This is a genomic window from Streptomyces sp. JN8, assembly GCF_055808075.1.
This window is the reverse complement of record NZ_CM147852.1, coordinates 2569134-2625979: the sequence shown is the minus strand read 5'-3', so window position 1 is coordinate 2625979 and position 56846 is coordinate 2569134. Positions and strand designations below refer to the sequence as shown.

The window sequence follows — 56846 nt, the reverse complement described above, 5'->3', positions numbered from 1 at the left end:
CGCGTACCAGCAGCCCGTCCAGCAGGACCACGCGCAGGGACAGCAGGGGCAGCAGCAGGGCGGCTCGCTCGACGAGACGAGCTTCTTCGACACGAGCATGATCGACCTGGAGCAGCTGCGCCGCTACGAGCAGGGGCAGTAGACGGGCCGGTCAGGCCCCCGAGGCCCGGATTGGGCCCTGAGCGAAGCGTCCAGTATCCTGGCTCTTCGGTCGCGCGTATCTCCGCGATCCATGCTGCCCGCGTCTGGCAGCCTCCTCGACGCAGCACGACTTTCGAAAGCAGGAAGAGCCCTGAGCACGCGCCTCGACCACCGCAACCCCCTCGTGTTCGACACACACGAGCTGGGGCGGCGTCCTGGTGCCCTCCAGCGGCTCTCGCGTTCGATCGAGGCCCCCAGGGACCTCGGCGTCGAAGGAGTGATCGGAGTGCCCGAGGGCGCCCCGGTCGACATCGATCTCCGTCTTGAGTCGGTCATGGAAGGGGTGCTTGTCACAGGCACCGCCCGTGCATCGGCCGAGGGGGAGTGCGTAAGGTGTCTGGAGCCCGTCGAGCTCGAGCTCGACGTGGACTTCCAGGAGATGTTCTCGTACCCCGACTCCGACGACCGGGGCCGCTCCAAGGCGGCCGCGGACGACGAAGCCGAGGCCGACGAGGACATGATCCCCCTCGAGGACGGCATGTTCGACCTCGAACCCGTGCTGCGTGATGCGGTGGTGCTCGCACTGCCGATGCAGCCGGTGTGCCGGGAGGACTGTGCGGGCCTGTGTTCCGAGTGCGGAACCAACCTGAACGAGAACCCGGACCACCACCATGACGCCGTCGACATCCGTTGGGCGGCACTGCAGGGACTCGCCGGTTCGCTGGGAACCGATGAGAAGGACAACATGAGCGGCAAAGCCTCTGACGGGGACGTCCGAAGCGCCGCCGAGAAGCAGGAGAAGTAGCCGTGGCTGTTCCGAAGCGGAAGATGTCGCGCAGCAACACGCGCCACCGCCGGTCGCAGTGGAAGGCTGCGGTCCCCACCCTGGTTTCGTGTGAGCGTTGCCAGGAGCCGAAGCTGCAGCACATCGCGTGCCCGAGCTGCGGCACCTACAACAAGCGCCAGGTCCTCTCGGTCTGATTGGGCTGGTGAGAGGCGCAATGTCTGAGTCCCGCAAGACGGACGACAAGACGGACCATGCCTCGTCCCACACGCTTCTGGAAGGGCGGCTCGGCTATCGGCTCGAGTCCGCCCTTCTGGTGCGTGCGCTGACCCACCGTTCGTACGCGTACGAGAACGGCGGTCTGCCCACCAACGAGCGGCTGGAGTTCCTCGGGGACTCCGTGCTCGGCCTGGTGGTCACGGACACGCTGTACCGGACCCACCCCGACCTGCCGGAAGGCCAGCTGGCCAAACTGCGGGCCGCGGTGGTCAACTCGCGTGCGCTGGCGGGCGTGGGGCGCGGACTCGAACTCGGCTCCTTCATCCGGCTCGGCCGGGGCGAAGAGGGCACGGGCGGCCGGGACAAGGCGTCCATCCTCGCCGACACCCTTGAAGCGGTGATCGGCGCGGTCTATCTCGACCAGGGCCTCGAAGCGGCGTCCGAGCTGGTGCACCGGCTCTTCGACCCGCTGATCGAGAAGTCCTCGAACCTCGGTGCCGGCCTGGACTGGAAGACCAGTCTCCAGGAGCTCACCGCGGCCGAGGGTCTGGGTGTGCCGGAGTACCTCGTCTCCGAGGAGGGTCCGGACCACGAGAAGACCTTCACTGCTGCCGCCCGCGTCGGTGGTGTCTCGTACGGCACCGGCACCGGCCGCAGCAAGAAGGAAGCGGAACAGCAGGCGGCGGAGTCCGCGTGGCGCTCGATCAAGGCCGCCGCGGACGAACGCGCGGCGGCGGCGAAGGCCGCGGCCGAGGCGGGAGAGGTCGCCGACCCCTCTCCGACCGCCCACCGGGCGTCGGCCTGACCGGCCGCATCCCCGCTTCCCGGGAACCCCGCCCCACGGCGGGGTTCCCGTCTTTTCCGGGGTGTGCGCGCCGGTAGGGTGGGAGTGCTGTCGACGACGTACGTCCGGAGGAGTCCCGTGCCCGAGCTGCCCGAGGTCGAGGTCGTCCGGCGGGGCCTGGAGCGCTGGGTCGCCGGGCGGACCGTGACCGACGTCGAGGTGCTGCACCCCAGGGCCGTACGGCGCCATCCGGCCGGCGGCGCGGACTTCGCGGCACGGCTCAGGGGGCGGCGCTTCGAGGTGGCGCGCCGCCGCGGCAAGTACCTCTGGCTGCCGCTGGCCGAGACCGGCACCTCCGTCCTCGGCCACCTCGGCATGAGCGGACAGCTGCTCGTCCAGCCCGAGGGCGCCGCGGACGAGAAGCACCTGCGGATCCGGATTCGCTTCGACGACGCGGCCGGCACCGAGCTCCGCTTCGTCGACCAGCGCACCTTCGGCGGACTCTCGCTCCACGACCAGACCCCCGACGGGCTCCCGGACGTCATCGGGCACATCGCCCGGGACCCGCTGGACCCGGAGTTCGACGACGACGCCTTCCACCGCGCGCTGCGGCTGCGCCGGACGACGGTCAAGCGCGCCCTGCTCGACCAGTCGCTGATCAGCGGCGTCGGCAACATCTACGCGGACGAGGCCCTCTGGCGCTCGCGGCTGCACTACGACCGGCCGACCGCGACCCTGACCCGGCCGCGCTCCGCGGAGCTGCTCGGGCACGCCCGTGACGTGATGAACGCGGCCCTCGACGTCGGCGGCACCAGCTTCGACAGCCTGTACGTCAACGTCAACGGCGAGTCCGGCTACTTCGACCGCTCGCTCGACGCCTACGGCCGCGAGGACGAGCCCTGCCGCCGCTGCGGCACTCCGATACGCAGGCGGTCCTGGATGAACCGCTCCAGCTACTTCTGCCCGCGCTGCCAGCGCCCGCCGCGCGCGACCGTCTGACGGTCCGCTCCGGGATCCCGTCCGGACCGGCGTCCCGCGCGGTCCGGTGCCTCCGCGGCACGGCGCTCCGGCGCGGCCGGCCGAACTCTCCGCGGTTCCACGCTCAGCCCGACACGGTCGCCGCGCGCTCCGCGTCGTAGCTCGCCCGGGCCGCCTCGACCTCGGGCATACGCCCCTCCACCAGGGCGATCAGGCCGATCAGCCGCTCCGCGACGTCCCGGCCGAGGGGGGTGAGCCGGTAGTCGACGCGCGGCGGGTTGGTGGGCTGGGCCTCGCGGTGCACGAGTCCGTCGCGCTCCAGGGCGTGCAGGGTCTGCGACAGCATCTTCTCGCTCACGCCGTCCACCCGGCGCCGCAGTTCGTTGAAGCGGAACGTCCCCTCGTGCAGGGCGCCCAGGGTCAGGCTGCCCCAGCGGCCCGTCACGTGCTCCAGCGTGCCGCGCGAGGGGCAGGCGCGGGCGAACACGTCGTAGGCGAGGTCCTCGGTCATGCGTCCACCGTACTCCCGTGCAGCGCTTACCACCAGAGGTGCGCTAACCATCCGTTTGCGCTTTCAGAAAGTTAGTGCTCTACTTCCGGTCGTAGCCCCACCGCCCCCGTTCGAGGAGCCCCGCTGTGACCACCCCCGTCGTCTCCATCGCCTACCACTCCGGCTTCGGCCACACCGCCGTCCTCGCCGAGGCCGTCCGCGCCGGCGCCGCGGACACGGGCGCCACCGTCCACCTGATCGACGTCGACGGGATCACCGACGCCCAGTGGGAGCTGCTCGACGCCTCCGACGCGATCGTCTTCGGCTCGCCGACCTACATGGGCACCGCGTCCGGCGCCTTCCACCGGTTCGCCGAGGAGACCTCGAAGCGCTGGTTCACGGACGCCTGGCTGGACAAGCTCGCCGCCGGCTTCACCAACTCCGGCTCCAAGAGCGGCGACAAGCTGCACACCCTGCAGTTCTTCCAGACCCTCGCCGGCCAGCACGGCATGACCTGGGTCAACCTCGGCCTGAAGCCCGGCTGGAACACCAGCGACGCCTCCGAGAACGACCTCAACCGTCTCGGCTTCTTCGCCGGCGCGGGCGCCCAGACCCACAACGACCTCGGCCCCGAGGGCGTCCACAAGGCCGACGTCGCCACCGCCGAGCACCTCGGCCGCCGCGTCGCCCTGACGGCCCGCACCTTCGTCGCCGGCCGCGCCGCCGTCTGACCGTCCGCATGCGGGAGGGCCCCGTCACCGACCGGTGACGGGGCCCTCCCGTGCGTCTCCCCGAGCGTCCGGGCGGCTCAGTAACCGAAGTCCTGGGTCCACCAGGGGCCGCCGTCGGCGAAGTGGACGCCCACGCCGAGGGTGGTGTAGTCGCAGTTCAGGATGTTGGCGCGGTGGCCGTCGCTGTTCATCCAGGACGCCATCACGGCCGCCGCGTCCGCCTGGCCGCGGGCGATGTTCTCGCCGCCGAGGCCCGAGATCCCCGCCTTCTCGGCGCGCACCCACGGGGTGGCGCCGTCCGGGTCCGTGTGGTCGAAGAAGCCGCGGGCCGCCATGTCCGAGCTGAACGCGCCGGCCAGCGCCGCGAGCCGGGTGTCCGCGCTCACCGGAGAGCAGCCCACCTTGGCGCGCTCGTCGTTCACGAGGCGTACGACCTCGGCCTCCGCGGCCGCGCTGCGGTCGGTGGTGGGGGCCGCCGACTTCCGGGCCGGGGCCTCGGTCGTCGGGTCGGGCTTCGGCTCCGGCTTCGGGGCGGGGGCCTTGGTGGTGGGCGCGGCCGTGGTCCGCGGTGCCGTCGGCTTGGCGGGCGCCTTCTTCGGCTCCTCGGCCGGGGCCTTGGTCGGGGCCTTGGTCGTCTTCGACGGGGTCGGCTTCGCCGTGGGGGTCGGCTTCGCGGACGGGGTAGCCGACGGCGAGGCCGTCCGGCCCTTGTCCGTGCCCGTCTTCGCGGGGGTGCGCGGGCCGCTCTGCTCGCCGGTCGGGGTCTGGGTGGCCCCGCCCTGCGTCGTCAGTTCCGGCGCCTGCCGGGACTGGCTGGGGCGCTCGCTCGAACCGGCGCTGCCGACGGTGAGGGTGTCGCCGCCGGGCAGCAGGCCCGAGGTGACGGCGATGGCGCCCACCGCGACGGCGGCGGAGGCTCCGAGCAGGCCGGTGCGCACGGGGCCGCGCCGCTTGCGGCGGGCACCCCGGTGACGGCGGTCCGATCCGTCCGCGTAGTCTTCTGCGGCGGGTGCGGCTCCGGCGCGACGGTGGCGTCCCATCTGGTCTGCCTTCCTCTTGCTGGTCCTGCTGTGGTCCTGTGCCGGCCCTCGGGGCCTTTGCTGATCTTTGCTCTCGGTACCGTTTCGGGCCGGCGCTCGAACAGCGCGGGTCCGAATGGGTGAGGCATGTTCGGTCGGGACTGTAGTCCATGCGGGCCGGGGGTGATGTGCTCATCTGGCAATCCGCCCGTTAGCGTGCAGGCATGGATGACGACGTTCGGATGACCGCCTGGGTGCGCGGCCGGGTACAGGGAGTGGGCTTCCGTTGGTTCACCAGGGCAAACGCTTTGGAGATCGGCGGCCTGGTGGGCTTCGCCCTGAACCTCGACGACGGCCGGGTGCAGGTGGTGGCCGAAGGGGCGCGTGAGAATTGCCACCGTCTGCTCGCCTGGCTCCACTCCGCCGACACACCCGGGCGCGTGGACGGCGTCACTGAGATCTGGGCCACCCCGCGCGGTGGCTACGACGGCTTCGCCATCCGCTGACGATCACTCTCCGACACCCTCTCCCGGTGACCGAGAGGGGTACCGGGGGAACGGGCGGTAACAGCCGGACGACGGGGAAAGCCCCTGGTGGTTGCCAAGGAGCGCCGGTCATGGAAGGCTGCCGGGTAAGGATGATCGCGACGCCCTGAGGCACCGAGTTCCAGAGGCCCCGCCGCCCGCTGAGCGGCCCGGGACTCCTCGGTGGGCCCTTCAAACGGGGCGTGATCGTGTTGACCGTCAAACTTTTTGGTGAGACTCTGGAATCCCCGCGCACCTTAGCTGTTTGGCAGTGGAACCGGCACGACAAGCAGTACTGCCGAGCACCGCGGGTGCGAAATCCCTCACGACCCAACCGCTACGGTCGGTCACTCATTGTGGAGGACCACTCATCATGGCAAAGGCGCTTCTCGGTTACGTCGGCGGCTCCGACCCGCGACTCCTCGCCGAGATGCGACGGCTCCAGCAGCGCGTCCAGGACCTGGAATCCGAGCTGGTACGGATCCAGTCCGAGAACGACTCGCTCGCCGCGGCCGCCGCTCAGCACCAGGGAGAGTCGCTGCTGAACAGCATCGACCTCGACGTACCCCAGGCGGAGCCTGCGCTCACCTGACAACCCAGCCCCGAGGGGCCAGGTGGGAACCACTCACGCCGGCACCGCCGACGGCAGATCCATGCCGGTGGGGCCGACCGAGTACTCATGTCGGCAGAGCGGACATGCAAGGGGCGCTCCGGCGTCCCTTCCTTCTTTCACCCGCCGTTCCCCTCCCGTACCCCCCTTCTCACCCGAGGATCTGCCCTGCACCTTCGCGGGTGAAACGCGCGCGCCCCGGTAGAGTCCGGGCGTGCACCTCAAGGCCCTGACCCTCCGCGGATTCAAGTCGTTCGCCTCGGCCACCACGCTGCGGTTCGAACCGGGAATCACCTGCGTCGTGGGCCCCAACGGATCGGGCAAGTCCAACGTCGTGGACGCCCTGTCCTGGGTCATGGGCGAGCAGGGCGCCAAGTCGCTGCGCGGCGGCAAGATGGAGGACGTCATCTTCGCCGGCACGACCGGGCGCCCGCCGCTCGGCCGTGCCGAGGTGTCCCTCACCATCGACAACTCCGACGGCGCGCTGCCCATCGACTACGCCGAGGTCACGCTCACCCGCATCATGTTCCGCGGCGGCAGCAGCGAGTACCAGATCAACGGCGACACCTGCCGGCTACTCGACTTCCAGGACCTGCTCTCCGACTCCGGCATCGGACGCGAGATGCACGTCATCGTCGGCCAGGGCCAGCTCGACTCGGTGCTGCACGCCGACCCGATGGGCCGCCGCGCCTTCATCGAGGAGGCCGCGGGCGTCCTCAAGCACCGCAAGCGCAAGGAGAAGGCGCTGCGGAAGCTCGACGCGATGCAGGCCAACCTCGCGCGCGTGCAGGACCTCACCGACGAACTGCGCCGCCAGCTCAAACCTCTCGGCCGGCAGGCCGCCGTCGCCCGCCGCGCCGTCGTCATCCAGGCCGACCTGCGCGACGCCCGGCTCCGTCTCCTCGCCGACGACCTCGTCCGGCTCCAGCAGGCCCTCACCGCCGAGGTCGCCGACGAGGCGGCCCTGCTCGCCCGCAAGGAGGCGACCGAGGGCGAACTGCGGGCCGCGCTCGCCCGCGAGGCCGCCCTGGACGCCGAGGCACGCGCGCTCGTCCCCCGCCTCGAACGCGCCCAGCAGAACTGGTACGCCCTCTCCCAGCTCGCCGAGCGCGTCCGCGGCACCGTCTCCCTGGCCGACGCGCGCGTGAAGAGCGCCACCGTCGCACCCGTCGAGGAGCGCCGCGGCCGCGACCCGGAGGATCTGGAGCGCGAGGCCGCCCGCGTCCGCGAGCAGGAGGCCGAGCTGGAGGCCTCCCTGGAGGCGGCCGAGCGCGCCCTGGAGGACACCGTCACCCACCGCGCCGAGCTCGAACAGGCGCTGGCCTCCGAGGAACGCCGCCTCAAGGACCTGGCCCGCGCCCTCGCCGACCGGCGCGAGGGCCTCGCCCGCCTCCACGGCCAGGTCAACGCCGCGCGCTCGCGCGCCGCCTCCGCCCAGGCCGAGATCGACCGCCTCGCCGCCGCCCGCGACGAGGCGGGGGAGCGGGCGGCCGCCGCCCAGGAGGAGTACGAGCAGCTCAAGGCCGAGGTCGACGGCCTCGACGCCGAGGGCACCGAGCACGGCGAGCGCCACGAGGCCGCCCGCCGCGCCCTCGCCGAGGCGGAGACCGCGCTCGGCGCCGCCCGCGAGGCCGCCGCCACCGCCGAACGCGGCCGCGCCGCGACCCAGGCCCGGCACGACACCCTCGCCCTCGGACTGCGCCGCAAGGACGGCACCGGCACCCTGCTGACCGCCGGACTCAGCGGACTCCTCGGCCCCGCGGCCGAACTGCTCACCGTCACCCCCGGATACGAGGTACCCGTCGCCGCCGCCCTCGGAGCGGCGGCCGACGCGGTCGCCGCCACCGGCCCCTCCGCCGCCGCCGAGGCCCTGCGCCTGCTGCGCAAGCAGGACGCGGGCCGTGCGTCCCTGCTGCTGACCGGAGCCCCCGAACCCGAGCGCCGGGGAGAGGCCGGGGACGCCCCCGGAGGCCACCCGTGCGCCGCCGACCTCGTCCGGGGACCGGACGAACTCATGGGAGCCGTACGCCGGTTGCTCGCGGGGATCGTCGTCGTCGACGACCTCGACCAGGCCGCCGAGCTGGTCAGGTCCCGGCCCGCGGCGACCGCCGTCACCCTGGAGGGCGACCTGCTCGGGGCGCACTTCGCCCAGGGCGGCTCCGCGGGCGCGCCCAGCCTCCTCGAAGTGCAGGCCTCGGTCGCCGAGGCCGCCGCCGAACTCGGCGAACTGGCCGTGCGCTGCGAGGAGACGGCGGCCGCCCGCGGCGAGGCCGAGGAGCGGCGCCGTGCCGCCGCCGCCCTCGTCGAGGAGCTCGACACCCGGCGCCGTACCGCCGAGCGCGAGAAGTCCGCGGTCGCGCAGCAGCTCGGCCGGCTCGCGGGCCAGGCCAGGGGAGCGGCCGGCGAGGCCGAGCGGACCGCGGCCGCCGCCGCCCGCGCCCAGGAGGCACTGGAGAAGGCGACCGGTGAGGCGGAGGAACTCGCCGAGCGGCTGCTCGTGGCCCAGGAGGCCGCCGCCTTCGGGGAGGACGGCGACGAGGAGCCCGACACCGCCGTCCGCGACCGGCTGGCGATCGACGGGTCGAACGCGCGGCAGACCGAGATGGAGGCCCGCCTCCAGGTCCGCACCCACGAGGAGCGGGTCAAGGGGCTCGCCGGCCGGGCCGACTCGCTCGACCGGGCAGCCCGCGCCGAACGGGAGGCACGCGCGCGTGCCGAGCAGCGCCGGGCCCGGCTGCGCCACGAGGAGCGGGTCGCCGGAGCCGTCGCCGCCGGAGCCCGGAGCCTGCTGGCCCATGTCGAGGTGTCCCTCGGCCGCGCCGAGCGGGAGCGGGTGGTGGCGCAGGCGGCGCGGGCCGACCGCGAGGAGGGCCTGACGGCCGCCAGGGCCCGGGGCCGCGACCTCAAGGCCGAACTCGACAAGCTGACCGACTCCGTGCACCGGGGCGAGGTCCTCGGCGCCGAGAAGCGGCTGCGGATCGAGCAGCTGGAGTCCAGGGCCCTGGAGGAGTTCGGGGTGGAGGCGACCGCGCTGGTCGCCGAGTACGGACCGGACCAGCCGGTGCCCCCGTCGCCGGCAGTCGAGGGCCCGGAGGGCGCCGACACCGCGGAGGCCGGGGAGGGCGCGTCGGCGGACGACGCGGGGCGCCCCTTCATCCGTTCGGAGCAGGAGAAGCGCCTCAAGGCGGCCGAACGGGCGTACCACCAGCTCGGCAAGGTCAACCCGCTGGCCCTCGAGGAGTTCGCCGCCCTGGAGGAGCGGCACCGCTTCCTCTCCGAGCAGCTGGAGGACCTGAGGAAGACCCGGGCCGACCTGCTTCAGGTCGTGAAGGAGGTCGACCTGCGGGTCGAGCAGGTCTTCACCGAGGCGTACCGGGACACGGCCCGGGAGTTCGAGGGCGTCTTCTCGCGGCTCTTCCCGGGAGGGGAGGGGCGGCTCGTCCTCACCGACCCCGACAACATGCTCACCACCGGCGTCGAGGTGGAGGCCCGACCGCCCGGCAAGAAGGTGAAGCGGCTCTCGCTGCTCTCCGGCGGCGAGCGCTCGCTGACCGCCGTCGCGCTGCTGGTCTCGATCTTCAAGGCCCGGCCCAGCCCGTTCTACGTGATGGACGAGGTCGAGGCGGCGCTCGACGACACCAACCTCCAGCGGCTGATCCGGATCATGCGGGAACTCCAGGAGTCCTCGCAGCTGATCGTGATCACCCACCAGAAGCGGACCATGGAGGTCGCGGACGCGCTGTACGGGGTGTCCATGCAGGGGGACGGCGTCTCGAAGGTGATCAGTCAGCGACTGCGCTGAGTCCGGGCAGGACTCATTGATTCAAGTCTTGAACTCAAGCCACCTCGCAGTGCTTATTAAGTCACATGACATCGGCTATTGACTTAGAAACTTGAAGGCATAGTCTCTGCAACGTTGCTTTAACCTTCACGTGGTGGGCGGCGTGAAGTTGTGCGCCACTGGAAGGGTTTCCCCCCATCGAGGAGTCCATGTGTCCAATACCGCGCAGGCGCCCACGCCGCCGCCTTCCGGCGGCCGCACCGCACATCCGGACCACCTCGGCCACGTCATCTTCATCACCGCCTCCGCGGCGATGGGCGGATTCCTCTTCGGCTACGACAGCTCCGTCATCAACGGCGCCGTCGAGGCGATCCGCGACCGCTACGACATCGGCTCCGGCACCCTCGCCCAGGTCATCGCCATCGCCCTGATCGGCTGTGCGATCGGCGCCGCCACGGCCGGCCGGATCGCCGACCGCATCGGCCGCATCCGCTGCATGCAGATCTCCGCGGTGCTCTTCGCCGTCAGCGCCGTCGGATCCGCGCTGCCCTTCGCCCTCTGGGACCTCGCCCTCTGGCGGATCATCGGCGGCTTCGCCATCGGCATGGCCTCCGTCATCGGCCCGGCGTACATCGCCGAGGTCGCCCCCGCCGCCTACCGCGGCCGCCTCGGCTCCTTCCAGCAGGCCGCCATCGTCATCGGCATCGCCGTCTCCCAGCTGGTGAACTACGGCATCCTCCAGCTCGCCGACGGCGACCAGCGCGGCGAGATCGGCGGCCTGGAGGCCTGGCAGTGGATGCTCGGCGTCATGGTCGTGCCCGCCGTCCTCTACGGCATGCTCTCCTTCGCCATCCCCGAGTCCCCCCGCTTCCTCATCTCGGTCGGGCGCAACGAGCGGGCCAAGGAGGTCCTCGCCGAGGTCGAGGGCAAGGGCGTCGACCTCGACGCGCGCGTCGCCGAGATCGACCGGGCCATGCGCAGCGAGCACAAGTCCACCTTCAAGGACCTGCTCGCCGCCGGCTCCCGCTTCCGGCTCCTGCCCATCGTCTGGGTCGGCATCGGACTCTCGGTCTTCCAGCAGCTCGTCGGCATCAACGTCGCGTTCTACTACTCGGCGACGCTCTGGCAGTCCGTCGGCATCGACCCGTCGAGCTCGTTCTTCTACTCGTTCACCACGTCGATCATCAACATCATCGGCACCGTGATCGCGATGGTCCTCGTCGACCGGGTCGGCCGCAAGCCGCTCGCCCTCGTCGGCTCCATCGGCATGGCGATCGCCCTCGCCTTCGAGGCCTGGGCCTTCTCGGCCGACCTCGTCGACGGCAAGCTGCCCGAGACGCAGGGCGTCGTGGCGCTCGTCGCCGCACACGTCTTCGTGCTCTTCTTCGCCCTCTCGTGGGGCGTGGTGGTCTGGGTCTTCCTCGGCGAGATGTTCCCCAACCGGATCCGCGCCGCCGCCCTCGGCGTCGCCGCCTCCGCCCAGTGGATCGCCAACTGGGCCATCACGGCCAGCTTCCCGTCCCTCGCGGACTGGAACCTGTCCGGCACCTACGTCATCTACACGGTCTTCGCCGTGCTCTCGATCCCCTTCGTGCTCCGGTACGTCAAGGAGACCAAGGGCAAGGCGTTGGAGGAGATGGGCTAATCCCCGCTGCCCCTCTCCTCACCCACGGAACTGCCCCGGTCCCCGGCCCCACGCCCGGGACCGGGGCAGTACGTGCGTCCCCGGGGGCGCCGCACCGTCCGAGCCGTCATCCCGCGAGCCGCGGCACCACGGCGTCGCAGAACAGCCGGACGCTCCGCCACCCCTCCTCCAGCGGCATCCCGCCGCACAGCGGATGCAGCACGAGGCTCTCCGGATCGAGCGCCAGGCACTCCTCCGGGGTCACGACCCGGTAGACCCCCTCGGCGCGCAGCTCCGCCACCGTCGTCGCCGTCGACCGCACCGCCGAGCGGATGTCCTTCGACTGCCAGGAGGCGTACGTCCGGGCCTCGTGCAGGAAGTGCTCCCCGTGGACGGCCCAGGTCCGGTCCGGGTCCTCCGACAGGTGCAGCAGCGGCGTCACCTCGGCCGGCATCATCGTCCAGCCCTCCGTGCCGTACTCCGCGCACCGCTCCCGGTAGTACGCCTCCAGCTCCGGCAGGTGCGCGCTGGGGAAGAACGGCAGTCCGAGCCGGGCCGCCCGCCGGGCCGCCGCCCGGGAGGACCCCCCGACCAGCAGCAGTGGATGCGGCTGGGTGAAGGGCCGCGGGGTGACCCGTACCGTACGGCCCCCGTAGGTGAACGGCTCCCCGGTCCAGGCCGTGAGCAGCGTCTCCAGGAGCAGGTCCTGCAGCTTCCCGCGCCGCCCCCAGTCGACGCCCCGCTCCTCGTACTCCTCCGGGCGGTAGCCGATGCCCGCCACCGTCACCAGGCGCCCGCCGCTCAGCAGGTCGAGGACGGCGATGTCCTCGGCGAGCCGCAGCGGGTCGTGCAGCGGGCCGATGATCGCGGAGACCGTCACGGCGATCCGCCGGGTGGCGCCGAAGACCGCTCCCGCGAAGGCGAAGGGGGAGGGCAGCCAGTTGTTCGCGACGCCGTGGTGCTCCTCGGTCTGCACGGTGTCGACCCCGTGGGCGTCGGCGTACGCGGCCATCTCGACGGCGGCGCGGTAGCGGGCGGAGAGGGACTCGGGGGTCGCGCGGGGATCGACGAGGTTGAACCGTACGACGGTGAACGGCATGGGAAGTCCCCCTCCGCTGGTGGGATACCGGCGAAGGGGGACGCTATCTGACGTTGCGTCAGATGGAAACGGTCTCGCGCGTCCCGGCGGGCTCCGCGGGCGTCGCGGACCCGGCGGACGGCGTCCGCGGCAGGACGGCGTACAGCAGGCCCGCCACCACGATCGTCGCCGCCCAGCCCAGGCCGTTCTCACCGATCCAGGAGGAGGCGAGCGGGCCGGAGAACCAGTCGACCTTCGTGAAGAGGAGACCCGCGAGGAGCGCGACCGCCCAGGCCGTCATCGCCTGCCAGGCGAAACCGCCCCGGTACCAGTACGCGCTGGTGCGGGTGGTGTCCATGAGCGCCGTCGCGTCGTACGACCGGCGCCGCAGCATGTCCACGCCGAAGACGCCGATCCAGGCCGAGAACGCCACCGCGAGCAGCGTCAGGAAGGAGATGAACGAGCCGATGAAGCTGGTCGCCACCACCATGAGCAGGAAGCCGAAGACCAGGCTGATCACCGCGTTGACGCTGACCGCCGCCGCGCGCGAGACCTTGATGCCCAGCGTCTGGGCGGTGAACCCGGCCGAGTACATCGACATCGAGTTGATCAGGAGCATCCCGATCAGGGCGATCACCAGGTACGGCACCGAGATCCACATCGGCAGCAGCTCGCCGATGAAGGAGACCGGGTCCTGCGCGGAGGCCAGGTCCGGGGTCGACACCGCCATGACCGCGCCCATCAGGACCATCGGCAGCACCACGATCCCCGCGCCGCCGACCGTGGAGCCGACCATCGCCCGCGACGAGGCCGTGCGGGGCAGGTAGCGGGTGAAGTCGGGGCCCGAGGGGACCCAGCTGATGCCGCCCGCCGCGATCGTGCCGATGCCCGCGATCATCATGGCCGTGGAGCCGGCCGGCTTGGCGAAGACCGCCGACCAGTCGGTGTTCGCCACCAGGTAGACCAGGACGAGCACCGAGAAGGCCCCGAAGAGGTACGTGGACCACTTGCTGCACACCCGGAGCGCGTTGATGCCGAGGCCCGAGACGAGGAACGTGCAGGTGACGAAGAGCAGCAGCGTCACCACGATGAGGACGGTGTTCGACCTCACACCGAAGAGCAGGTCGAGCACGGTCAGCACCGCGTACGCGCCGGTGACCGCGTTGATGGTCTCCCAGCCCCACCGGGCCACCCAGATCAGCGCACCGGGAAAAAGGTTTCCGCGCTGACCGAACACCGCCCGGGACAGCGCCATCCCGGGGGCGCCGCCCCGCTTGCCGGCGATCGAGATCAGCCCGACGATCCCGTACGAGAGGACCGGCGCGGCGACCGCCACGGCCAGGACCTGCCAGAAGTTGAGGCCGTTGAAGACGATCAGGCCGGCGCCCATCGTGAGCAGCAGCACACTGATGTTGGCCGCGACCCAGGTCGGGAAGAGCTCGCGGACCCGCCCGGTCCGCTCGTCGTCGGGGACGGGTTCGAGACCGCGGGTCTCCAAAGCGCCGTCGTGCGTCGCGCCTGCGGCTTCGGAGGCGTCGTGGGGCATGGGGGTACTCCGTACAGATGTGGGGGGAACCCACCCAGCGTACGTGCTCTTTCTCCGGTCCCTTCGTGGCCGATACTGGTCGGGTTATGGAACTCATCCTTGCTGTAGTCATCGCTCTGGTCGTCGCGGTCGCCGTGACGAGCGGGCTCGTGATCAGCGGTCGCAAGAAGAAGCAGCTGCCGCCGGCCGAGCCGCCGTCCACCACGCCGACCGTCACCGCTCCGCCCGCCGAGCCGCACGTCGGCGAGGAGGCGGAGACACCGCGGGAGGAACCACGCCGCACGGTCGAGGAGGTCCGGCTCCCGGCCGAGGAGGCCGTCGAGACGCCCACCGCCGTCGAGGACCCCGTCGTCGCCCCGCCCGAGGCCCCCGAGATCGAGGTCCCCGAGCCCACCGCGGGCCGTCTCGTGCGGCTGCGGGCCCGGCTCGCCCGCTCGCAGACCTCGCTCGGCAAGGGGCTGCTCACGCTCCTGTCGCGCGAGCACCTCGACGAGGACACCTGGGAGGAGATCGAGGAGACCCTTCTCACGGCCGACGTCGGCGTCGCCCCCACCCAGGAGCTCGTCGAGCGGCTCCGCGAGCGGGTCCGGGTGCTCGGCACCCGCACCCCGGAGGAACTGCGCACCCTGCTCCGCGAGGAGCTCGTGCTCCTGCTCGGCCCCGACCTCGACCGGACCGTGCACACCGAGAGCCCCTCGGACGTGCCCGGCGTCGTCATGGTCGTCGGCGTCAACGGCACCGGGAAGACCACGACCACCGGCAAGCTGGCCCGTGTCCTCGTCGCCGACGGCAAGTCCGTCGTCCTCGGCGCGGCCGACACCTTCCGCGCCGCCGCCGCGGACCAGCTCCAGACCTGGGGCGAGCGCGTGGGCGCCCGCACCGTCCGGGGCCCGGAGGGCGGCGACCCGGCGTCGATCGCCTTCGACGCGGTCAAGGAGGGCATCGCCGAGGGCGCCGACGTCGTCCTCATCGACACCGCCGGCCGGCTCCACACCAAGACCGGCCTCATGGACGAGCTCGGCAAGGTCAAGCGCGTCGTCGAGAAGCACGGCCCGCTCGACGAGGTCCTGCTCGTCCTGGACGCCACCACCGGCCAGAACGGTCTGATCCAGGCCCGCGTCTTCGCCGAGGTCGTCGACATCACCGGCATCGTGCTCACCAAGCTCGACGGCACCGCCAAGGGCGGCATCGTCGTGGCCGTCCAGCGCGAGCTGGGCGTCCCGGTCAAGCTGATCGGCCTGGGCGAGGGCCCGGACGACCTGGCGCCCTTCGAGCCGGGCGCCTTCGTGGACGCCCTGATCGGCGACTGACCGCCGGCCGCGCGCACGCGTGAGGGCCCCCGCCACCTCGTGGCGGGGGCCCTCGTGTCGGTACGGGTCCGGTGCGGCCCCCGGTTCGGCGGCCGGTGCCGCCGGCCCGCTCAGAAGTGGGTGCGGTGGCAGATGTACGCCAGGGTCCCGAGCAGCAGCCGCGCCTGCGGCGGGGCGCCCGCCGTGTCCAGCGTCGGGGGCCGCAGCCAGCGCACCGGACCGAGGCCGCCGAGGTCCGACGGGGGAGCGGTGACGTGGGCGCCGGGGCCCAGGCAGTGCAGATCCAGATCGGCGTCGTCCCAGCCCATCCGGTAGAGCAGCTGCGGAAGCGCCGCCGCCGCCCCGGGGGCCACGAAGAACCGCGCCCGGCCGGTCGGCGTCGCGCACACCGGGCCGAGCGGCAGCCCCATCCGTTCGAGCCGTACGAGCGCCCGGCGGCCCGCGGCCTCGGCGACCTCGATCACGTCGAAGGCCCGCCCCACCGGGAGGAGCATCGCCGCGCCGGGGTACTCCGACCACGCCTTGGTCGCGTCGTCGAGTCCGGCGCCGGCCGGGACCGGTTCGGCGAAGGAGAGGGGGTGCGCTCCCGGGGCCGTACACGACGGATCCCCGCAGGAGCACTGGCCGGAGACCGCCCGCGCCCCGGGCACCACGTCCCAGCCCCACAGCCCTGTGTACTCGGCCACCGCTGTGCACTCCGTGGCGCGAACGCGGCGACGAGCGCCGGACCGCATCTCACGAATGCCGCCGATCGTGAAACCCATGTCCCCTCCAACGGGTCGAGCGCGCCGGTGGTTACGACCCGAAGCATAGTCGTCACCCTGCGTCACGGTCTGTCGCCGGGGGTGGCGCACTGTCGTGTACGGGGTGGTGCGGACCGGTGCGCGCGCCTCTCCGCGCTTCCGTCCGCCGACTCGGGTTCGTCGCATGTCAAGTGAATCGCGTTCCACGGGCGGCGAGTTCATTCGAAGGGGTGGCGAATGGTGGCGTTTCTTGAATCGCCCTCGTGGAGGGGTGATCGTAGGATTACTTTCGGTACTCGAACCCCGCGGTCGTCTGCACCCGCGGGTATGCCGGAGGCAACCCGGTTTCCAGTTCGAAGGAGTGCGAACGCCGGACGGGTGCCGCGAGACGCGGCATTCTGGTAGGGGTTCAGGTGACAGGCGATCAGGTGAATGGGGGCGTTCCAGTGGGCGGCAACGGCGCAGAGGGTACGACTGCCGGGAAGCGCCCGAACGAGCAGCTGGGCTCGTGGTTCGTGCGCAGCGGCTGGTCGAAGGGCGAACTCGCGCGCCAGGTCAACCGCCGGGCACGCCAGATGGGCGCGCACCACATCTCCACCGACACCTCGCGGGTCCGCCGCTGGCTCGACGGCGAGCAGCCGCGCGAGCCCATCCCGCGGATCCTGTCGGAGCTGTTCTCCGAGCGTTTCGGCTCCGTCGTCGCCGTCGAGGACCTCGGCCTGCGCACCGCCCACCAGTCGCCGTCCGTCTCCGGCGTCGACCTGCCCTGGGCCGGACCGCAGACGGTCGCCCTGCTCGGCGAGTTCTCCCGCAGCGACCTCATGCTCGCCCGCCGCGGCTTCCTCGGCTCCTCCCTGTCGCTCGCCGCCGGCCCCGCCCTCATCGAGCCGATGCAGCGCTGGCTCGTCCCCACCCCCGCGGGCGACCTCGAACGCCCCGACGCGCTCTCCGACGCCCGCCGCCCCAACCGGCTCTCCGAGATCGAACTCGACCTCCTCGAATCCACCACGGCCATGTTCCGCAAGTGGGACGCCCAGTGCGGCGGGGGACTGCGCCGCAAGGCCGTCGTCGGACAGCTCCACGAGGTCACCGACCTCCTCCAGGAGCCGCAGCCGGCCGCCACCGCCAAGCGCCTCTTCACCTGCGCCGCCGAACTCGCCGAACTCGCCGGCTGGATGAGCTACGACGTGGGCCTCCAGCCCACCGCCCAGAAGTACTTCGTGCTCGCCCTGCACGCGGCCAAGGAAGCCGGCGACAAGCCCCTCGGCTCGTACATCCTGTCCTCGATGAGCCGCCAGATGATCCACCTGGGCCGGCCCGACGACGCCCTCGAACTCATCCACCTCGCCCAGTACGGCAGTCGGGACTGCGCCACCGCCCGCACCCAGGCCATGCTGTATGCGATGGAGGCCCGCGCCTACGCCAACATGGGCCAGCCCTCGAAGTGCAAGCGGGCCGTCCGGATGGCCGAGGACACCTTCGCCGACGTCGGCCTCGACGGCGAGCCCGAGCCCGACTGGATCGGCTTCTTCTCCGAGGCCGAGCTCAACGGCGAGAACTCCCACTCCTACCGCGACCTCGCCTACGTCGCCGGACGCTCCCCGACCTACGCCTCCCTCGCCGAGCCCGTCATGGAACGGGCCGTCGAGCTCTTCGAGAAGGACGCCGACCACCAGCGGTCCTACGCCCTGAACCTCATCGGCATGGCCACCGTCCACCTCCTCAAGCGCGAGCCCGAGCAGTCCGTCGTCCTCGCCGAGAAGGCCCTCGGAGTCGCCCGCAGCATCCGTTCCGAGCGGGTCAACACCCGGCTCCGCAAGACCGTCGACCACGCCGCCCGCAACTTCAGCGACGTCGCCGAGGTCGTCCACCTCACCGACCGGCTCACCCAGCTGCTCCCCGAGGCCGCCGAAGCGGTCTGACCCGTCCGGCGCCCCGGCGCCGCCCCGCACTCCGGCCGTGCCGGCCGTCCCGTACTGCCCGACTCGGCTCCCCCGCCGCAAGGTCACACGGACGCCGGCGCGGCCGGTCCCGCGTCTCCGGACCCCCGGGTTTCGCGTCCCCGACCCCCCCGGGTCCCGTGCCCCCGGCCCCCGGGTCCCGTGCCCCCCGGCCCCCCGGGCCCCGCGTCTCCGGACCCCGCGCCGCCCCCGTGCCCGGGCCATGCGCCACCCCGTGCCCGGGCCATGCGCCACCCCGTGCCCGGGCCCGCCATCCCGTGCGGAGGGTACGGGCGCCGCCCCGCCGCCACGGAGCCGTTCACGGTCGCGTAACACGCCCCACCCCTTCGTCACCGCTCCGAAACATCGAGCGGCATCGGCGGAAACGGCCCTGCGCGAATCTCTGGCGCATAACCGGCCACCCCTCACGGCCGCAGCCGCCCGCCGGCCCCGCCCCCGCACAGGCCGCATTCGACGACGAGGAGACGCCGATGGCACCAGCCATCACGACCCTGGCAGCAGACGCCCCCGAGCTGTCCGCCGCCAACACCGGGTTCATGCTCATCTGCTCCGCCCTGGTCATGCTGATGACCCCGGCGCTCGCCTTCTTCTACGGAGGCATGGTCCGCGTCAAGTCCACCCTCAACATGCTGATGATGAGCTTCATCAGCCTCGGGATCGTCACGATCCTCTGGGTCCTCTACGGCTTCAGCCTCGCCTTCGGCACCGACTCGGGCTCGATCATCGGCTGGTCCTCCGACTACGTCGGCCTCAGCGGCATCGGCGTCACCGAGCTCTGGGACGGCTACACCATCCCGGTGTACGTCTTCGCCGTCTTCCAGCTGATGTTCGCGATCCTCACCCCGGCCCTGATCAGCGGCGCCCTCGCGGACCGCGTCAAGTTCACCGCCTGGGCCCTCTTCATCGCCCTCTGGGTCACCGTCGTCTACTTCCCCGTCGCCCACTGGGTCTGGGGCTCCGGCGGCTGGCTCTTCGAGATGGGCGTCATCGACTTCGCCGGCGGCACCGCCGTCCACATCAACGCCGGCGCCGCGGCCCTCGGCGTCATCCTCGTCATCGGCAAGCGCGTCGGCTTCAAGAAGGACCCGATGCGCCCGCACAGCCTCCCGCTGGTCATGCTCGGCGCCGGTCTCCTCTGGTTCGGCTGGTTCGGCTTCAACGCCGGATCCTGGCTCGGCAACGACGACGGCGTCGGCGCGGTGATGTTCGTCAACACCCAGGTCGCCACCGCCGCCGCCATGCTCGCCTGGCTGGCCTACGAGAAGATCCGCCACGGCTCCTTCACCACCCTGGGCGCCGCCTCCGGCGCCGTCGCCGGCCTCGTCGCCATCACCCCGGCCGGCGGCGCGGTCAGCCCGCTCGGCGCGATCGCCGTCGGCGCCATCGCCGGCCTCCTCTGCGCCATGGCCGTCGGCCTCAAGTACCGGTTCGGCTACGACGACTCCCTCGACGTCATCGGCGTCCACCTCGTCGGCGGTGTCCTCGGCTCCCTCCTCGTCGGCCTCTTCGCCACCGGCGGCGTCCAGTCCGACGCCAAGGGCCTCTTCTACGGCGGCGGCCTGGAGCAGCTGGGCAAGCAGGCCGTGGGCGTCGTCGCCGTCCTCGCCTACTCTCTGATCGCCTCCGCGGTCCTCGCGCTGATCATCGACAAGACGATGGGCATGAGGGTCAGCGAGGACGACGAGGTCTCCGGCATCGACCAGGTCGAGCACGCCGAGACCGCGTACGACTTCAGCGGAGCCGGCGGCGGCGCGTCCTCGCGCTCCACCGCCGTCGCCCCCGCCCCGGCCGTCACGGAGAACAAGAAGGTGGACGCATGAAGCTCATCACCGCGGTCGTGAAGCCGCACCGGCTCGACGAGATCAAGGAGGCCCTGCAGGCGTTCGGCGTCCACGGCCTCACGGTCACCGAGGCCAGCGGCTACGGCCGCCAGCGCGGCCACACCGAGGTCTACCGGGGCGCCGAGTACACCGTCGACCTGGTCCCCAAGATCCGCATCGAGGTCCTCGTCGAGGACGAGGACGCCGAACAGCTCATCGACGTCGTCGTGAAGGCCGCCCGAACCGGCAAGATCGGAGACGGCAAGGTGTGGAGCGTGCCGGTGGAGACCGCCGTACGCGTCCGCACCGGCGAACGCGGCCCGGACGCCCTGTAAGCAGCGGTCCGGACGCACCGTACGCACACGAAGGAGCCGCCGGGTGACGAGCCTCGAAGTCAGCGAAGAGACCGAAGAATCGGGACCCGGCGGTTACGCGGCGGCCCGGCTGCTCCTCCTCCACGAGAAGGAGCGGTCCGGGCCGCCGCGCCGTGCCGCCCTCGCCCGGCTCACCGACGAATGGCTGGCCGCGCTCTTCGCGGCCGCCGCCCCACCCCGCGGGGTCGCCCTCGTCGCCGTCGGCGGCTACGGCCGGGCCGAGCTCTCCCCGCGCAGCGACCTCGACCTCCTCCTGCTCCACGACGGGAGCGCCGACAAGGCCGCGATCGCCGCCCTCGCCGACCGCCTCTGGTACCCGGTCTGGGACCTCGGGCTCGCCCTCGACCACTCCGTGCGCACCGCCGCCGAGGCCCGCGCCACCGCCGCCGACGACCTCAAGGTCCACCTCGGCCTCCTCGACGCCCGGCCCGTCGCCGGCGACCACGGACTCGTCGCCGCCCTGCGCACCACCGTCCTCGCCGACTGGCGCAACCAGGCCCCCGCCCGCCTCCCGGAGCTCGACGCGCTCTGCCGCGAGCGCGCCGAGCGCATGGGCGAGCTGCAGTTCCTCCTCGAACCCGACCTCAAGGAGGCCCGGGGCGGCCTCCGCGACGTCCAGGCACTCCGCGCCGTCGCCGCCTCCTGGCTCGCCGACGCACCCCGCGAGGGCCTCGACGCCGCCCGCCGCCGCCTCCTCGACGCCCGCGACGCCCTCCACCTCACCACCGGCCGCGCCACCGACCGGCTCGCCCTCCAGGAGCAGGACGCCGTCGCCGCCGAACTCGGCCTCCTCGACGCCGACACCCTGCTCCGCGAGGTCTACGAGGCCGCCCGGACGATCTCGTACGCCACCGACGTCACCTGGCGCGAGGTCAACCGGGTCCTCAAGGCCCGCTCCGCCCGGCCCCGGCTCCGCGCCCTCCTCGGCGGCCGGGGCGGTACCGGCCGCGGCGCCGGGAAACCGCCCGTCGAGCGCACCCCGCTCGCCGAGGGCGTCGTCGAGATGGACGGCGAGGTCGTCCTCGCCCTCTCCGCCCGGCCCGAACGCGACCCCGTCCTGCCCCTGCGGGCCGCCGCGGCGGCCGCCCAGTCCGCCCTGCCGCTCTCCCTGCACGCGGTCCGCCGCCTGGCCGCCACCGCGCCCCCGCTGCCCGTGCCCTGGCCCGCCGAGGCACGCGAGGAACTGGTCACCCTGCTCGGCGCGGGCGAGGCCACGGTCCCCGTCTGGGAGGCCCTCGAAGCCGAGGGCATCGTCACCCGCCTCCTCCCCGACTGGGAGCGCGTCCGCTGCCGCCCCCAGCGCAACCCCGTCCACACCTGGACCGTCGACCGCCACCTCGTCGAGACCGCCGTCCGCGCCGCCTCGCTCACCCGCCGCGTCGGCCGCCCCGACCTCCTCCTCGTCGCCGCCCTCCTCCACGACATCGGCAAGGGCTGGCCCGGCGACCACTCCGTCGCCGGCGAGACCATCGCCCGCGACCTCGCCACCCGGATCGGCTTCGACCGCACCGACGTCACCACCCTCGCCACCGCCGTCCGCCACCACCTCCTCCTCGTGGAGACCGCCACCCGCCGCGACCTCGACGACCCCGCCACCGTCCGCGCCGTCGCCACCGCGGTCGGCTCCGTCGGCACCCTGGAGCTCCTGCACGCCCTCACCGAGGCCGACGCCCTCGCCACCGGACCCGCCGCCTGGTCCGCCTGGCGCGCCTCCCTCGTCGCCGACCTGGTCAAGCGGGTCGCCGGCGTCCTGGCGGGGGAGACCCCGCCCGACCCCGAGGCCGCCGCACCCAGCGCCGAACAGGAACGGCTCGCCATCGAGGCCCTGCGCACCGGCGAACCCGTCCTCGCCCTCCGCACCGAACCGGTCGCCGGAGAACCCGAGGAACCCGAACCCGTCGGCGTGGAACTCGTCATCGCCCTGCCCGACCGGCCCGGCGTCCTGCCCGCCGTCGCCGGCGTCCTCGCCCTGCACCGGCTCACCGTCCGCGCCGCCGACCTGCGCGCCGTCGACCTCCCCGGCGGTCTCGGGGCGGGGGAGGGGCCCGTCCTCGTCCTCGACTGGCGGGTCGCCGCCGAGTACGGCTCCCTGCCCGAGGCCGCCCGGCTCCGGGCCGACCTCGTCCGCGCCCTCGACGGCTCCCTCGACATCCCCGCCCGGCTCGCCGAGCGCGAGGCCGCCTACCCCCGCCGGCGCGGCCTCACCGCCCCGCCGCCCCGCGTCACCGTCGCCGCCGCGGACTCCCGCCTCGCCACCGTCATCGAGGTCCGGGCCCAGGACGCGCCCGGCCTGCTCCACCGCATCGGCCGGGCCCTGGAGGGCGCGGAGGTACGGGTGCGCAGCGCGCACGTGTCGACGCTGGGCGCCAACGCCGTCGACACCCTGTACGTGACCCGCCCCGACGGCTCCCTCCTCCCCGACGAGGAGGCGATCGACCTGGCCCGGGCCCTGGAGTCGGAGCTGAGGTGACAGCGTGACGCGCCGACCTGCCCGTCGTTGAGCACGGAGTGCTCCCCGCCCGAGCGGGGGTGATCCGGTCGCTGCAAGGCGCTCGGAGAGCGTGTCCAACCTGCTCTCCGCCCACGCGGAGATCTGCTCCCGCCCACAGTTCTCGGTGGGCGGGAGCGATTCCTTTGCCGGGCCGGATACTCTGGAGGGCGATTCTCCGCCCCCGACCCCAAGGACCGACGAGCGCCGTGTTCGATACTCTCTCCGACCGCTTGGCGAATACCTTCAAGACCCTCCGGGGCAAAGGTCGCCTGTCCGAGGCGGACATCGACGCCACCGCCCGCGAGATCCGTATCGCGCTGCTCGAAGCGGATGTCGCCCTGCCGGTCGTCCGGTCCTTCATCAAGCAGGTCAAGGAGCGCGCCCTCGGCATCGAGGTCTCGCAGGCCCTGAACCCGGCCCAGCAGGTCATCAAGATCGTCAACGAGGAGCTCATCGGCATCCTCGGCGGCGAGACCCGGCGCCTGCGGTTCGCCAAGACCGCGCCCACCGTGATCATGCTCGCCGGCCTCCAGGGCGCCGGTAAGACCACCCTCGCCGGAAAGCTCGGCCTCTGGCTCAAGGGCCAGGGCCACTCCCCGCTGCTCGTCGCCTGCGACCTCCAGCGACCCAACGCCGTCACCCAGCTCGGCGTCGTCGCCGAGCGCGCGGGCGTCGCCTTCTACGGCCCGCAGCCGGGCAACGGCGTCGGCGACCCGGTCCAGGTCGCGAAGGACTCGATCGAGTTCGCCCGGACCAAGATGTACGACGTCGTGATCGTCGACACCGCCGGCCGCCTCGGCATCGACCAGGAGCTGATGCAGCAGGCCGCGGACATCCGCGACGCCGTCAGCCCCGACGAGGTCCTCTTCGTCGTCGACGCCATGATCGGTCAGGACGCGGTCAACACCGCCGAGGCCTTCCGCGACGGCGTCGGCTTCGACGGCGTCGTGCTCTCCAAGCTCGACGGCGACGCCCGCGGTGGTGCCGCCCTCTCCATCGCCCACGTCACGGGCAAGCAGATCATGTTCGCCTCCAACGGCGAGAAGCTGGACGAGTTCGACGCGTTCCACCCGGACCGCATGGCGTCCCGCATCCTCGGCATGGGCGACATGCTCTCCCTCATCGAGAAGGCGCAGCAGACCTTCGACGAGGAAGAGGCCGCCAAGATGGCCTCGAAGCTCGCGTCGAAGAAGGGCCAGGAGTTCACGCTCGACGACTTCCTGGCGCAGATGGAGCAGGTCCGCAAGATGGGCTCCATCTCGAAGCTGCTCGGCATGCTCCCGGGCATGGGCCAGATGAAGGAGCAGATCGCCAACATCGACGAGAAGGACGTCGACCGGACGGCCGCCATCATCAAGTCGATGACCCCGGGCGAGCGCCAGGACCCGACCATCATCAACGGCTCGCGCCGCGCCCGTATCGCCAAGGGCTCCGGCGTCGAGGTCAGCGCGGTCAAGGGCCTCGTCGAGCGGTTCTTCGAGGCCCGCAAGATGATGTCCCGCATGGCCCAGGGTGGCGGCCTCCCCGGCATGCCGGGCATGCCGGGCATGGGCGGCGGCCCCGGCCGGCAGAAGAAGCAGGTCAAGCAGGCCAAGGGCAAGCGCAAGAGCGGCAACCCGATGAAGCGGAAGGCCGAGGAGCAGGCCGCCGCCGAGCGCCGCGACCAGGCGCAGCAGGGCGGCGCCTTCGGCCTGCCGGCGCCGGGGCAGACCCCGAAGGACTTCGAGCTGCCGGACGAGTTCAAGAAGTTCATGAGCTGACGGACGTCCCGGGCCGCGCGCCCGGGACGGCGTGAGGGGCCCGTGGCGGGACGAAACCGCCGCGGGCCCCTTCTCATCCCTCCGGATCACCCGCGGTGCCGCGGGCCCCGGGCTCTTCGATACTGGGGCCACAGCCGCCCCGAGGAGAGCCACGTGGCCAACCCCGTACCCCCGCGCGACCGGACCGACCAGCCCTGGCGCTCGGAGGGGGCCCCGCCGCCACCGCCGGCCAAGAGGAAGATGCCCGGCGGCTGGGGAGGACTCATCCTCACGGCCCTGGTGGTCTACCTGATCGCCAACCTGGTCCTGTCGTTCTTCAACCGGGGCGACGAGCCGACGATCTCGTACACCGAGTTCGACAAGCAGGTCGCCGCCGGGAACGTCACCAAGATCTACTCCAAGGGCGACGCGATCGAGGGGCAGCTCAAGAACAAGCAGCCCGTCCCCGACGGCGACGGGGACTACACCGAGTTCACCACCCAGCGCCCCGCCTTCGCCGACGACGACCTGTGGGCCCAGCTGACCAAGCAGAACGTCACCGTCACCGCCGAGCCGGTCGTCCGGGAGCGCAGCTTCCTGGCCAACCTCCTCCTCTCGCTCGCGCCGATGCTCCTGCTCGTCGTGCTGTGGATCCTCATCGCCCGCCGGATGAGCTCCGGCATGGGCGGCGCGGGCGGCATGCTCGGCCGCAAGACCCCGCCCAAGCCCGTGGAGCTGGAGCCGGGGGCCACCCGCACCACCTTCGCCGACGTCGCCGGCATCGACGAGGTCGAGGGCGAGCTCAACGACGTCGTCGACTTCCTCAAGAACCCGCAGGCCTACCGGGACATGGGCGCCAGGATGCCCCGCGGCGTGCTGCTCGCCGGTCCTCCCGGGACCGGCAAGACCCTGCTCGCCCGGGCCGTCGCGGGCGAGGCGGGGGTGCCCTTCTTCTCCGCCTCCGCGTCCGAGTTCATCGAGATGATCGTGGGCGTCGGCGCCTCCCGGGTCCGGGAGCTCTTCGCCGAGGCCCGCAAGGTCGCCCCCGCGATCATCTTCATCGACGAGATCGACACCATCGGCCGGGCCCGGGGCGGCGGCTCCGGGATGGGCGGCCACGACGAGCGCGAGCAGACCCTCAACCAGATCCTCACCGAGATGGACGGCTTCAGCGGCTCCGAGGGCGTCATCGTGCTCGCCGCCACCAACCGCTCCGACGTCCTCGACCCCGCCCTCACCCGGCCCGGCCGCTTCGACCGGATCGTGCACGTCAACCCGCCCGACCGCGGCGGCCGCGAGGCCATCCTCCGGATCCACACCCGGGAGATCCCGCTGGCCCCGGACGTCGACCTGGAGCAGGTGGCCCGGACCACCCCCGGCATGACCGGCGCCGAACTCGCCAACCTCGCCAACGAGGCCGCCCTGCTCGCCGTGAAGCGGGACCGGAAGGCCGTCACCCGCTCCGACCTCTCCGACGCGCTGGAGAAGGTCCAGCTCGGCGCCGAACGCCCGCTCGTGATGCCCGCGGAGGAGCGGCGCCGCACCGCGTACCACGAGAGCGGCCACGCCCTCCTCGGCATGCTCCAGCCCGGCGCCGACCCCGTCCGCAAGATCACCATCGTGCCCCGCGGCCGCGCCCTCGGCGTCACCCTGTCCACCCCCGACTCCGACAGGTACGCCTACACCGAGGACTACCTCCGCGGCCGGATCATCGGCGCCCTGGGCGGCATGGCCGCCGAGCAGGTGGTGTTCGGGGTCGTCACCACCGGCGCCGAGAGCGACCTGGAGCAGGTCACCAACATCGCCCGCGGCATGGCGGGCCGCTGGGGCATGAGCGAGCGGGTCGGCCGCCTCACCGCCATCCCGGGCGACGCCCAGCAGGCGTACGGCCTCTCGGCCGCCCCCGCGACCCTCGACACCGTCGACGCGGAGATGCGCCGCATCGTGGACGAGTGCTACGAGAGCGCCGTGCGGCAGCTCCGCGAGCACCGGGACCGGCTCGACGCGCTGGCCGCCGCGCTGCTGGAGAACGAGACCCTGGAGGAGGCGGCCGCCTACCGGGCGGCGGGCATCGACCGCCCGGGCCGCGAGGACTGAGCCGGCCCCGGGGCCGCCACCCGCGCGCGGGCGTCCGCGTGCCGCGGCGTCCGCGCCGCCGGCCCGGGTCGGGCTACGGCACCCGGGCGATCACGTACCGGAAGACGTTCGGCATCCACACCGTGCCGTCCGCGCGCGCGTACGGGGCGATCGCCTCCTCGATCTCCTTCTCCACCTGGGTCAGGTCCCTCGCCCGCACGGCCTCGTCGAAGGCCCCCGTCGACAGCAGCCCGCGCACCGCGCTGCCCCCGTTCGCGTACCCGAACGGGCAGGACACCCGGCCCGAGCCGGCGGGCCGCAGCCCCGCCCCGGCCACCAGCCCCTCCAGATCCGTCCGGAGGGCCGGCCGGCGGTCCGCCAGGCGGGCCGCGACCCGCAGCACCGCCTCCGTGGAGCACCGCTCGGGCGGCCCCCAGCCGGCGAGGACGACCGTCGCCCCCGAGAGGGCCGTACGGGTGAGCGCCGACAGCTCCGGCAGCATCGCGTCCGTCGTGTGGAAGGCGGTGATCACGTCGTGGACGGCGCCCTCGGGGGGCTCCTCCGTGACCGTCACGCCCTCGGGCAGCCGCGCCCTCGCCAGCTCCACGCGCGCGTGGTCCCGGTCCGCGCCGGCCACCCGGGCCCCCCGCGCCGCCGCCATGAGGAGCGCCAGACCGGAGCCGCAGCGCAGGCCCAGCACCCTGGTGCCGGCGCCCACGCCGAGACGGTCGTACACGGCCTCGTAGAGCGGGACGAGCATCCGCTCCTGGATCTCGGCCCAGTCGCGCGCGGGGTGGTGCGGGACGAGCGTAGGTGTCATGGAAAACTGCCCCAATCCGTGCTCGGACGACGACCCCCCGTAGCCAGGGAACTGCGCATCCGGTGCCACGTCCAGTGCTCGTACCGCACCGATTCGTCCGGGGAAGAGCCGACCCGGTAATGTCCCTGTCAGGCTTCCCGCTCCTTCCGGGCAAGGTTCCCCCGAGGAGCGCGCGCACCGCCTCCGCGCGCCGGGGCGTATGCGCCACTACACCCCGGCTTGCCGCCCCCTGCGTTACTCCTCCGCAGATCGGCGCACTGGCCCTCGTCCCGACCCATCGACGGCAACTGACGGGTACGTGCAAAATATTTGGGATGCCCCGGAATGGAACCCGGGGGCACTCCGGCTCGTTAGACGCGACGTGAGCACGACACCACCTGTTCTCGCCGCAGAGCTGGCACAGGCGTGGGCCGACATTCAGCGGCACCACCCCGAGCTGCCCGATCTTGCCGCGCCCGAGTCCCTGATCGGAGAGTCCTCGTCCGCCTGCGGCGCCGAGCTCTCCTTCGAACGACTGCTCCACGAGGCAGTCCACGGCATCGCCGCCGCCCGGGGTGTCCGCGACACCTCCCGGGCCGGCCGCTACCACAACCGCAGATTCCTCGCGATCGCCGAGGAGATGGGGCTCGACCACCCCGAGGAGCCGCACGCCAGCAGCGGCTTCTCCCTGGTCACGCTCAACCCCGAGGCGAGGCGGCGCTACCGCCCCACCATCGAGCGGCTCCAGCGCGCCCTCAAGGCCCACACGGTCGCCACCGCGGCCGACACCAAGCGCTCCTTCCGCGGACCTGCCGCCCGGCACGGCTCCTCGGGCGGCGGCGTCCGCGTCAAGGCCGTCTGCGACTGCGGACGCAACGTGCGCGTGGTGCCCTCGGTGCTCGCCCAGGCCCCGATCGTCTGCGGCGGCTGCGGCAAGCCCTTCCGCATCCCGGAGACCGTGGGCGCCGTGAGCTGACCTCGCGGTGTGTGGCACAATGGCTAGCTGTACTCGACAGTCGCACAGGACCCCTCTCTCCTCCGGCTGACGCGTCCATCGGGCATCCGAGTACCGCAACCCCACGTGGCATCTCAAAGTGCCCAACCACGTCAAGACCAGGAGACACCACTCCAGTGGCAGTCAAGATCAAGCTCAAGCGCCTCGGCAAGATCCGCCAGCCTCACTACCGCATCGTCGTCGCCGACTCGCGCACCCGCCGCGACGGCCGCGCGATCGAGGAGATCGGCCTCTACCACCCGACGTACAACCCGTCGCGTATCGAGGTCGACTCCGAGCGTGCGCAGTACTGGCTGTCCGTCGGCGCCCAGCCGACCGAGCCGGTTCTCGCCATCCTGAAGCTCACGGGCGACTGGCAGAAGCACAAGGGCCTCCCGGCCCCCGAGAAGGCTCTGCTCGTCCCCGCGACGAAGGAGGCCAAGCGCGCTTCGTTCGACGAGTTCGCGAAGGCCCTCGAGGGCGGCGACGACAAGGGTGAGGCCATCACCCCCAAGGCCAAGAAGGCCGACAAGAAGGCTGACGAGGCCGAGGCCGCGTCGACCGAGTCGACCGAGGCCTGAGCATGCTCGAGGAGGCTCTCGAGCACCTCGTGAAGGGCATCGTCGACAACCCCGACGACGTGCAGGTCGCCTCGCGCACCCTGCGTCGCGGCCGCGTCCTGGAGGTCCGGGTCCACCCGGACGACCTCGGCAAGGTGATCGGCCGCAACGGCCGCACCGCACGCGCGCTGCGCACCGTCGTGGGCGCCATCGGCGGCCGTGGCATCCGGGTCGACCTCGTCGACGTGGACCAGGTCCGCTGAGCAGGCCGGCAGCATCACCTTAGTTGTGCCGGCACGGGCCGGGGAGGGCTTTCGAGCCCGCCCCGGCCCGTTGTCGTTCGCGTCGTACGAGCTGTGTGACAGGAGAGTGTGAAGCAGTGCAGTTGGTAGTCGCGCGGATCGGCCGCGCCCACGGGATCAAGGGCGAGGTCACCGTCGAGGTGCGCACGGACGAGCCCGAACTCAGGCTCGGCCCCGGTGCCGTACTGCTCACCGACCCGGCCGCGACCGGGCCGCTGACCATCGAGACCGGCCGTGTGCACAGCGGCAGGCTGTTGCTGCGCTTCGAGGGCGTCCGCGACCGCAACGCCGCCGAGGCCCTGCGCAACACCCTCCTCATCGCCGAGGTCGACCCGGCGGAGATGCCCGAGGAGGAGGACGAGTACTACGACCACCAGCTCATGGACCTGGACGTGGTGCTCGCCGACGGCACCGAGATCGGCCGCATCACCGAGATCTCCCACCTGCCGTCCCAGGACCTCTTCATCGTCGAGCGCCCCGACGGCACCGAGCTGATGATCCCGTTCGTCGAGTCGATCGTCACCGAGATCGACCTGGAGGAGCAGCGGGCCGTCATCGACCCGCCGCCCGGCCTCATCGACGACCGCGCCGAGATCGCCTCCTCCCGCGACGAGGACGGCGACGCGTCGGGCGGGCCGTCCGGCGACCAGGAGTCCGACGACGAGTCAGGTGAGGGCCAGGCATGAGGCTCGACGTCGTCACGATCTTCCCCGAGTACCTCGAACCGCTGAACGTCTCCCTCGTCGGCAAGGCACGCGCGCGCGGACAGCTCGACGTGCACGTCCACGACCTGCGGGAGTGGACCTACGACCGGCACAACACCGTCGACGACACCCCGTACGGCGGCGGTCCGGGCATGGTCATGAAGACCGACCCGTGGGGCGACGCGCTCGACCAGACCCTCGCCGACGGCTACGAGAGCGGCGCCCACGGCCCGGTCGTCGTCGTCCCGACCCCCAGCGGCCGCCCCTTCACGCAGGAGCTCGCCGTCGAGCTCTCCGAGCGGCCCTGGCTGATCTTCACCCCGGCCCGCTACGAGGGCATCGACCGCCGCGTCATGGACGAGTACGCGACCCGCATGCCCGTCTACGAGGTGTCCATCGGCGACTACGTCCTGGCCGGCGGGGAGGCCGCCGTCCTCGTCGTCACCGAGGCCGTCGCCCGCCTCCTGCCGGGCGTCCTCGGCAACGCCGAGTCGCACCGGGACGACTCCTTCGCCCCCGGCGCCATGGCCAACCTCCTCGAAGGGCCCGTCTACACCAAGCCGCCGGAGTGGCGCGGCCGGGGCATCCCGGACGTGCTCCTCAGCGGCCACCACGGCAGGATCGCCCGCTGGCGACGGGACGAGGCCTTCCGCCGCACCGCCGCCAACCGGCCCGACCTCATCGAGCGCTGCGACCCCGCCGCCTTCGACAAGAAGGACCGCGAGATCCTCTCGATGATGGGCTGGGCCCCCGAGCCCGGCGGCCGATTTTGGCGCAAGCTCCACGACGTGGAAGAATAGGCCGCTGCCGTCCGTCCGGCGCGCGCCCCTGCCACAGGGGGAACGACGCGGCCAGGCGCGGACGGTCTTCCCGTTCATTTCGGATTCGCTCCGAACGTACCGCTGATGACCTGTGGCATCAGCGAGGAAAGAGACCTCCATGGCCTCCCTGCTCGACCAGGTCAACGCGGGTTCGCTCCGCTCCGACCTCCCCGCCTTCCGCCCCGGCGACACCGTGAACGTCCACGTGCGCGTCATCGAAGGCAACCGCTCGCGTATCCAGCAGTTCAAGGGCGTCGTCATCCGCCGCCAGGGTTCGGGCGTCAGCGAGACCTTCACGGTCCGCAAGGTCTCGTTCTCCGTCGGCGTCGAGCGCACCTTCCCGGTGAACAGCCCGATCTTCGAGAAGATCGAGCTCGTGACCCGCGGTGACGTCCGTCGCGCCAAGCTCTACTACCTCCGCGAGCTGCGCGGCAAGGCCGCCAAGATCAAGGAGAAGCGCGACCGCTGAGCCTCGGCTCCCGGCACGCTCGACGCTTCCGAGCCCGCGCACAGGCAGTCCGGATAGGCTCTGCCAGCGATGGACACCGAAGCACAGCACACGGAGCGCGACCCCTCTTCCGGCACGGAGGACGGGTCGCGCTCCGCGCGCGTTTCCGAGGACGCGCAGGGCCCAGGGGAGACGCGGGGCCCGGGGGGCGCCGGGACGGCGGAGGAGACCGCGGACGCGGAGCGCACCGGGGCGGAGCCGAGCGCCTCCACCTGGCGGCGCACGGCCCTCGTGGGCGGCGCCTGCGTGGTGTTCCTGCTGCTCCTGAGCCACTTCGTGATGCAGCCCTTCCTGATCCCCAGCCGGTCCATGGAACCGACCCTCCAGGTCGGCGACCGGATCCTCGTCAACAAGCTGGCGTACCGTTTCGGCAGTGAGCCGGAGCGGGGCGACGTCGTCGTCTTCGACGGCACCGGCTCCTTCGTCCGCGAACAGCCCCCGGGCAACCCCGTCACCGGCCTCCTGCACGACGGCGCCGCCGCCCTCGGGCTCGCCGAACCCGACGAGACCGACTTCGTGAAGAGGGTCGTCGGCGTCGGCGGCGACCGGGTCGTCTGCTGCGACGCCGACGGCCGGCTCACGGTCAACGGCGTCCCCGTGCAGGAGTGGTACGTGAAGCTCGGCGACCGGCCGTCCAGCGTGCCCTTCGACATCGTCGTCCCCCCGGACCGGCTCTGGGTCATGGGGGACCACCGCAGCCAGTCGAGCGACTCCCGCGACCACCTCGGCAGCCCCGGCGGCGGCATGGTCCCCGTCGACCGGGTCGTCGGCCGCGCCGACTGGATCGCGTGGCCCCTCGGCCGGTGGACCACCGTCCAGGAGACCGACGCCTTCGACGCCGTACCGGACGCGCCGGCCGGCGGACACGGGGCGGCGCCCCATGGGTAGCCGGGGACGGCCGCCCGGCGGCGGCCGCCCCTCCGACCGCGGCCCCGAGCAGCCCGCGCCCCTGCCGGGGCGGGCCGAGCGGCGCCGGCTCGCCCGCAAGGTCAAGCGGCGCCGGCAGCGCTCGGCGATCCGCGAGATCCCCATCCTGGTCACGGTGGCCGTTCTCATCGCGCTCGTGCTCAAGACCTTCCTGGTCCAGGCGTTCGTCATCCCCTCCGGTTCCATGGAGCAGACGATCCGGATCTCCGACCGGGTCCTCGTCGACAAGCTCACCCCCTGGTTCGGCTCCCGCCCGCAGCGCGGCGACGTCGTCGTCTTCAAGGACCCCGGCAACTGGCTCCAGCAGGAGGCCGCGCCCCCCGCCGACGACCCGGTCGGCATCAAGCAGGCCAAGCAGGTCCTCACCTTCATCGGGCTGCTGCCCTCCGCCGACGACCGCGACCTCATCAAGCGCGTCGTCGCCGTCGGGGGCGACACCGTCCGCTGCTGCGGCAAGGACGGGCGGATCACCGTCAACGGGGTGCCGCTCGACGAGCCCTACCTGCACCCGGGCAACGAGCCGTCGACCATCCCCTTCGAGGTGAAGGTCCCGCAGGGCCGCGTCTTCGTCCTCGGCGACCACCGCTCCGACTCGGCCGACTCCCGCTACCACCTCGACGAGAAGGACCGCGGCACCGTCTCCGAGGAGCAGGTCGTGGGGCGCGCCGTGGTGATCGCCTGGCCCGTCGCCCACTGGCGCGGCCTGGAGGAACGCGGGACGTTCGCCGCCGTACCGGACGCGCGTGCGAGTTCCGAGTCCGCGCTCGGCGCGTCGCATAGTGTGTCCCAGCGGAATCTCAACGGATTCACCGGGCTCCCGACCCCTGCGGAACTTCTGCTCGTTATGGGAGTGGTGGGCCTGTCCCTGTTCCGGGGCAGGCGATCGCACGGACTGAGGAGTGGATGTGGGGGATTTGGCCGTCGGCGCACGATCCGGACACGATGAGCCCGACAGGAGGGCCGGCGGGGCCTTCGGCGATGACACGACGGGTGACGACGTGACGGATGACGGGCGGGCGCAGCCGCCGAACGGCGGGGCACCGGGCGGCGGGACGCCGGACGACGGCGACGGGGCGCCGGGCGGCGCCGACAGCGCCCCCCGGAGGCAGCGTTCCTTCTGGAAGGAACTGCCCCTTCTGGTCGGCATCGCGCTCGTCCTCGCCCTCCTGATCAAGACCTTCCTGGTGCAGGCGTTCTCGATCCCCTCGGAATCGATGATGAACACCCTCCAGCGGGGCGACCGGGTCCTCGTCGACAAGCTGACCCCCTGGTTCGGCTCCGAGCCCGAGCGCGGCGAGGTCGTCGTCTTCCACGACCCGGGCGGCTGGCTGGAGGGCCAGGAGACCCCCACGCCCAACGTGGTCCAGAAGTTCCTCAGCTTCATCGGCCTCATGCCGTCCGCCGAGGAGAAGGACCTCATCAAGCGGGTCATCGCCGTCGGCGGCGACACGGTCTCCTGCAAGGAGGGCGGCAAGGTCGTCCTCAACGGCGTGCCGCTGGACGAGACCTCGTACCTCTACCCCGGCTCCGTCCCCTGCCAGGACTCCTTCGGCCCGATCAAGGTCCCCGAGAACCGCATCTGGGTGATGGGCGACAACCGCCAGAACTCCCTCGACTCGCGGTTCCACCAGCAGCTCCCCGGCGGCGGCACCGTCTCCGACGACGAGGTCGTGGGCCGCGCCGTCGTGATCGCCTGGCCGGTCACCCGCTGGGCGACCCTCCCGGTGCCCGAGATCTTCGACAACCCCGCGCTCAACAAGGCCCTGGGTGCCGCCCCGCTGGGCGCGGCCGGTCTCGCCGGAGCGCTCCCGCTGGTCCTGTGGCGCCGGAAGAAGGTCGCCGCACGGCATACCGCCGAGTAGTGACCCGCGGGTAGGGTGCCGTCCCGGACCGTCGACAGACCAGCGGTCCGCCGACAGACCTACGGGGTGCGCACATGAGCGGAAACATACGGACCAAGGGCGGCCGCGGCCGCCTCGGCAGCACGCTGTCGGGGCTGGCCGTGGCCGTCGGCTGTGTGCTCTTCCTCGGCGGCCTGGTCTGGGGTGCGCTGCTGTACCAGCCGTACTCCGTCCCCACCGACTCCATGACCCCCACCCTCGACGTCGGGTCCAAGATCCTCGCCCAGCGCGTCGACGGGGACGAGGTGCGGCGCGGCGACGTCGTCGTCTTCACCGACCCGCTCTGGGGCGACTCGCCCATGGTCAAGCGGGTCGCGGCCGTCGGCGGCGACACGGTCGCCTGCTGCGGCGCGGACGGCCGTCTCACCGTGAACGGCGAGCCCGTCGACGAGCCCTACCTGCGGCCCGGACCGGGCGGCCGGATCATCGCCTCCGGCACGGAGTTCTCCGTGACCGTCCCGGCCGGCAACCTCTTCCTGCTGGGCGACGACCGGCACACCTCGCTCGACTCCCGTACGCACATGGAGGAGGCCGGACAGGGCTCCGTGCCCCGCTCCTCCGTGGTCGCCCGGGTCGACGCCGTCGTCTGGCCCGCGAAGGGCCTCCTGGACCGGCCCACGGGCTTCGCCGGCCTCCCCGGCGGGATCTCGGAGCCCGGCCCCGTCATGCCCCTCCTCGGCGCCGTCGCGGCCGGAGCCGTCCTGGTCCTGGCCGGAGGCGCGTACGGGCCGGTGGCGCAGCGCGCGGCGCGGATCGCGAAGCGCCGGTCGGCGGGCGCCGCGCCCGGCACGCGCGAGAAGGTGGGTACATGACGGACGCATCGGGCACCGCCCCGGGCACGGAGGTGCGGCGGGTGGCGCGGGTCGTCCTGCTCGACCCCGACGACCGCATCCTGCTGCTGCACGGCTTCGAGCCCGAAGACCCCGGCCAGACCTGGTGGTTCACGCCCGGCGGGGGCCTGGAGGGCGACGAGAGCCGCCAGGAGGCGGCCCTGCGCGAGCTCGCCGAGGAGACCGGCATCACCGACATCGACCTCGGGCCGGTGCTCTGGACGCGGTACTGCTCGTTCCCCTTCGACGGTCGCCGCTGGGAGCAGGAGGAGTGGTACTACCTCGCCCGCACCCGGCGGACCGAGGCGGCGCCCCGGCCGCGGGCCCTCACCGAACTGGAGAACCGCAGCCTCGCGGGCCTCAGATGGTGGACCTCCGCCGAACTGTCCGCGGCGCGTGAGACGGTGTACCCGACCAGACTCGCCGAGCTGCTCCGCACGCTGCTCGACGAGGGACCTCCGCGTGCACCGGTGGTTCTCGCCCCGGAAATCGTTTAGGGGCGCGGCCGCCTGGCGCACAATAGGGGGACGCACGGCTGAAGGGGAACATGCCATGAGCGCCGAGGACCTCGAGAAGTACGAGACCGAGATGGAGCTGAAGCTCTACCGGGAGTACCGCGATGTCGTCGGGCTGTTCAAATACGTGATCGAGACCGAGCGGCGCTTCTACCTGACCAACGACTACGAGATGCAGGTGCACTCGGTCCAGGGTGAGGTCTTCTTCGAGGTCAGCATGGCGGACGCCTGGGTCTGGGACATGTACCGGCCGGCCAGGTTCGTGAAGCAGGTCCGCGTCCTCACCTTCAAGGACGTGAACATCGAGGAGCTCAACAAGAGCGACCTCGAACTCCCCGGCAGCTGAGCCGCCTCACCCGCACGGGTGAGCAGGTTCTCCCCAGGCCCCCGGCCGTCCACAGCGCCGCACACGACTCCACCACCTCCGTCACAGTCGGTGACGGAGGTGGTACCGCATGAACAGGACACAAGCGCTCGGTCGGTACGGAGAAGAGCTGGCAGCCCGCCGGCTCACCGCGACCGGCATGCACATCCTCGCCCGCAACTGGCGCTGCGGCCGGACCGGCGAGATCGACATCGTCGCCCGCCACGGCGAGACCCTCGTCGTCTGCGAGGTCAAGACCCGGCGCGACGGCGGGTTCGAGGACCCCATGGCCGCCGTGACCCCCCGCAAGGCGGACCGGCTGCGCCGCCTCGCCGCCTGCTGGATCGACCGCAACGGCGTCCCCGACTCCGTCCAGGGCGTCCGCATCGACCTCATCGGCATCGTCCTGCCCCGCCGCGGCGCTCCGCTCCTCACCCACGCCCGGGGGGTGGCCTGAGATGGGTTTCGCCCGCACCTGCTCCGTCGCCCTCGTCGGTGTCGAGGGCGTCGTCGTCGAGGTCCAGGCCGACCTCGAACCCGGAGTCGCCGCCTTCACCCTCGTCGGCCTCCCCGACAAGAGCCTCAGCGAGAGCCGCGACCGGGTCCGCGCCGCCGTCGTCAACTCCGGCGCCGAATGGCCCCAGAAGAAGCTGACCGTCGGACTCAGCCCCGCCTCCGTGCCGAAGGGGGGATCGGGGTTCGACCTGGCCGTGGCGGCGGCCGTCCTCGGCGCCGCCGAGCGCATCGACCCGCGCGCCATCGCCGACCTCGTCCTCATCGGCGAACTCGGCCTCGACGGACGCGTCCGGCCCGTCCGCGGCATCCTCCCCGCCGTGCTCGCCGCCGCCGACGCCGGCTACCGGCAGGTCGTCGTCCCCGAGCAGACCGCGGGCGAGGCCGCGCTCGTCCCCGGGGTCTCCGTCCTCGGCGTCCGCAGCCTCCGCCAGCTGATCGCCGTCCTCGGCGACGAACCCGTCCCCGAGGAGGAGCCCACCGAGCCCGGCCGGCCCGACGCCATGCTCGCCGGACTCCTCGTCCCGGGCGCCGGCCTCGGCACCGGACTCGCCGCCGACCCCGCCGAAGGACCCGACCTCGCCGACGTCGCCGGCCAGCACCGCGCCCGCCGCGCCCTGGAGGTCGCCGCCGCGGGCAGCCACCACCTGCTGCTCTCCGGCCCGCCCGGCGCGGGGAAGACCATGCTGGCCGAGCGCCTCCCCGGCATCCTCCCGCCGCTCACCCGGCAGGAGTCCCTCGAAGTCACCGCCGTCCACTCCGTCGCCGGACTCCTCCCGCCCGGCGAACCCCTCGTCCGCCGGCCCCCCTACTGCGCCCCGCACCACTCAGCGACCATGCAGTCCCTCGTCGGCGGCGGGAACGGCCTGCCCCGGCCCGGCGCCGTCTCCCTCGCCCACCGCGGCATCCTCTTCCTGGACGAGGCGCCGGAGTTCTCCGGGAAGGCGCTCGACGCCCTCCGCCAGCCCCTCGAATCCGGGCACGTCGTCATCGCCCGCGCCGCCGGCGTCGTCCGCCTCCCCGCCCGCTTCCTGCTCGCCCTCGCCGCCAACCCCTGCCCCTGCGGGCGCCACACGTTGCACGGCGCCGGCTGCGAATGCCCCGCCGCACTCGTCCGCCGCTACCAGGCGCGGCTCTCGGGTCCCCTCCTCGACCGCGTCGACCTCCGCGTCGAGGTCGAGCCCGTCACCCGCGCCGACCTGCTCGGCCGGGGCGGCCGCGGCGAGACCACCGGAGCGGTGGCGGACCGCGTCCGCGAGGCCCGGGCCCGCGCCACCGCCCGCCTCGACGGCACCCCCTGGAGCGTGAACAGCGAGATCCCCGGACACGAACTCCGCACCCGCTACCTCGCCGCGCCCGGAGCACTCGCCGCCGCCGAGCGGGACATCGAGCGCGGACTCCTGACCGCCCGCGGCCTCGACCGGGTCCTCCGCGTCGCCTGGACCGTCGCCGACCTGGCCGGACACGACCGCCCCGACAGCGAGGACATCGCCCTGGCCCTCGAACTCCGCACCTCCATCGCCCGGGGCGTGCCCGCCGGAGCGGGGGCCTTCTCATGACCGGCCCCGCCCTCCACCCCTCCGGCCCGGACGACCAAAACGAGCCCGGCCGGGCTGCGGGCAGCCCCGGCCCCCGCGCGGCCCGACTCGCCCGCCCCGCAGACCGCTCGGACCCCCGCTCCGGCGCACCCGACGACCCCGCCGGACCCTCCGGGCCGCGCCCGGGCGCTCCTGTCCCCCGACCCGGCCCCCACGGCTCCGTCACCGTGGACGAGCGGCTGGCCCGGGTCGTGCTCAGCCGGGCCGTCGAGCCCGGCGACGAGCACGCCGGGCGCTGGCTCCGCCGCTACGGAGCCCGCGGCTTCGTCGACCGGCTGCTCGAACCCGCACCCGCCGCCCGGAGCGACGGGGACGACGGCCCCTTCCCCGGCACCGGGCCGAAGCGCGTCGCCTCCTGGCGACTCCGCGCCACCGCCGCCGACCCCGCGCGCGACCTCGAAGCGGTCCACGACCTCGGCGGACGTTTTCTCGTCCCCGGCGACACCGAGTGGCCCAGCCAGCTCGACGACCTCGCCGACACCCGCCCCCTCGGCCTCTGGGTCCGCGGCCCCGCCGACCTGCGCGCCTGGGCCCTCCGCTCGGTCGCCCTCGTCGGCGCCCGCGCCTGCACCCCGTACGGCGCGCACACCGCGGCCGACCTCGCCACCGGCCTCGCGCGCCGGGGCTGGGTCGTCGTCTCCGGAGCCGCCTACGGCATCGACGGGGCCGCCCACCGCGGCACCCTCGCCGCCGGCGGAGCCACCGTCGCCGTGCTCGCCTGCGGCGTCGACACGCCCTACCCCAGGGGCCACGACCAGCTCATCCGTCGCATCGCCGAACAAGGCCTCGTCGTGGGGGAGTTGCCGCCGGACAGTCATCCGACCCCGAGCCGCTTCATCCTCCGCAACCGGGTCATCGCCGCCCTCACCCGGGGCACCGTCGTCATCGAGGCCCAGCACCGCAGCGGTTCACTCGTCACCGCCCGCGCCGCGACCCGCCTCGGTCGCCACACCATGGGCGTCCCCGGCCCCGTGACCAGCGCGCTCTCCGCCGGAGTCCACGAACTCCTGCGCGGCGGCGCCGCCCTCGTCACCGACGCCGACGAGATCGTCGAACTCGTCGGCGACATGGGGCAGCTCGCACCGCCGCGCCGGGGACCCGTCCTCCCGCGCGACCTCCTCGCCCCCGCCGCCGCGCACGTGCTCGAAGCCGTGCCCGCCCGCGGCCCCACCCCCACCACCGCCATCGCCCGCCGAGCCGGCACCACCCCCGACGACACCCTCGCCAGGCTGTACGAACTCCATTCCCTCGGCTTCGTCGAACGGTGCGGAGAGGGCTGGCGGTTGACGAACACGACCACTCCCGCGTCGAACGCGCGGCGAGGCGGTCCTTGACCTGGAGCATTCGGGTGAAAGGGTGAAGCCGATGAACAACCGAGTTCTCTCGGCCGCACCCGAGGGGCCGACGCGCGCCACGGCCCGGGTTCGAAGATGTGGTCGACCGCGTCCACCGGGAGCGGCGCGAACCGCCGGCGTTCGCGCACCGCGACCGCGCACTCACGCTACGCTCACCAGAATTCCGTCCAGGACACCCGCACCGGCCCAACCGACAGCAGAACGGCTCAAGGCAACGCATGCCCCAGCACACCTCCGGGTCTGACCGCGCTGCGGTGCCCCCAGCAGCCCGGGGCACCGTGCGACCACCCGCACCGACCTCACTCGACGAACTGTGGCGGTCGTACAAGGACACGGGCGACGAGCGGCTGCGGGAACAGCTGATCCTGCACTACTCGCCCCTCGTCAAATACGTCGCGGGACGCGTCAGCGTCGGGCTCCCGTCCAACGTGGAACAGGCCGACTTCGTCTCCTCCGGCGTCTTCGGCCTCATCGACGCCATCGAGAAGTTCGACGTCGAGCGCGCGATCAAGTTCGAGACGTACGCCATCACCCGGATCCGCGGCGCCATGATCGACGAACTCCGCGCCCTCGACTGGATCCCGCGCTCCGTCCGCCAGAAGGCCCGCAACGTCGAGCGCGCGTACGCCACCCTCGAAGCCCAGCTCCGGCGCACCCCCTCCGAGACCGAGGTCGCCGCGGAGATGGACATCACGCTGGAGGAACTGCACGCGGTTTTCAGCCAGTTGTCCCTGGCGAACGTCGTCGCCCTCGAAGAGCTGCTGCACGTCGGCGGCGAAGGCGGCGACCGGCTCTCCCTGATGGACACCCTGGAGGACACCGCGGCGGACGACCCCGTCGAGGTCGCCGAGGACCGCGAGCTGCGCCGGCTGCTCGCCCGCGCCATCAACACGCTCCCCGAGCGGGAGAAGACCGTCGTCACGCTCTACTACTACGAGGGCCTCACCCTGGCCGAGATCGGCCACGTCCTCGGCGTCACCGAGAGCCGCGTCAGCCAGATCCACACCAAGTCCGTCCTCCAGCTCCGGGCCAAGCTGGCCGACGTCGGACGCTGACCGGAGGCCGGCCGGTCGTACAGTGGAGCCGTGCCCAGGATTCGAGCGGCCTCCGTGGCCGAGCACCGGACGATGCAGCGCGGCGCCCTCCTGGACGCCGCGCGTTCCCTGCTGTCCGAGGGCGGGACGGAGGCGCTGACCTTCCCCGCACTCGCCGAGCGCACGGGCCTCGCCCGCTCCTCGGTGTACGAGTACTTCCGATCGCGCGCGGCCGTCGTCGAGGAACTGTGCGCCGTCGACTTCCCCGTCTGGGCCGCCGAGGTCGAGCTCGCCATGGACGGCGCGGACACCCCGCAGGGCAAGGTCGAGGCCTACGTCCGCAAGCAGCTGGAGCTGGTCGGGGACCGCCGCCACCGCGCGGTCGTCGCCATCTCGGCCAGCGAGCTCGACGACGGCGCCCGCGAGAAGATCCGCGCGGCCCACGGCGGCCTCGTCGCCATGATCGTCGAAGCCCTCGCGGCGCTGGGCCAGCGCCAGCCCCGGCTGGGCGCCATGCTGCTCCAGGGCGTCGTCGACGCCGCGGTCCGCCGCATCGAGCTCGGCGCCGCCGAGGATCCCGCCGAGGTCGCCGAGGCGGCGGTCACCATGGCCCTCCACGGAGTCAACGGCACCGCCTCCTGACCGCTCGGGGGCGGGCCCTCACCGTTCGGGGACGGGCCCCTCACCCCCCGGCCCGACCCGGTCGCCCCCGACCGGCAGCAGCCGGGACGGCCCCCGCGGGACCAGGAGCAGCGGGTTCAGATACCGGTCGCCTCTCAGTAGACCCCAGTGCAGACAGGACTCCGGACAGTGCGTGCCCGGCGCCACCCGGGCGATCGCCGCACCCGCCGGGACCCGCGTACCGGCGGCCACCAGCGGCTCCACCGGCGAGAAGGTGGTGCGCAACGGGGGAGTGCCCGAGCCCGGCAGCGTCAGCGTGACGACCCCGCGGCCGCCGACCGGCCCCGCGAAGGTCACCGTGCCGGCGGCGGGGGCCGCCACCGGGGTGCCCGGCGGCGCCGCCAGGTCGACGCCGCGATGACCGGCCGCGTACGGACCCGGCGGCGGCTGCCAGCCGCGGACGATCTCCGCGGGCGGGCCCACCGGCCACACCAGGCCGAGGAACAGGATCAGTGCCGTGAGGTGCATGGGAGAACGCTCCCCCGCACCCCGGCCCCGCGGCGGAGCCGGGCGGCATCTGTGGACCGGCGCCCGGATGTGGACAGCGCCGTCACCCGCTGCTCCCGGGGTCCCGTACACTTCCTATGGCGACCCGGGTCACCGGGTCGACTTCGCACGCCCCGCCACTGCCGTCACCGGCCGTGGCAGCGCCTTTCGGTCCCTCGCGGGCATGGCGCGCCGGGGCGTCAGGAACATAACCGAGAAAACCCAAGGAGATACGGCCATGGCCGTCGTCACGATGCGGGAGCTGCTGGAGAGCGGCGTCCACTTCGGTCACCAGACCCGTCGCTGGAACCCGAAGATGAAGCGCTTCATCTTCACCGAGCGCAACGGCATCTACATCATCGACCTGCTCCAGTCGCTGTCGTACATCGACCGCGCCTACGAGTTCGTCAAGGAGACCGTCGCGCACGGCGGCTCCATCATGTTCGTCGGTACGAAGAAGCAGGCCCAGGAGGCCATCGCCGAGCAGGCGACGCGTGTCGGCATGCCGTACGTCAACCAGCGTTGGCTCGGTGGCATGCTCACCAACTTCTCCACCGTCTACAAGCGTCTGCAGCGCCTCAAGGAGCTCGAGCAGATCGACTTCGAGGACGTGGCCGCCTCCGGCCTCACCAAGAAGGAGCTCCTGGTCCTCTCCCGCGAGAAGGCCAAGCTGGAGAAGACCCTCGGTGGTATCCGCGAGATGCAGAAGGTGCCGAGCGCCGTCTGGATCGTCGACACCAAGAAGGAGCACATCGCCGTCGGTGAGGCGCGCAAGCTCCACATCCCGGTCGTCGCGATCCTCGACACCAACTGCGACCCCGACGAGGTCGACTACAAGATCCCGGGCAACGACGACGCGATCCGCTCCGTCACCCTGCTCACCCGCGTGATCGCCGACGCCGTCGCCGAGGGCCTCATCGCCCGCTCCGGCGCCGCGACCGGCGACTCGAAGCCGGGCGAGAAGGCCCAGGGCGAGCCGCTCGCCGAGTGGGAGCGCGACCTGCTCGAGGGTGAGAAGAAGGCCGACGAGGCTCCCGCCGCCGCCGAGGCCCCCGCCGCCGAGGCCGCTCCGGCCGAGGCCGCCGCCGAGGCTCCGGCCGCGGACGCCGAGCAGGCCTGACCCTTCAGGACCTTCGGGTGACGACGGCGGGGGCCCACGAAGCCCCCGCCGTCCACCCGTGGACCCGCCCGATCTTTCAGACTTCGAGAGAGAAACAGACTCATGGCGAACTACACCGCCGCTGACGTCAAGAAGCTCCGCGAGCTCACCGGCGCCGGCATGATGGACTGCAAGAAGGCCCTCGACGAGGCCGACGGCAACGTCGACAAGGCCGTCGAGGCCCTGCGCATCAAGGGCCAGAAGGGTGTCGCCAAGCGTGAGGGCCGCTCCGCCGAGAACGGCGCCGTGGTCTCCCTCATCGCCGACGACAACACCTCCGGCGTCCTCGTCGAGCTGAAGTGCGAGACGGACTTCGTCGCCAAGGGCGACAAGTTCCAGGCCGTCGCCAACCAGCTGGCCGCGCACGTCGCCGCCACCGCCCCGGCCGACCTGGAGGCGCTGCTCGCCTCCGAGATCGAGGCCGGCAAGACCGTGCAGGCGTTCGTCGACGAGGCCAACGCCAACCTCGGCGAGAAGATCGTCCTGGACCGCTTCGCGCAGTACGCGGACGGCTTCGTCTTCGCGTACATGCACCGCACGATGCCGGACCTCCCGCCGCAGATCGGTGTCCTCGTCGAGTTCGACAAGGCCGACGCCGCCGTCGCCAAGGGTGTCGCCCAGCACATCGCCGCCTTCGCGCCGAAGTACCTCACCCGTGAGGACGTCCCGGCCGAGGTCGTCGAGACCGAGCGTCGCGTCGCCGAGGAGACCACCCGCGCCGAGGGCAAGCCCGAGGCCGCGCTCCCGAAGATCGTCGAGGGCCGCGTGAACGGCTTCTTCAAGGACGCGACGCTGCTCGGTCAGCCGTACGCCCTTGACAACAAGAAGTCCGTCCAGCAGATCCTGGACGAGGCCGGTGTCACCCTGAAGCGCTTCACCCGCATCAAGGTCGGCATCTGAGTCCGTACGCGAACGCGACGGACACCGGACCCCGGTAGGGTCTGAGGCAGTCGTCCGCGCACGCGCAGGACGACCGCAGATCTGACGAGGAGGCCATTGCCGTACGGGAAACCCGCGAGGACCCAAGGCAATGGCCTCCTTCGTATGTGCACGAGGAGATCTCCATGAACCAGGGCGCCGTACAGGGCGACGACAACAACGGCAAAAAGGCCGGCCGCTACATGCTGAAGCTGTCCGGAGAAGCCTTCTCCGGCGGTACCGGCCTGGGCGTCGACCCCGACGTCGTGCACGCCATCGCGCGTGAGATCGCGGCCGTCGTCCGCGACGGCGCGGAGATCGCGATCGTGATCGGCGGAGGCAACTTCTTCCGTGGCGCCGAACTCCAGCAGCGCGGCATGGACCGGGCCCGCTCCGACTACATGGGCATGCTCGGCACCGTGATGAACTGCCTCGCCCTCCAGGACTTCCTGGAGAAGGAGGGCATCGACTCCCGCGTCCAGACCGCCATCACCATGGGCCAGGTCGCCGAGCCGTACATCCCGCTGCGCGCCGTGCGCCACCTGGAGAAGGGCCGCGTGGTCATCTTCGGCGCGGGCATGGGCATGCCCTACTTCTCCACGGACACCACCGCGGCCCAGCGCGCCCTGGAGATCGACGCCGAGGCCCTCCTGATGGGCAAGAACGGCGTGGACGGCGTCTACGACTCCGACCCGAAGGCCAACCCCGACGCGGTCAAGTTCGACGCACTGGAGTACGGCGAGGTGATCTCCCGCGACCTCAAGGTCGCCGACGCCACCGCCATCACCCTGTGCCGGGACAACAACCTCCCGATCCTCGTCTTCGAACTGCTCACCGAGGGCAATATCGCGCGCGCGGTGAAGGGTGAGAAGATCGGCACGCTCGTGAGCGACCAGGGCACCCGGGCCTGACCCGAACCGGGGAACCGCCCCGCAAGGGGATGGACAGAGCCCTGCCGGTCGTACACCGTGCAGGACACAACGCGACGACACGCAGGAGCATGTGGTGATCGAAGAGACCCTCCTCGAGGCCGAGGAGAAGATGGAGAAGGCCGTCGTGGTCGCCAAGGAGGACTTCGCCGCGATCCGCACCGGCCGTGCGCACCCGGCGATGTTCAACAAGATCGTGGCGGACTACTACGGTGCCATCACCCCCATCAACCAGCTGGCGTCCTTCTCCGTCCCGGAGCCGCGGATGGCCGTGGTGACCCCGTTCGACAAGAGCGCGCTGCGCAACATCGAGCAGGCGATCCGGGACTCGGACCTCGGCGTCAACCCGAGCAACGACGGCAACATCATCCGGGTGGTGTTCCCCGAGCTGACCGAGGAGCGCCGCCGGGAGTACATCAAGGTCGCCAAGGGCAAGGCCGAGGACTCGAAGATCTCGATCCGCTCGGTCCGCCGCAAGGCCAAGGAGACCATCGACAAGCTCGTCAAGGACGGCGAGGTCGGCGAGGACGAGGGCCGCCGCGCCGAGAAGGAGCTCGACGACACCACCGCGAAGTACGTCACGCAGGTGGACGAGCTGCTCAAGCACAAGGAAGCCGAGCTGCTCGAGGTCTGATGAACGACTCTTCCTGGGGGGCCCCGGCCGGTTCCGGCCGTGGGGGACCCGACCAGGGGCCCGTCCCGGCGGGTCCCGCATACGATCGGCATCAGGCGGCGCAGACTCGGCCCATGCCCATCGTGCCCGACGTTCCCGCCGGCGGATTCCAGGACGATCACGGTCGGGGGGCCGCTCACCAGAGCGGTCCCCTGTTCCGCGACGAGACGCCGCACGAGCACCCGCAGGAGCCCATGCCCAGCCCCACCCCGCCTCCGCCACCCGCGCCGCCGGCGCCACGGCAGAAGAAGACCGCGGGGCGCAACCTGGGCGCGGCCATAGGGGTCGGGGTCGGCCTCGGGGCGGTCATCATCGCCTCGCTGTACGTCTGGGCCCCCGCGTTCGTCGGCGTGATAGCGGTCGCCGTCGTGGTCGGGCTCTGGGAGCTCACCTCCCGCCTCCAGGAGCGCAAGGGGATCAAGGCTCCGCTCGTCCCGCTCGCGGTCGGCGGTGCCGCCATGGTCGTCGCCGGCTACGTCCGGGGGCCCGAGGGCGCCTGGGTGGCGATGGCGCTCACGGCGCTCGCGGTGCTCGTCTGGCGGATGACGGAGCCTCCCGAGGGCTATCTGAAGGACGTCACGGCGGGTGTCTTCGCGGCGTTCTACGTGCCGTTCCTGGCGACGTTCGTGGCGCTCATGCTCACCGCCGACGACGGCCCGCAGCGGGTGCTGACGTTCCTGCTGCTGACGGTGGTCAGCGACACGGGCGCGTACGCGATCGGCTGGCGCTTCGGCAAGCACAAGCTGGCGCCGAGGATCAGCCCCGGAAAGACCCGTGAGGGCCTGTTCGGGGCGGTGGCCTTCGCCATGGCGGCGGGCGCGCTGTGCATGCAGTTCATGATCGACGACGGCGCCTGGTGGCAGGGCCTGCTGATGGGTCTCGCCGTGGCGGTCAGCGCGACGCTCGGCGACCTCGGCGAGTCGATGATCAAGCGGGACCTCGGCATCAAGGACATGGGCACCCTGCTTCCGGGACACGGCGGGATCATGGACCGGCTGGACTCGCTGCTGCCCACGGCCCCGGTCGTGTGGCTGCTGTTCGTGGTCTTCGTCGGCTCCACCTGACCCCTACGCGCCGCGCAAGGGCCCGTCACCCCTCCGGGGGCGGCGGGCCCTCGCGCGTGCGGGCCCGTGCGGCGTACGGACGACGCCACCGAGCCGAAAAGCCCTCATATGGGCAGAATGCGGTCATGGCATCCCAGGCAGGCGCGGGTGGCGCACCCGCGGGCACGCGGCTCGTCCTGCTGACCCTCGCGGCGGGCCAGTTCCTCATGGCCCTCGACAGCTCCGTCATGAACGTGGCGATCGCGACCGTGGCCGAGGACGTGGGCACGACGGTGACCGGCATCCAGGGCGCCATCACCGCCTACACCCTGGTGATGGCGATGTTCATGATCCCCGGCGGCAAGATCGGGGTCCTGATCGGCCGCCGGCGCGCCTTCATGATCGGCTGCGTGATCTACGGCTGCGGCTCGCTGACCACGGCGCTCGCCCCGAACCTCCCCGTCCTGCTCCTCGGCTGGTCGTTCCTCGAAGGCGTCGGGGCGGCGCTCATCCTGCCGTCGATCGTGGCGCTGGTGGCCGGCAACTTCCCCGCCGAACGCCGGGCCGCGGCGTACGGCATCGTGGCGGCCGCGGGAGCCGTGGCCATCGGGCTCGGCCCCCTCATCGGCGGAGTCGCCACGACCTACTTCTCCTGGCGCTGGGTCTTCGCCGGCGAGGTCCTCGTCGTCCTCGTCATCCTGCTGTTCGCCCGGCGCATCGCCGACACCACCGACCAGGAGCGCCCGCGCATCGACCTCCTCGGCGCCGTGCTGTCCGCCGCCGGGCTCGGGGTCTTCGTCTACGGCGTGCTGCGCTCGGACGAATGGGGCTGGGTCCGGCCGAAGGCGGACGCGCCCGCGTGGCTCGGGGTGTCGCTGACCGTGTGGCTGATGATGGCGGGCCTCCTCCTGCTGTACCTCTTCCTGCGCTGGGAGGCCCGGCTCGTCGAGCGGGGCGGGGAACCGCTCGTCCACCCGGCCATGCTGCGGAACAGACAGCTCACCGGTGGTCTGACGATGTTCTTCTTCCAGTACCTCGTGCAGATGGGCGTCTTCTTCGTCGTCCCGCTCTACCTCTCCGTGGCCCTCGGCCTCTCGGCGCTCCAGACGGGTGCGCGGATCCTGCCGCTCTCGCTGACCCTGCTGGCCGCCGCCGTCCTGATCCCCCGGTTCCTCCCCGACGTGTCCCCGCGCCGGGTGGTGCGCACCGGGGTGCTCGCGCTGCTGGCCGGCGCGGTCGCCCTGATGGCCGCGCTCGACGCGGACGCCGGGGCGGAGATCGTCACGGTCCCGCTGCTGCTGATCGGCTTCGGGATGGGCGCCCTGGCCTCCCAGCTCGGCTCGGTCACGGTCTCCGCGGTCCCGGACCGGGAGAGCGCGGAGGTCGGCGGCATCCAGAACGCCGTCACCAACCTCGGCTCCTCGATGGGCACGGCGCTGGCCGGCTCGCTGATGATCGCGGCGCTCACCTCCTCGTTCCTGACCGCGGTGGAGCGGAACGACGCGATCCCGGCCGAGGTGAAGAGCCAGGCCGCCGTCGAGCTCCAGAGCGGCGTCCCGTTCCTCTCGGACGCCCAGCTGACGACGGCCCTCGACGAGACGGGCACCAGCGAGGAGGTCACCGCGGCGGCCCTGGAGGCCAACGAGACCGCCCGCCTGGACGGCCTGAAGGCGGCCCTGGCGATCCTGGCGGGAGCGTCGGTGGTGGCCCTCTTCTTCACCCACCGCATCCCCGGAACCCAACCCGGTGCACCGGAGCCCTGACCGGAGACGCGGGGCCGGGGGCGCGCGTCTGCGACACTGGTAGCACCATGCCCAAGCCCGGAGAACTCACTTTCGTCGCCCCCCGCGGAGCCAAGAAGCCGCCGCGGCACCTGGCCGACCTCACGCCCGCCGAGCGGAAGGAGGCCGTCGCCGCGATCGGTGAGAAGCCGTTCCGCGCCAAGCAGCTGTCCACCCACTACTTCGCGCGGTACGCGCACGATCCCGCCGAGTGGACCGACATCCCGGCCGCCTCGCGGGAGAAGCTGGCCGGGGAGCTGCTGCCCGATCTGATGTCCGTCGTCCGGCACATCTCGTGCGACGACGACACCACCCGCAAGACCCTGTGGCGGCTGCACGACGGCACGCTCGTCGAGTCGGTGCTCATGCGCTACCCGGACCGGGTGACCATGTGCATCTCCTCGCAGGCCGGCTGCGGGATGAACTGCCCGTTCTGCGCGACGGGGCAGGCCGGGCTCGACCGGAACCTGTCGACCGCCGAGATCGTGCACCAGATCGTGGACGGCATGCGGTCGCTGCGCGACGGGGAGGTGCCCGGGGGACCGGCGCGGCTCTCCAACATCGTGTTCATGGGCATGGGGGAGCCGCTCGCGAACTACAAGCGGGTCGTCGGTGCCATCCGGCGCCTCACCGACCCCGAGCCGGACGGCCTCGGGCTCTCGCAGCGCGGGATCACCGTGTCCACGGTGGGTCTGGTGCCCGCGATGCTGCGCTTCGCCGACGAGGGCTTCAAGTGCCGTCTCGCCGTCTCGCTGCACGCCCCGGACGACGAGCTCCGGGACACCCTGGTGCCCGTCAACACGCGCTGGAAGGTCCGCGAGGTCCTCGACGCGGCCTGGGAGTACGCGGAGAAGTCCGGCCGCCGGATCTCCATCGAGTACGCGCTCATCCGGGACATCAACGACCAGGCGTGGCGCGGCGACCTGCTGGGCCGGCTGCTCAAGGGGCGCCGGGTCCACGTGAACCTGATCCCGCTGAACCCGACGCCGGGTTCGAAGTGGACGGCCTCGCGTCCGGAGGACGAGAAGGCCTTCGTCGAGGCCATCGCCCGCCACGGCGTGCCGGTGACCGTGCGGGACACCCGGGGCCAGGAGATCGACGGTGCCTGTGGACAGCTGGCGGCCGCCGAGCGCTGACCTTGTACTCTGAGGTCGAACACATCTCCATATTCCGACAGGGGAGCGCCACAGCGCTGAGAGTGCGGTCACCGTAGGACCGCAGACCCTCTGAACCTTGCCCAGGTCATTCTGGGTAGGAAGTTCGGTCGTTAACTCAAGCTGTTGCGCCCTGCCCGCGTCCGGTCCGCCGGTCGTGGGCAGGGCCGCGTCTCTTCCTGGTCACACCCAGGAGGAATCTCAGTGAGCACCAGTCCGGTGAGCATCAAGAAGGCCGCCGCCGCCGCGCTCGTCGCGGCGCTCGGCGTCACCACCCTCGCCGCCTGCGGCGCGGACGACGCCGGCAAGGCGTCCGGCCCGTCCGGCGCACCCGCGCCCAAGACCGTGACCCTCGTGAGCCACGACTCGTTCAACGCCTCCAAGGAGGTGCTGGCCGCGTTCACCCGGCAGACCGGCTTCACCGTCAAGGTGCTGAAGAGCGGCGACGCGGGCGAGGCCGTCAACAAGGAGATCCTGACCAAGGGCTCCCCGCAGGGCGACGTCTTCTTCGGCGTCGACAACACCCTGCTGTCCCGCGCCCTCGACAACGGCATCTTCGTGCCGTACGCCGCGAAGGGCCTCGACCGCGTCCCGGCCGCGTACCGGCTCGACAAGGAGCAGCGGGTCACCCCGATCGACTCCGGCGACATCTGCGTCAACTACGACAAGAAGTACTTCGCCGACAAGAAGCTGGCGCCGCCGGTGACCTTCGACGACCTCGCGAAGCCCGCGTACCGGGACCTGCTCGTCGTCGAGAACCCCGAGCGGTCCTCCCCGGGCCTCGGCTTCCTCCTCGGCACGGCCGCGAAGTACGGCGACGACGGCTGGCAGGACTACTGGAAGAAGCTCAAGGCCAACGGCGTGAAGACCGTCGACAGCTGGGAGCTCGCCTACAACCAGGAGTTCTCCGGCTCGGCCGGCGGCAAGCAGGCCAAGGGCGACCGTCCGCTCGTCGTCTCGTACGCCTCCAGCCCGCCGGTCGAGGTGCTGTACGCCGAGCCGCAGCCGAAGACCGCCCCCACCGGGGTGTCCACCGGTACCTGCTTCCGGCAGACCGAGTTCGCGGGCCTGCTGAACGGAGCGAAGAACCCCGAGGGCGGCAAGGCCCTGATCGACTTCCTGATCTCCAAGAAGTTCCAGGAGGACATGCCGCTCCAGATGTTCGTCAACCCGGTGGCGAAGGACGCGGCCCTGCCCGAGCTGTTCACGAAGCACGGCGTCGTGATCGACAAGCCGGAGACCATGGCGCCCGAGAAGATCGCCGAGAAGCGTGACCCGTGGATCCAGCAGTGGTCGTCGCTCGTTCTGAAGTAGTCCCCGACCGCCGGGGAAGCGCGGCGCGGCTCGGCCTGATGGCCGTGCCCGTCGCCTTCTTCGCGCTCTTCTTCGCCTGGCCCGTCGTCTCGATCGTCGAGCGCGGGCTCCGGGTCGACGGGCTGTGGCGGTTCGGCCGGTTCGGCGAGACGCTGAGCCGGCCGGAGATCCTCGACGTCCTGTGGTTCACGCTCTGGCAGGCGCTCGCCTCCACCGGCCTCACCCTGCTGATCGCGCTGCCCGGCGCGTACGTCTTCGCGCGCTTCGAGTTCCGCGGGAAGGTGCTGCTGCGCGCCGTCGTCACCGTGCCCTTCGTGATGCCGACCGTCATGGTCGGTACGGCCTTCCTGGCGCTCGTCGGGCGCGGCGGCCTCCTCGACGAGCTGTGGGGCGTACGGCTCGACACCACGGTCTGGGCCATCCTGATCGCCCATGTGTTCTTCAACTACGCCGTGGTCGTACGGACCGTCGGCGGACTGTGGGCGCAGCTGGACCCGCGGCAGGAGGAGGCGGCCCGGGTGCTCGGCGCGTCCCGCTGGCAGGCGTGGCGGACGGTGACCCTGCCGGCGCTCGCCCCCTCGGTCGCCGCGGCGGCGCTGATGGTCTTCCTGTTCACGGCGAGCTCCTTCGCCGTCGTCCAGATCCTCGGCGGCTCCGCGTACTCCACCCTGGAGACGGAGATCTACCGGCAGACCGTCGTCCGCTTCGACCTGACCACGGCGGCCGTCCTCACGATGGTGCAGTTCGCCGCCGTCGGCGCGGTCCTCGCGGTGCACGCCCGGGCCGTCCGCCGTCGGGAGACGGCGCTGCGGATGGTGGCGCCCGAGCAGACGGCGCGCCGGCCGCGGGGCGTCGGCCAGTGGGCGCTGTTCGCGGGCGTGCTGCTGTCGATCGCCCTGCTGGTCGTGCTGCCGCTCGGGGTGCTCGTCGAGCGTTCCTTCGCCACCTCCCACGGCTACGGGCTCGACTACTACCGGGCCCTCCAGACCCCGGACCCCTCCGGCACCTTCCTGGTGCCCCTGCTCGACACGATCGGGAACTCGCTGCGGTACGCCGTCGTCGCCACCCTGATCGCCCTCGTCGTCGGCGGGCTCGCCGCGGCCGCGCTGACCAGGCGCGCCGGGCGGCTCGTGCGGGGCTTCGACGCGCTGCTCATGCTGCCGCTGGGCGTGTCGGCGGTGACCGTCGGCTTCGGGTTCCTCATCACGCTGGACGAGCCGCCGCTCGACCTGCGGGCCAGCTGGATCCTCGTACCGCTCGCGCAGGCGCTGGTCGGCGTGCCCTTCGTCGTACGGATCATGCTGCCGGTGCTGCGGGCGGTGGACGAGCGGCTGCGGGAGGCGGCGGCCGTGCTCGGCGCCTCGCCGTGGCGGGCCTGGCGGGAGGTGGACCTGCCGCTGGTGCGGCGGGCCCTGCTGATCGCCGCCGGCTTCGCGTTCGCGGTCTCGCTGGGCGAGTTCGGCGCGACCGTCTTCATCGCCCGTCCCGACAGCCCGACGCTGCCGGTGGCGGTGGCCCGGCTCCTCGGCCGGCCCGGCGAACTCAACTACGGCCAGGCGATGGCCCTCTCGACGATCCTCATGGTGGTGTGCGCGGTGTCCCTGCTGCTCCTCGAACGGCTCCGGACCGAACGCACCTCGGGGGAGTTCTGATGCTGGTACTCGACGGGGCGACCGTGCGGTTCGGGGCGCGGGCCGCGCTCGACGGCGTGGACCTGGAGGTCGCCGACCACGAGATCGTGTCCGTGCTCGGGCCCAGCGGGAGCGGCAAGTCCACGCTGCTGCGGGCCGTCGCCGGGCTGCAGGCCCTCGACGGCGGCCGGGTGCTGCTGGGCGGCGCCGACCAGCGCGGGGTGCCGGTGCACCGGCGGGGCGTCGGCCTGATGTTCCAGGACCACCAGCTGTTCCCGCAGCGCGACGTCGGCGGCAACGTCGCCTTCGGCCTGCGGATGCGCGGGGCCGGCAGGGCGGAGCAGGCCGGGCGGGTGGCGGAGCTGCTCGACCTCGTCGGCCTGCCGGGCGCCGAGCGGCGGCCCGTCGCCGCCCTCTCCGGCGGTGAGCAGCAGCGGGTGGCGCTGGCCCGGGCCCTGGCGCCCAGCCCGCGGCTGCTGATGCTCGACGAGCCCCTCGGGCAGCTCGACCGGGGGCTTCGGGAGCGGCTCGTCGTGGAGCTGCGGCAGCTCTTCGGCCGGCTCGGCACGACGGTGCTCGCGGTGACGCACGACCAGGGCGAGGCCTTCGCGCTGGCCGACCGGGTGGTCGTGATGCGGGACGGGCGCATCGCCCAGTCGGGTGCGCCCGTCGAGGTGTGGTCGCGGCCGGCCTCGGAGTTCGTGGCCCGATTCCTGGGCTTCGACAACGTGGTGGCGGCCCGGGTGACCGGTCCGGTCGCGGAGACGGCCTGGGGGAAGGTCCCGGTGCCGGACGGGTCGCCGCAGGGCGAGCGCCGTCTCCTGGTCAGGCCGGGCGGGGTGCGGCTGGTGCCCGCCGAGGAGCGGGCGGCCTGGACCGTCGAGTCCCGGACCTTCCGCGGGAGCCGGGTGGCCGTACGGCTGCGCCCGGTGGAGGGGCCGCCGCTGGACGCGGAGCTGCCGCTGCGGGAGGTGCCGGAGGAGGGCGCCGTGGTGGGGGTGCGGTTCCGGGTGGAGGACGTGGTGGTGCTGGGGGACGACACCCCGTAGTGGTGCGATGACTTTCCCGGGGCCGTGGAGTCTCCTGGTTGTTCGTCCTGCTGTCGACCACCCGGGAGGTACCCCATGGGCCAGCTGCTCAGAGTCCAGAACTTCATGGTCTCGTCCGACGGATTCGGGACGGGGGAGGGGCAGAGCCTGGAGCGCCCCTTCGGGCACGCGGACCCCGGTGCGCTGTTCGCCTGGGCGGGCGCCACGGCGAGCTGGCCCAACCGCACCGATCCCGGCGGCAGCCGCGGTCTGGACGACTACTTCACCCGGGACTTCTCCCACCACATCGGCGCCGAGATCATGGGCCGCAACAAGTTCGGGCCCCAGCGCGGTCCGTGGCAGGACCACGAGTGGCAGGGCTGGTGGGGTGACGAGCCGCCGTTCCACACCCCGGTGTTCGTGATGACGCACCACCCGCGTCCGTCGTTCACGCTGTCCGACACGACGTTCCACTTCGTCGACGGCGACCCGGCGAGCGTTCTGGCGCGGGCGAAGGAGGCGGCGGACGGCAAGGACGTCCGGCTGGGCGGCGGGGCGACCGTCGTCCGCGAGTTCCTGGACGCGGGCCTCGTCGACACGCTGCACGTCGCGGTGGCGCCGGTGGAGCTCGGGGCGGGGGTACGGCTCTGGGAGTCGCCCGACGAGCTGCTCGACCGGTACCACCGCGACGTCGTGCCCAGTCCGGGTGGTGCGGTCACGCATCACCTGTTCTGGCGGAAGTGAGGCGCCCTCGCCGCCCGCTCCGCCGTCCCCGCCCTCGGGGACGCCGAAGGGGGGTGCCGTGCGGACACGGCACCCCCCTTCGGTCCGGCTCAGCCGGTCAGCGGCAGCGCCGCCAGTTCGGCCACGGCCCAGGTGAGGGGCAGGAAGACCACGAGCAGGGCGCCGGCGCGCAGCAGAGCCGCCGAGCGGAGGACCGTGGGCGGGGCGCCGATGCGGAGCAGGGCCTCGGTGGTGTGGGCGCGGCTCTGCCGGGACTCCAGGGCCGCGGTGAGCAGGGTCGCGGTCGTGCAGGCGAGGACGAGGGCCGCGCCCAGGCCGGTGAGCGGGCCGAAGGCGCCGGGCCCGGTGTCCTCCTGGTGGAGGGCGGCCGCCGCGAGCGTCCCGGAGAGCACCGCGCTGACCACGCCCAGGGGGCGGCCGATGCGCCGGGCCTCGTCCATGAGGACGCGGCCCGCGAGCAGCCGGGTGGCGCCCGGCCGGACGGCCTGGAGGAGGCGTCCGCAGCCGTGGACGATGCCGGGGCCGGCCATCGCGAGGCCGACGGCGGTGAGGACCCAGCCGGCCAGGACGCCCGCCGGGTTGCCGTCGAAGCGGCCCGGCAGGGGGAGGGCGGCGCCGCCTCCGCCGCGGCCCGCGTAGGTCTCGACGGCCAGGCCGACCGCGACCAGGGCGACGCCCCACGGCAGCCCGGACGGCATCGGCTTCTCCGCGCCCTCCGGCGGGGCGGGCGCGGGGCGTGGTCGCAGGGTGAGTCCGGCGGCCGTGGCGGCGACGACGGGGAGGACGGCGAGGAGGGTGAGGGCGGCGGCGAGCGGGATCGGCTGGTCGGCGGCGAGGAGCTCGGCGGCGGCCCCGTCGAACGGCAGGCCGGTGATGTCGCCGCGCAGGTGCAGGTAGAACAGCAGGGCGACCGCGGAGCCCAGGGTGCAGGCGACGGCGGTCGACGCGGCGGCGATCGCGGTGAGGCGGGCGGGGCCGAGGCCGATGGCGGAGAGCCCGGGGCGCGGACGGGTGCTGGGGTCGGTACGGGCGACCGCGACCGCGAACTGGACGGTCGCGGCGAGCGGCAGGACGCACCAGAGCAGCCGCAGCACGGACGCCGTGGACCGCTCGGGGTGCCCGACGGCGTATCCGAGGGTGCAGAGCAGGAGGAAGCCGACCCCCGCCGCCGCGACGGCGACGAGGAGCCGGCGCGTCTGGACGAGGGGGTGGGCCCCGCGGGCTAGACGGAGAGCGAGCACGCCGCGACGCCCTCCGCCCCTGACGCCGGGGGTACGGTGCCGACCCGGCGTCCGTCGAGGAGGGCGACCGTGCGGTCGGCGAGCGCCGCGACCTCGGCGTCGTGGGTGGCGAGGAGCACGGTGATGCCGTGCGAGCGGGCGGCGGCGGTCAGCGTGCGCAGGACCTGGGCGCCGTCGGCCCGGTGCAGGATCGCGGTGGGTTCGTCGGCGAAGAGGACCGACGGGGTGGTGACCAGCGCGCGGGCGATGGCGATGCGCTGGCGCTCCGCGTGGTTGAGGGCGTGCGGGCGCTTGCGGGCGCAGGCCCCGATGTCGAGCCGGTCCAGCCATTCGACGGCGGCCGTCCGGGCGGCCCGGTGGGGGGTGCCCCGGAGCAGCAGCGGCAGGGCGGCGTTCTCCCAGCCGTTGAGCTCGGGCACGAGGCCGGGTTCGGGGTCGATCCAGCCGAAGCGGTCGCGGCGGAGCCGTTCCCGGTCGGCGGTTCCCAGGGTGTGCACCGGGCCGCTGTTGAACCAGACCTCGCCCTGCTGGGGGACGAGCTGGCCGGACAGGCAGCGCATGAGGGTGGTCTTGCCGCTGCCGCGCGGGCCGACGAGGGCGAGGATCTCGCCCTCGCGGACGCCGAGGGAGACGCCGCTGAGGGCGTCCGCACCGCCCAGGGAGCAGTGCAGGGAACGCGCCCAGAGCACGTCGTTGTCCGGTGGTGCCATCGCGTACACCTCGATGTCGGATCCGATCTGTGTCCCCCGTCCGGGGGAACGAAGGGACGGGCCTGTCGGTCACTGGGCACCGTAAGTATTCGGATCCGTTTGTACGGACAGCACACGGCCCGGGCCGCCGCCATCCACTCGGATGGCCGCAGGCCCGGGCCGGGGTCACGCCGTGAGGGCGGCGTGATGTCGTGCGCCTCGCGGGGCGGGGACCTTAGAGCTTGGTCCAGGCCTCGGTGAGCACCGAGCGCAGGATGCCTTCGATCTCGTCGAAGGTGCCCTGGTCGGCGATCAGCGGCGGGGCGAGCTGGATGACCGGGTCGCCTCGGTCGTCGGCGCGGCAGTACAGGCCGTTCTCGAACAGCGCCTTGGAGAGGAAGCCGTACAGGACGCGCTCGGTCTCCTCGTCCGTGAAGGACTCCTTGGTGACCTTGTCCTTGACGAGCTCGATGCCGTAGAAGAAGCCGTTGCCGCGGACGTCGCCGACGATCGGGAGGTCGTGCAGCTTCTTCAGGGTCTCGAAGAAGTTGCCCTCCTGGTCGAGGACGTGCTGGTTCAGGCCTTCCTTGTCGAAGATGTCGAGGTTGGCCAGGGCCACCGCCGACGACACCGGGTGGCCACCGAAGGTGTAGCCGTGGAGGAAGGTGTTGTCGCCCTTGTAGAAGGGCTCCGCGATGCGGTCCGAGACGATGCAGGCGCCGATCGGGGAGTAGCCCGAGGTCATGCCCTTGGCGCAGGTGATCATGTCCGGCACGTAGCCGAACTTGTCACAGGCGAACATCGTGCCGAGGCGGCCGAAGGCGCAG

General features: G+C 72.4%; 55 protein-coding genes (2 of these 55 cut by a window edge). 45 read left to right on the top strand and 10 right to left on the bottom strand.

Going from position 1 to position 56846, the window contains the following annotated elements:
• From ACY0MR_RS11160 to mutM, 5 genes are all read left to right on the top strand, one after another.
• Window positions 1–142: the final stretch of an ATP synthase F0 subunit B gene (locus ACY0MR_RS11160; RefSeq protein WP_388793805.1), read on the top strand. It extends 917 nt beyond the left edge of the window; the window shows 142 of its 1059 coding nt (coding positions 918–1059); its start codon lies off the left edge, out of view; it ends in the stop codon at window positions 140–142.
• A gap of 90 nt (window positions 143–232) precedes the next feature.
• Window positions 233–946, top strand: coding sequence for a YceD family protein (locus ACY0MR_RS11155; protein ID WP_361847122.1), 714 nt, complete (start codon window positions 233–235; stop codon window positions 944–946).
• Between the two features lie 2 nt (window positions 947–948).
• Window positions 949–1122 carry a 50S ribosomal protein L32 gene (gene rpmF, locus ACY0MR_RS11150; RefSeq protein WP_015036448.1) on the top strand — a complete coding sequence of 58 codons (174 nt, stop codon included), beginning with the start codon at window positions 949–951 and terminating at the stop codon, window positions 1120–1122.
• 20 nt (window positions 1123–1142) lie between these two features.
• Window positions 1143–1949: a ribonuclease III gene (rnc, locus tag ACY0MR_RS11145; protein ID WP_361847125.1), complete on the top strand. Its 807-nt coding sequence runs from the start codon at window positions 1143–1145 to the stop codon at window positions 1947–1949.
• 117 nt (window positions 1950–2066) lie between these two features.
• Window positions 2067–2927, top strand: coding sequence for a bifunctional DNA-formamidopyrimidine glycosylase/DNA-(apurinic or apyrimidinic site) lyase (gene mutM / locus ACY0MR_RS11140; protein WP_361847128.1), 861 nt, complete (start codon window positions 2067–2069; stop codon window positions 2925–2927).
• Window positions 2928–3030: 103 nt separating this feature from the next.
• On the opposite strand, the gene ACY0MR_RS11135 is transcribed toward mutM, so the two are convergent.
• Entirely contained in the window at window positions 3031–3417 is a 387-nt protein-coding gene (locus ACY0MR_RS11135; RefSeq protein WP_361847131.1) for a winged helix-turn-helix transcriptional regulator, read from the bottom strand.
• A 125-nt stretch (window positions 3418–3542) separates the two neighbouring features.
• Between ACY0MR_RS11135 and ACY0MR_RS11130 the strand changes: the two genes are divergently transcribed.
• Window positions 3543–4127 (top strand): flavodoxin family protein, encoded by a 585-nt coding sequence (locus ACY0MR_RS11130; RefSeq protein WP_388793810.1) that lies wholly within the window; start codon window positions 3543–3545, stop codon window positions 4125–4127.
• A 77-nt stretch (window positions 4128–4204) separates the two neighbouring features.
• On the opposite strand, the gene ACY0MR_RS11125 is transcribed toward ACY0MR_RS11130, so the two are convergent.
• Window positions 4205–5167 carry a CAP domain-containing protein gene (locus ACY0MR_RS11125; RefSeq protein ID WP_473560545.1) on the bottom strand — a complete coding sequence of 321 codons (963 nt, stop codon included), beginning with the start codon at window positions 5165–5167 and terminating at the stop codon, window positions 4205–4207.
• Window positions 5168–5370: 203 nt separating this feature from the next.
• Between ACY0MR_RS11125 and ACY0MR_RS11120 the strand changes: the two genes are divergently transcribed.
• The 4 genes from ACY0MR_RS11120 to ACY0MR_RS11105 all read left to right on the top strand — a co-directional run bounded on the left by ACY0MR_RS11120 (window position 5371) and on the right by ACY0MR_RS11105 (window position 11706).
• A complete protein-coding gene (locus ACY0MR_RS11120; protein WP_361847140.1) occupies window positions 5371–5652 on the top strand; it encodes an acylphosphatase in 282 nt (93 codons plus the stop codon).
• A 391-nt stretch (window positions 5653–6043) separates the two neighbouring features.
• Window positions 6044–6262, top strand: coding sequence for a hypothetical protein (locus ACY0MR_RS11115; RefSeq protein WP_015036455.1), 219 nt, complete (start codon window positions 6044–6046; stop codon window positions 6260–6262).
• 232 nt (window positions 6263–6494) lie between these two features.
• Window positions 6495–10082 (top strand): chromosome segregation protein SMC, encoded by a 3588-nt coding sequence (smc, locus tag ACY0MR_RS11110; RefSeq protein WP_473560542.1) that lies wholly within the window; start codon window positions 6495–6497, stop codon window positions 10080–10082.
• 190 nt (window positions 10083–10272) lie between these two features.
• Window positions 10273–11706 carry a sugar porter family MFS transporter gene (locus tag ACY0MR_RS11105; protein ID WP_392205729.1) on the top strand — a complete coding sequence of 478 codons (1434 nt, stop codon included), beginning with the start codon at window positions 10273–10275 and terminating at the stop codon, window positions 11704–11706.
• Between the two features lie 106 nt (window positions 11707–11812).
• On the opposite strand, the gene ACY0MR_RS11100 is transcribed toward ACY0MR_RS11105, so the two are convergent.
• Together ACY0MR_RS11100 and ACY0MR_RS11095 are read right to left on the bottom strand one after the other, a co-directional pair.
• Window positions 11813–12784 carry an LLM class flavin-dependent oxidoreductase gene (locus ACY0MR_RS11100; protein ID WP_404085721.1) on the bottom strand — a complete coding sequence of 324 codons (972 nt, stop codon included), beginning with the start codon at window positions 12782–12784 and terminating at the stop codon, window positions 11813–11815.
• Window positions 12785–12842: 58 nt separating this feature from the next.
• Complete coding sequence (locus ACY0MR_RS11095) at window positions 12843–14309, bottom strand: cytosine permease (RefSeq protein ID WP_403317557.1); 1467 nt, start codon at window positions 14307–14309, stop codon at window positions 12843–12845.
• A gap of 86 nt (window positions 14310–14395) precedes the next feature.
• Here ACY0MR_RS11095 and ftsY point away from each other — a divergent pair, with 86 nt between their 5' ends.
• Complete coding sequence (ftsY, locus tag ACY0MR_RS11090; RefSeq protein ID WP_361847155.1) at window positions 14396–15619, top strand: signal recognition particle-docking protein FtsY; 1224 nt, start codon at window positions 14396–14398, stop codon at window positions 15617–15619.
• Window positions 15620–15729: 110 nt separating this feature from the next.
• On the opposite strand, the gene ACY0MR_RS11085 is transcribed toward ftsY, so the two are convergent.
• Window positions 15730–16383 carry a bifunctional DNA primase/polymerase gene (locus tag ACY0MR_RS11085; protein ID WP_404085724.1) on the bottom strand — a complete coding sequence of 218 codons (654 nt, stop codon included), beginning with the start codon at window positions 16381–16383 and terminating at the stop codon, window positions 15730–15732.
• Between the two features lie 425 nt (window positions 16384–16808).
• Between ACY0MR_RS11085 and nsdA the strand changes: the two genes are divergently transcribed.
• The 6 genes from nsdA to ftsH all read left to right on the top strand — a co-directional run bounded on the left by nsdA (window position 16809) and on the right by ftsH (window position 26844).
• Window positions 16809–18284, top strand: coding sequence for a transcriptional repressor NsdA (gene nsdA, locus ACY0MR_RS11080; protein ID WP_361847161.1), 1476 nt, complete (start codon window positions 16809–16811; stop codon window positions 18282–18284).
• Between the two features lie 509 nt (window positions 18285–18793).
• Complete coding sequence (locus tag ACY0MR_RS11075; protein ID WP_388793823.1) at window positions 18794–20143, top strand: ammonium transporter; 1350 nt, start codon at window positions 18794–18796, stop codon at window positions 20141–20143.
• Window positions 20140–20478 carry a P-II family nitrogen regulator gene (locus ACY0MR_RS11070; protein ID WP_015036464.1) on the top strand — a complete coding sequence of 113 codons (339 nt, stop codon included), beginning with the start codon at window positions 20140–20142 and terminating at the stop codon, window positions 20476–20478. The genes ACY0MR_RS11075 and ACY0MR_RS11070 overlap by 4 nt, the downstream gene beginning before the upstream one ends.
• Before the next feature lie 43 nt (window positions 20479–20521).
• On the top strand, window positions 20522–22987 hold the full coding sequence (locus tag ACY0MR_RS11065; RefSeq protein ID WP_388793826.1) for a [protein-PII] uridylyltransferase: 2466 nt from the start codon (window positions 20522–20524) through the stop codon (window positions 22985–22987).
• Between the two features lie 227 nt (window positions 22988–23214).
• Window positions 23215–24768 (top strand): signal recognition particle protein, encoded by a 1554-nt coding sequence (ffh, locus tag ACY0MR_RS11060; protein ID WP_388793828.1) that lies wholly within the window; start codon window positions 23215–23217, stop codon window positions 24766–24768.
• 153 nt (window positions 24769–24921) lie between these two features.
• On the top strand, window positions 24922–26844 hold the full coding sequence (gene ftsH / locus ACY0MR_RS11055) for an ATP-dependent zinc metalloprotease FtsH (RefSeq protein ID WP_473560537.1): 1923 nt from the start codon (window positions 24922–24924) through the stop codon (window positions 26842–26844).
• 73 nt (window positions 26845–26917) lie between these two features.
• On the opposite strand, the gene ACY0MR_RS11050 is transcribed toward ftsH, so the two are convergent.
• Window positions 26918–27643: a class I SAM-dependent methyltransferase gene (locus ACY0MR_RS11050; protein ID WP_388793832.1), complete on the bottom strand. Its 726-nt coding sequence runs from the start codon at window positions 27641–27643 to the stop codon at window positions 26918–26920.
• 361 nt (window positions 27644–28004) lie between these two features.
• Here ACY0MR_RS11050 and ACY0MR_RS11045 point away from each other — a divergent pair, with 361 nt between their 5' ends.
• The 17 genes from ACY0MR_RS11045 (at window position 28005) to ACY0MR_RS10965 (ending at window position 41190) form a co-directional block, all read left to right on the top strand.
• Window positions 28005–28598, top strand: coding sequence for a hypothetical protein (locus tag ACY0MR_RS11045; RefSeq protein WP_361847177.1), 594 nt, complete (start codon window positions 28005–28007; stop codon window positions 28596–28598).
• A 155-nt stretch (window positions 28599–28753) separates the two neighbouring features.
• Window positions 28754–29197 (top strand): 30S ribosomal protein S16, encoded by a 444-nt coding sequence (rpsP, locus tag ACY0MR_RS11040; protein ID WP_030325634.1) that lies wholly within the window; start codon window positions 28754–28756, stop codon window positions 29195–29197.
• Window positions 29198–29199: 2 nt separating this feature from the next.
• Complete coding sequence (locus tag ACY0MR_RS11035) at window positions 29200–29439, top strand: RNA-binding protein (protein ID WP_003980229.1); 240 nt, start codon at window positions 29200–29202, stop codon at window positions 29437–29439.
• Between the two features lie 116 nt (window positions 29440–29555).
• A complete protein-coding gene (gene rimM, locus ACY0MR_RS11030) occupies window positions 29556–30164 on the top strand; it encodes a ribosome maturation factor RimM (protein WP_388793835.1) in 609 nt (202 codons plus the stop codon).
• Window positions 30161–30982 carry a tRNA (guanosine(37)-N1)-methyltransferase TrmD gene (trmD, locus tag ACY0MR_RS11025; protein ID WP_388793837.1) on the top strand — a complete coding sequence of 274 codons (822 nt, stop codon included), beginning with the start codon at window positions 30161–30163 and terminating at the stop codon, window positions 30980–30982. Before rimM ends, trmD begins: the two co-directional genes overlap by 4 nt.
• Before the next feature lie 139 nt (window positions 30983–31121).
• Window positions 31122–31472, top strand: coding sequence for a 50S ribosomal protein L19 (rplS, locus tag ACY0MR_RS11020; protein WP_015036473.1), 351 nt, complete (start codon window positions 31122–31124; stop codon window positions 31470–31472).
• 69 nt (window positions 31473–31541) lie between these two features.
• On the top strand, window positions 31542–32399 hold the full coding sequence (gene lepB / locus ACY0MR_RS11015) for a signal peptidase I (protein ID WP_473560531.1): 858 nt from the start codon (window positions 31542–31544) through the stop codon (window positions 32397–32399).
• A complete protein-coding gene (gene lepB / locus ACY0MR_RS11010; protein ID WP_392862451.1) occupies window positions 32392–33384 on the top strand; it encodes a signal peptidase I in 993 nt (330 codons plus the stop codon). The genes lepB (ACY0MR_RS11015) and lepB (ACY0MR_RS11010) overlap by 8 nt, the downstream gene beginning before the upstream one ends.
• The gene (lepB, locus tag ACY0MR_RS11005; protein WP_361847210.1) at window positions 33353–34300 is read left to right on the top strand and encodes a signal peptidase I; all 948 of its coding nucleotides are present in this window, start codon (window positions 33353–33355) and stop codon (window positions 34298–34300) included. The genes lepB (ACY0MR_RS11010) and lepB (ACY0MR_RS11005) overlap by 32 nt, the downstream gene beginning before the upstream one ends.
• A gap of 74 nt (window positions 34301–34374) precedes the next feature.
• Entirely contained in the window at window positions 34375–35151 is a 777-nt protein-coding gene (gene lepB / locus ACY0MR_RS11000) for a signal peptidase I (RefSeq protein ID WP_404085738.1), read from the top strand.
• Window positions 35148–35666: an NUDIX hydrolase gene (locus ACY0MR_RS10995; RefSeq protein WP_473560529.1), complete on the top strand. Its 519-nt coding sequence runs from the start codon at window positions 35148–35150 to the stop codon at window positions 35664–35666. Before lepB (ACY0MR_RS11000) ends, ACY0MR_RS10995 begins: the two co-directional genes overlap by 4 nt.
• Before the next feature lie 55 nt (window positions 35667–35721).
• Complete coding sequence (locus tag ACY0MR_RS10990; protein ID WP_005311352.1) at window positions 35722–36030, top strand: DUF2469 domain-containing protein; 309 nt, start codon at window positions 35722–35724, stop codon at window positions 36028–36030.
• A gap of 109 nt (window positions 36031–36139) precedes the next feature.
• Entirely contained in the window at window positions 36140–36505 is a 366-nt protein-coding gene (locus tag ACY0MR_RS10985; protein WP_388793845.1) for a YraN family protein, read from the top strand.
• A 1-nt stretch (window position 36506) separates the two neighbouring features.
• Window positions 36507–38120 carry a YifB family Mg chelatase-like AAA ATPase gene (locus tag ACY0MR_RS10980; RefSeq protein ID WP_392862457.1) on the top strand — a complete coding sequence of 538 codons (1614 nt, stop codon included), beginning with the start codon at window positions 36507–36509 and terminating at the stop codon, window positions 38118–38120.
• 206 nt (window positions 38121–38326) lie between these two features.
• Window positions 38327–39493, top strand: a complete 1167-nt coding sequence (dprA, locus tag ACY0MR_RS10975; RefSeq protein ID WP_473560523.1) for a DNA-processing protein DprA — start codon at window positions 38327–38329, stop codon at window positions 39491–39493.
• A gap of 239 nt (window positions 39494–39732) precedes the next feature.
• A complete protein-coding gene (gene whiG, locus ACY0MR_RS10970; protein WP_361849983.1) occupies window positions 39733–40569 on the top strand; it encodes an RNA polymerase sigma factor WhiG in 837 nt (278 codons plus the stop codon).
• 72 nt (window positions 40570–40641) lie between these two features.
• Window positions 40642–41190, top strand: coding sequence for a TetR/AcrR family transcriptional regulator (locus ACY0MR_RS10965; RefSeq protein WP_404085828.1), 549 nt, complete (start codon window positions 40642–40644; stop codon window positions 41188–41190).
• Window positions 41191–41208: 18 nt separating this feature from the next.
• Here ACY0MR_RS10965 and ACY0MR_RS10960 read toward each other — a convergent pair whose 3' ends face one another.
• On the bottom strand, window positions 41209–41697 hold the full coding sequence (locus tag ACY0MR_RS10960; RefSeq protein WP_388793851.1) for a murein hydrolase activator EnvC family protein: 489 nt from the start codon (window positions 41695–41697) through the stop codon (window positions 41209–41211).
• Between the two features lie 256 nt (window positions 41698–41953).
• On the opposite strand from ACY0MR_RS10960, the gene rpsB reads away from it, so the two are divergent.
• From rpsB to ACY0MR_RS10905, 11 genes are all read left to right on the top strand, one after another.
• Window positions 41954–42835: a 30S ribosomal protein S2 gene (rpsB, locus tag ACY0MR_RS10955; RefSeq protein ID WP_361849987.1), complete on the top strand. Its 882-nt coding sequence runs from the start codon at window positions 41954–41956 to the stop codon at window positions 42833–42835.
• Between the two features lie 102 nt (window positions 42836–42937).
• Window positions 42938–43774 carry a translation elongation factor Ts gene (gene tsf / locus ACY0MR_RS10950; protein ID WP_148006367.1) on the top strand — a complete coding sequence of 279 codons (837 nt, stop codon included), beginning with the start codon at window positions 42938–42940 and terminating at the stop codon, window positions 43772–43774.
• Window positions 43775–43938: 164 nt separating this feature from the next.
• Window positions 43939–44703: a UMP kinase gene (gene pyrH / locus ACY0MR_RS10945; protein ID WP_015036487.1), complete on the top strand. Its 765-nt coding sequence runs from the start codon at window positions 43939–43941 to the stop codon at window positions 44701–44703.
• 94 nt (window positions 44704–44797) lie between these two features.
• A complete protein-coding gene (frr, locus tag ACY0MR_RS10940) occupies window positions 44798–45355 on the top strand; it encodes a ribosome recycling factor (RefSeq protein WP_148006369.1) in 558 nt (185 codons plus the stop codon).
• Window positions 45355–46458, top strand: a complete 1104-nt coding sequence (locus ACY0MR_RS10935) for a phosphatidate cytidylyltransferase (RefSeq protein WP_361849990.1) — start codon at window positions 45355–45357, stop codon at window positions 46456–46458. Before frr ends, ACY0MR_RS10935 begins: the two co-directional genes overlap by 1 nt.
• A 125-nt stretch (window positions 46459–46583) precedes the next feature.
• Entirely contained in the window at window positions 46584–48200 is a 1617-nt protein-coding gene (locus ACY0MR_RS10930) for an MFS transporter (RefSeq protein WP_473560519.1), read from the top strand.
• 47 nt (window positions 48201–48247) lie between these two features.
• Window positions 48248–49354 carry a dual-specificity RNA methyltransferase RlmN gene (gene rlmN / locus ACY0MR_RS10925; RefSeq protein WP_055598437.1) on the top strand — a complete coding sequence of 369 codons (1107 nt, stop codon included), beginning with the start codon at window positions 48248–48250 and terminating at the stop codon, window positions 49352–49354.
• 237 nt (window positions 49355–49591) lie between these two features.
• Entirely contained in the window at window positions 49592–50686 is a 1095-nt protein-coding gene (locus ACY0MR_RS10920; RefSeq protein ID WP_388794122.1) for a thiamine ABC transporter substrate-binding protein, read from the top strand.
• Window positions 50687–50724: 38 nt separating this feature from the next.
• Entirely contained in the window at window positions 50725–52338 is a 1614-nt protein-coding gene (locus ACY0MR_RS10915; RefSeq protein WP_473561766.1) for an ABC transporter permease, read from the top strand.
• Entirely contained in the window at window positions 52338–53366 is a 1029-nt protein-coding gene (locus tag ACY0MR_RS10910) for an ABC transporter ATP-binding protein (protein ID WP_473560517.1), read from the top strand. The genes ACY0MR_RS10915 and ACY0MR_RS10910 overlap by 1 nt, the downstream gene beginning before the upstream one ends.
• Before the next feature lie 75 nt (window positions 53367–53441).
• The gene (locus ACY0MR_RS10905) at window positions 53442–54089 is read left to right on the top strand and encodes a dihydrofolate reductase family protein (RefSeq protein WP_361850000.1); all 648 of its coding nucleotides are present in this window, start codon (window positions 53442–53444) and stop codon (window positions 54087–54089) included.
• An 89-nt stretch (window positions 54090–54178) separates the two neighbouring features.
• Here ACY0MR_RS10905 and ACY0MR_RS10900 read toward each other — a convergent pair whose 3' ends face one another.
• The 3 genes from ACY0MR_RS10900 to ACY0MR_RS10890 all read right to left on the bottom strand — a co-directional run.
• Window positions 54179–55330: a hypothetical protein gene (locus tag ACY0MR_RS10900; RefSeq protein WP_388793862.1), complete on the bottom strand. Its 1152-nt coding sequence runs from the start codon at window positions 55328–55330 to the stop codon at window positions 54179–54181.
• Window positions 55312–56040: an ABC transporter ATP-binding protein gene (locus ACY0MR_RS10895; protein WP_473560514.1), complete on the bottom strand. Its 729-nt coding sequence runs from the start codon at window positions 56038–56040 to the stop codon at window positions 55312–55314. The genes ACY0MR_RS10900 and ACY0MR_RS10895 overlap by 19 nt, the downstream gene beginning before the upstream one ends.
• Window positions 56041–56254: 214 nt before the next feature.
• On the bottom strand, window positions 56255–56846 hold the end of the coding sequence (locus ACY0MR_RS10890; protein ID WP_388793864.1) for an aspartate aminotransferase family protein. The gene runs 779 nt beyond the window's last position; only the last 592 of its 1371 coding nucleotides appear in the window; the start codon falls outside the window, past its right edge; it ends in the stop codon at window positions 56255–56257.

Bases quoted from the DNA above. Each gene is read 5' to 3' on its own strand.
- pyrH (WP_015036487.1), top strand. From the start codon at position 43,939: ATGAACCAGGGCGCCGTACAGGGCGACGACAACAACGGCAAAAAGGCC.
- ACY0MR_RS10935 (WP_361849990.1), top strand. From the start codon at position 45,355: ATGAACGACTCTTCCTGGGGGGCCCCGGCCGGTTCCGGCCGTGGGGGA.
- ACY0MR_RS11035 (WP_003980229.1), top strand. From the start codon at position 29,200: ATGCTCGAGGAGGCTCTCGAGCACCTCGTGAAGGGCATCGTCGACAAC.
- rnc (WP_361847125.1), top strand. From the start codon at position 1,143: ATGTCTGAGTCCCGCAAGACGGACGACAAGACGGACCATGCCTCGTCC.
- ftsY (WP_361847155.1), top strand. From the start codon at position 14,396: ATGGAACTCATCCTTGCTGTAGTCATCGCTCTGGTCGTCGCGGTCGCC.
- whiG (WP_361849983.1), top strand. From the start codon at position 39,733: ATGCCCCAGCACACCTCCGGGTCTGACCGCGCTGCGGTGCCCCCAGCA.
- rpsB (WP_361849987.1), top strand. From the start codon at position 41,954: ATGGCCGTCGTCACGATGCGGGAGCTGCTGGAGAGCGGCGTCCACTTC.
- ACY0MR_RS11155 (WP_361847122.1), top strand. From the start codon at position 233: ATGCTGCCCGCGTCTGGCAGCCTCCTCGACGCAGCACGACTTTCGAAA.
- ACY0MR_RS10905 (WP_361850000.1), top strand. From the start codon at position 53,442: ATGGGCCAGCTGCTCAGAGTCCAGAACTTCATGGTCTCGTCCGACGGA.
- ACY0MR_RS10985 (WP_388793845.1), top strand. From the start codon at position 36,140: ATGAACAGGACACAAGCGCTCGGTCGGTACGGAGAAGAGCTGGCAGCC.
- ACY0MR_RS11075 (WP_388793823.1), top strand. From the start codon at position 18,794: ATGGCACCAGCCATCACGACCCTGGCAGCAGACGCCCCCGAGCTGTCC.
- ACY0MR_RS10910 (WP_473560517.1), top strand. From the start codon at position 52,338: ATGCTGGTACTCGACGGGGCGACCGTGCGGTTCGGGGCGCGGGCCGCG.
- ACY0MR_RS11120 (WP_361847140.1), top strand. From the start codon at position 5,371: ATGGATGACGACGTTCGGATGACCGCCTGGGTGCGCGGCCGGGTACAG.
- ACY0MR_RS11095 (WP_403317557.1), bottom strand. From the start codon at position 14,309: ATGCCCCACGACGCCTCCGAAGCCGCAGGCGCGACGCACGACGGCGCT.
- trmD (WP_388793837.1), top strand. From the start codon at position 30,161: ATGAGGCTCGACGTCGTCACGATCTTCCCCGAGTACCTCGAACCGCTG.
- lepB (WP_473560531.1), top strand. From the start codon at position 31,542: ATGGACACCGAAGCACAGCACACGGAGCGCGACCCCTCTTCCGGCACG.
- ACY0MR_RS11135 (WP_361847131.1), bottom strand. From the start codon at position 3,417: ATGACCGAGGACCTCGCCTACGACGTGTTCGCCCGCGCCTGCCCCTCG.
- ACY0MR_RS10960 (WP_388793851.1), bottom strand. From the start codon at position 41,697: ATGCACCTCACGGCACTGATCCTGTTCCTCGGCCTGGTGTGGCCGGTG.
- ACY0MR_RS10895 (WP_473560514.1), bottom strand. From the start codon at position 56,040: ATGGCACCACCGGACAACGACGTGCTCTGGGCGCGTTCCCTGCACTGC.
- ACY0MR_RS10990 (WP_005311352.1), top strand. From the start codon at position 35,722: ATGAGCGCCGAGGACCTCGAGAAGTACGAGACCGAGATGGAGCTGAAG.
- ACY0MR_RS11115 (WP_015036455.1), top strand. From the start codon at position 6,044: ATGGCAAAGGCGCTTCTCGGTTACGTCGGCGGCTCCGACCCGCGACTC.
- ACY0MR_RS11085 (WP_404085724.1), bottom strand. From the start codon at position 16,383: ATGGGTTTCACGATCGGCGGCATTCGTGAGATGCGGTCCGGCGCTCGT.
- ACY0MR_RS10980 (WP_392862457.1), top strand. From the start codon at position 36,507: ATGGGTTTCGCCCGCACCTGCTCCGTCGCCCTCGTCGGTGTCGAGGGC.
- ACY0MR_RS11070 (WP_015036464.1), top strand. From the start codon at position 20,140: ATGAAGCTCATCACCGCGGTCGTGAAGCCGCACCGGCTCGACGAGATC.
- rlmN (WP_055598437.1), top strand. From the start codon at position 48,248: ATGCCCAAGCCCGGAGAACTCACTTTCGTCGCCCCCCGCGGAGCCAAG.
- lepB (WP_404085738.1), top strand. From the start codon at position 34,375: ATGAGCGGAAACATACGGACCAAGGGCGGCCGCGGCCGCCTCGGCAGC.
- ACY0MR_RS11100 (WP_404085721.1), bottom strand. From the start codon at position 12,784: ATGCCGTTCACCGTCGTACGGTTCAACCTCGTCGATCCCCGCGCGACC.
- ACY0MR_RS10930 (WP_473560519.1), top strand. From the start codon at position 46,584: ATGGCATCCCAGGCAGGCGCGGGTGGCGCACCCGCGGGCACGCGGCTC.
- ACY0MR_RS10995 (WP_473560529.1), top strand. From the start codon at position 35,148: ATGACGGACGCATCGGGCACCGCCCCGGGCACGGAGGTGCGGCGGGTG.
- rplS (WP_015036473.1), top strand. From the start codon at position 31,122: ATGGCCTCCCTGCTCGACCAGGTCAACGCGGGTTCGCTCCGCTCCGAC.
- lepB (WP_392862451.1), top strand. From the start codon at position 32,392: ATGGGTAGCCGGGGACGGCCGCCCGGCGGCGGCCGCCCCTCCGACCGC.
- ACY0MR_RS10965 (WP_404085828.1), top strand. From the start codon at position 40,642: ATGCAGCGCGGCGCCCTCCTGGACGCCGCGCGTTCCCTGCTGTCCGAG.
- ACY0MR_RS11050 (WP_388793832.1), bottom strand. From the start codon at position 27,643: ATGACACCTACGCTCGTCCCGCACCACCCCGCGCGCGACTGGGCCGAG.
- tsf (WP_148006367.1), top strand. From the start codon at position 42,938: ATGGCGAACTACACCGCCGCTGACGTCAAGAAGCTCCGCGAGCTCACC.
- ACY0MR_RS11125 (WP_473560545.1), bottom strand. From the start codon at position 5,167: ATGGGACGCCACCGTCGCGCCGGAGCCGCACCCGCCGCAGAAGACTAC.
- ACY0MR_RS10915 (WP_473561766.1), top strand. From the start codon at position 50,725: ATGGCCGTGCCCGTCGCCTTCTTCGCGCTCTTCTTCGCCTGGCCCGTC.